55 protein-coding genes, 2 tRNA genes and 1 pseudogene are annotated in these 51,641 nt (G+C 76.0%); 33 read left to right on the top strand and 25 right to left on the bottom strand.

From position 1 onward, the window contains the following. Nucleotides 1-69: 69 nt before the first annotated feature. The 6 genes from F8568_RS41350 to F8568_RS41325 form a co-directional block, all read right to left on the bottom strand. Nucleotides 70-354, bottom strand: coding sequence for a hypothetical protein (locus F8568_RS41350; RefSeq protein WP_202125952.1), 285 nt, complete (start codon nucleotides 352-354; stop codon nucleotides 70-72). 100 nt (nucleotides 355-454) lie between these two features. Next, nucleotides 455-1,006, bottom strand: a complete 552-nt coding sequence (locus F8568_RS41345) for a TrmH family RNA methyltransferase (protein ID WP_151599434.1) — start codon at nucleotides 1,004-1,006, stop codon at nucleotides 455-457. After that, the gene (locus tag F8568_RS41340) at nucleotides 1,003-1,617 is read right to left on the bottom strand and encodes a class I SAM-dependent methyltransferase (RefSeq protein ID WP_151599432.1); all 615 of its coding nucleotides are present in this window, start codon (nucleotides 1,615-1,617) and stop codon (nucleotides 1,003-1,005) included. Before F8568_RS41340 ends, F8568_RS41345 begins: the two co-directional genes overlap by 4 nt. Nucleotides 1,618-1,673: 56 nt before the next feature. Next, the gene (locus tag F8568_RS41335) at nucleotides 1,674-2,621 is read right to left on the bottom strand and encodes a VWA domain-containing protein (RefSeq protein ID WP_151599430.1); all 948 of its coding nucleotides are present in this window, start codon (nucleotides 2,619-2,621) and stop codon (nucleotides 1,674-1,676) included. Further along, nucleotides 2,618-3,652, bottom strand: coding sequence for a DUF58 domain-containing protein (locus F8568_RS41330; RefSeq protein ID WP_151599428.1), 1,035 nt, complete (start codon nucleotides 3,650-3,652; stop codon nucleotides 2,618-2,620). Before F8568_RS41330 ends, F8568_RS41335 begins: the two co-directional genes overlap by 4 nt. Then, nucleotides 3,649-4,665: an AAA family ATPase gene (locus F8568_RS41325; RefSeq protein WP_151599426.1), complete on the bottom strand. Its 1,017-nt coding sequence runs from the start codon at nucleotides 4,663-4,665 to the stop codon at nucleotides 3,649-3,651. Before F8568_RS41325 ends, F8568_RS41330 begins: the two co-directional genes overlap by 4 nt. A gap of 175 nt (nucleotides 4,666-4,840) precedes the next feature. Between F8568_RS41325 and F8568_RS41320 the strand changes: the two genes are divergently transcribed. After that, nucleotides 4,841-5,599, top strand: coding sequence for a hypothetical protein (locus tag F8568_RS41320; RefSeq protein WP_160573947.1), 759 nt, complete (start codon nucleotides 4,841-4,843; stop codon nucleotides 5,597-5,599). Between the two features lie 334 nt (nucleotides 5,600-5,933). Continuing rightward, nucleotides 5,934-6,068 (top strand): DUF885 family protein, encoded by a 135-nt coding sequence (locus F8568_RS51310; protein ID WP_202125951.1) that lies wholly within the window; start codon nucleotides 5,934-5,936, stop codon nucleotides 6,066-6,068. Between the two features lie 20 nt (nucleotides 6,069-6,088). On the opposite strand, the gene F8568_RS41310 is transcribed toward F8568_RS51310, so the two are convergent. From F8568_RS41310 to F8568_RS41300, 3 genes are all read right to left on the bottom strand, one after another. Further along, on the bottom strand, nucleotides 6,089-6,373 hold the full coding sequence (locus F8568_RS41310) for a hypothetical protein (RefSeq protein WP_151599422.1): 285 nt from the start codon (nucleotides 6,371-6,373) through the stop codon (nucleotides 6,089-6,091). A gap of 131 nt (nucleotides 6,374-6,504) precedes the next feature. After that, entirely contained in the window at nucleotides 6,505-7,512 is a 1,008-nt protein-coding gene (locus F8568_RS41305; RefSeq protein ID WP_151599420.1) for an alpha/beta hydrolase, read from the bottom strand. Between the two features lie 180 nt (nucleotides 7,513-7,692). Beyond that, nucleotides 7,693-9,150 (bottom strand): benzaldehyde dehydrogenase, encoded by a 1,458-nt coding sequence (locus F8568_RS41300; protein WP_151599418.1) that lies wholly within the window; start codon nucleotides 9,148-9,150, stop codon nucleotides 7,693-7,695. Nucleotides 9,151-9,574: 424 nt separating this feature from the next. Here F8568_RS41300 and F8568_RS41295 point away from each other — a divergent pair. Together F8568_RS41295 and F8568_RS41290 are read left to right on the top strand one after the other, a co-directional pair. Beyond that, nucleotides 9,575-9,649, top strand: a tRNA-Cys gene (locus F8568_RS41295). Between the two features lie 39 nt (nucleotides 9,650-9,688). Then, nucleotides 9,689-9,761, top strand: a tRNA-Arg gene (locus tag F8568_RS41290). A gap of 479 nt (nucleotides 9,762-10,240) precedes the next feature. Here the strand turns inward: F8568_RS41290 and F8568_RS41285 are convergent. Beyond that, nucleotides 10,241-10,579, bottom strand: coding sequence for an ArsR/SmtB family transcription factor (locus F8568_RS41285; protein ID WP_151599416.1), 339 nt, complete (start codon nucleotides 10,577-10,579; stop codon nucleotides 10,241-10,243). Nucleotides 10,580-10,724: 145 nt separating this feature from the next. Here F8568_RS41285 and F8568_RS41280 point away from each other — a divergent pair, with 145 nt between their 5' ends. Next, complete coding sequence (locus F8568_RS41280; protein ID WP_151599414.1) at nucleotides 10,725-11,723, top strand: zinc-dependent alcohol dehydrogenase family protein; 999 nt, start codon at nucleotides 10,725-10,727, stop codon at nucleotides 11,721-11,723. A 58-nt stretch (nucleotides 11,724-11,781) separates the two neighbouring features. Here the strand turns inward: F8568_RS41280 and F8568_RS41275 are convergent, their stop codons facing one another. From F8568_RS41275 to F8568_RS50025, 4 genes are all read right to left on the bottom strand, one after another. Then, entirely contained in the window at nucleotides 11,782-12,486 is a 705-nt protein-coding gene (locus tag F8568_RS41275) for an iron-containing redox enzyme family protein (protein WP_160573946.1), read from the bottom strand. 421 nt (nucleotides 12,487-12,907) lie between these two features. Then, the gene (locus tag F8568_RS41270; RefSeq protein ID WP_151599410.1) at nucleotides 12,908-13,276 is read right to left on the bottom strand and encodes a DUF4180 domain-containing protein; all 369 of its coding nucleotides are present in this window, start codon (nucleotides 13,274-13,276) and stop codon (nucleotides 12,908-12,910) included. Continuing rightward, on the bottom strand, nucleotides 13,269-13,715 hold the full coding sequence (locus F8568_RS41265; protein WP_202125950.1) for a helix-turn-helix domain-containing protein: 447 nt from the start codon (nucleotides 13,713-13,715) through the stop codon (nucleotides 13,269-13,271). Before F8568_RS41265 ends, F8568_RS41270 begins: the two co-directional genes overlap by 8 nt. Before the next feature lie 96 nt (nucleotides 13,716-13,811). After that, nucleotides 13,812-14,534: a TetR/AcrR family transcriptional regulator gene (locus F8568_RS50025; protein ID WP_151599408.1), complete on the bottom strand. Its 723-nt coding sequence runs from the start codon at nucleotides 14,532-14,534 to the stop codon at nucleotides 13,812-13,814. Between the two features lie 118 nt (nucleotides 14,535-14,652). Here F8568_RS50025 and F8568_RS41255 point away from each other — a divergent pair, with 118 nt between their 5' ends. Beyond that, nucleotides 14,653-15,663, top strand: coding sequence for an ATP-binding cassette domain-containing protein (locus F8568_RS41255; RefSeq protein WP_151599406.1), 1,011 nt, complete (start codon nucleotides 14,653-14,655; stop codon nucleotides 15,661-15,663). Continuing rightward, a complete protein-coding gene (locus F8568_RS41250; RefSeq protein ID WP_151599404.1) occupies nucleotides 15,660-16,517 on the top strand; it encodes an ABC transporter permease in 858 nt (285 codons plus the stop codon). Before F8568_RS41255 ends, F8568_RS41250 begins: the two co-directional genes overlap by 4 nt. A 58-nt stretch (nucleotides 16,518-16,575) precedes the next feature. On the opposite strand, the gene F8568_RS50795 is transcribed toward F8568_RS41250, so the two are convergent. Together F8568_RS50795 and rsgA are read right to left on the bottom strand one after the other, a co-directional pair. Further along, a complete protein-coding gene (locus F8568_RS50795) occupies nucleotides 16,576-16,845 on the bottom strand; it encodes a GNAT family N-acetyltransferase (RefSeq protein WP_202125949.1) in 270 nt (89 codons plus the stop codon). Further along, on the bottom strand, nucleotides 16,842-17,927 hold the full coding sequence (gene rsgA, locus F8568_RS49085) for a ribosome small subunit-dependent GTPase A (RefSeq protein ID WP_236009993.1): 1,086 nt from the start codon (nucleotides 17,925-17,927) through the stop codon (nucleotides 16,842-16,844). The genes F8568_RS50795 and rsgA overlap by 4 nt, the downstream gene beginning before the upstream one ends. A 297-nt stretch (nucleotides 17,928-18,224) precedes the next feature. On the opposite strand from rsgA, the gene F8568_RS49080 reads away from it, so the two are divergent. Then, complete coding sequence (locus F8568_RS49080) at nucleotides 18,225-19,520, top strand: hypothetical protein (protein WP_236009995.1); 1,296 nt, start codon at nucleotides 18,225-18,227, stop codon at nucleotides 19,518-19,520. An 81-nt stretch (nucleotides 19,521-19,601) separates the two neighbouring features. Here F8568_RS49080 and F8568_RS49075 read toward each other — a convergent pair. Next, nucleotides 19,602-19,781, bottom strand: a pseudogene (locus F8568_RS49075) (IS200/IS605 family accessory protein TnpB-related protein); the annotation flags it as partial. Nucleotides 19,782-20,126: 345 nt separating this feature from the next. On the opposite strand from F8568_RS49075, the gene F8568_RS41235 reads away from it, so the two are divergent. The 7 genes from F8568_RS41235 (at nucleotide 20,127) to F8568_RS49070 (ending at nucleotide 28,700) form a co-directional block, all read left to right on the top strand. Beyond that, complete coding sequence (locus F8568_RS41235) at nucleotides 20,127-20,864, top strand: response regulator transcription factor (RefSeq protein WP_151599400.1); 738 nt, start codon at nucleotides 20,127-20,129, stop codon at nucleotides 20,862-20,864. After that, the gene (locus F8568_RS41230; RefSeq protein ID WP_328601261.1) at nucleotides 20,861-22,396 is read left to right on the top strand and encodes a HAMP domain-containing sensor histidine kinase; all 1,536 of its coding nucleotides are present in this window, start codon (nucleotides 20,861-20,863) and stop codon (nucleotides 22,394-22,396) included. The genes F8568_RS41235 and F8568_RS41230 overlap by 4 nt, the downstream gene beginning before the upstream one ends. 88 nt (nucleotides 22,397-22,484) lie before the next feature. Continuing rightward, complete coding sequence (locus tag F8568_RS41225; protein WP_151599398.1) at nucleotides 22,485-23,912, top strand: bifunctional glycosyltransferase family 2/GtrA family protein; 1,428 nt, start codon at nucleotides 22,485-22,487, stop codon at nucleotides 23,910-23,912. After that, a complete protein-coding gene (locus tag F8568_RS41220; protein WP_151599396.1) occupies nucleotides 23,909-26,047 on the top strand; it encodes a mannosyltransferase YkcB-related protein in 2,139 nt (712 codons plus the stop codon). The genes F8568_RS41225 and F8568_RS41220 overlap by 4 nt, the downstream gene beginning before the upstream one ends. Before the next feature lie 17 nt (nucleotides 26,048-26,064). After that, nucleotides 26,065-28,140: an ArnT family glycosyltransferase gene (locus F8568_RS41215; RefSeq protein ID WP_151599394.1), complete on the top strand. Its 2,076-nt coding sequence runs from the start codon at nucleotides 26,065-26,067 to the stop codon at nucleotides 28,138-28,140. A 74-nt stretch (nucleotides 28,141-28,214) separates the two neighbouring features. After that, a complete protein-coding gene (locus F8568_RS41210; RefSeq protein ID WP_151599392.1) occupies nucleotides 28,215-28,514 on the top strand; it encodes a 4a-hydroxytetrahydrobiopterin dehydratase in 300 nt (99 codons plus the stop codon). Between the two features lie 6 nt (nucleotides 28,515-28,520). Next, nucleotides 28,521-28,700, top strand: a complete 180-nt coding sequence (locus F8568_RS49070) for an SLOG cluster 4 domain-containing protein (protein ID WP_160573944.1) — start codon at nucleotides 28,521-28,523, stop codon at nucleotides 28,698-28,700. 22 nt (nucleotides 28,701-28,722) lie between these two features. Here the strand turns inward: F8568_RS49070 and F8568_RS41200 are convergent, their stop codons facing one another. Next, nucleotides 28,723-29,508, bottom strand: a complete 786-nt coding sequence (locus F8568_RS41200; protein WP_151599389.1) for an SDR family NAD(P)-dependent oxidoreductase — start codon at nucleotides 29,506-29,508, stop codon at nucleotides 28,723-28,725. Nucleotides 29,509-29,610: 102 nt separating this feature from the next. Here F8568_RS41200 and F8568_RS41195 point away from each other — a divergent pair, with 102 nt between their 5' ends. Beyond that, nucleotides 29,611-30,081 (top strand): PPOX class F420-dependent oxidoreductase, encoded by a 471-nt coding sequence (locus F8568_RS41195; protein WP_151599387.1) that lies wholly within the window; start codon nucleotides 29,611-29,613, stop codon nucleotides 30,079-30,081. A gap of 22 nt (nucleotides 30,082-30,103) precedes the next feature. On the opposite strand, the gene F8568_RS41190 is transcribed toward F8568_RS41195, so the two are convergent. Continuing rightward, nucleotides 30,104-30,649: a hypothetical protein gene (locus F8568_RS41190; RefSeq protein WP_151599385.1), complete on the bottom strand. Its 546-nt coding sequence runs from the start codon at nucleotides 30,647-30,649 to the stop codon at nucleotides 30,104-30,106. A gap of 463 nt (nucleotides 30,650-31,112) precedes the next feature. Between F8568_RS41190 and F8568_RS41185 the strand changes: the two genes are divergently transcribed. Next, nucleotides 31,113-31,484, top strand: coding sequence for a VOC family protein (locus tag F8568_RS41185; protein WP_151599383.1), 372 nt, complete (start codon nucleotides 31,113-31,115; stop codon nucleotides 31,482-31,484). 24 nt (nucleotides 31,485-31,508) lie between these two features. On the opposite strand, the gene F8568_RS41180 is transcribed toward F8568_RS41185, so the two are convergent. After that, a complete protein-coding gene (locus tag F8568_RS41180) occupies nucleotides 31,509-32,855 on the bottom strand; it encodes a cytochrome P450 (RefSeq protein ID WP_328601260.1) in 1,347 nt (448 codons plus the stop codon). Between the two features lie 103 nt (nucleotides 32,856-32,958). Between F8568_RS41180 and F8568_RS49065 the strand changes: the two genes are divergently transcribed. Together F8568_RS49065 and F8568_RS50790 are read left to right on the top strand one after the other, a co-directional pair. Beyond that, nucleotides 32,959-33,411 (top strand): cupin domain-containing protein, encoded by a 453-nt coding sequence (locus F8568_RS49065; protein WP_328601259.1) that lies wholly within the window; start codon nucleotides 32,959-32,961, stop codon nucleotides 33,409-33,411. Next, entirely contained in the window at nucleotides 33,408-34,193 is a 786-nt protein-coding gene (locus F8568_RS50790; protein WP_160573943.1) for an IclR family transcriptional regulator, read from the top strand. Before F8568_RS49065 ends, F8568_RS50790 begins: the two co-directional genes overlap by 4 nt. Here the strand turns inward: F8568_RS50790 and F8568_RS41165 are convergent. Continuing rightward, nucleotides 34,165-34,581 carry a LysR substrate-binding domain-containing protein gene (locus F8568_RS41165; RefSeq protein ID WP_328601258.1) on the bottom strand — a complete coding sequence of 139 codons (417 nt, stop codon included), beginning with the start codon at nucleotides 34,579-34,581 and terminating at the stop codon, nucleotides 34,165-34,167. The genes F8568_RS50790 and F8568_RS41165 overlap by 29 nt on opposite strands. On the opposite strand from F8568_RS41165, the gene F8568_RS41160 reads away from it, so the two are divergent. From F8568_RS41160 to F8568_RS41125, 8 genes are all read left to right on the top strand, one after another. Continuing rightward, nucleotides 34,571-34,726, top strand: coding sequence for a hypothetical protein (locus F8568_RS41160; protein WP_160573942.1), 156 nt, complete (start codon nucleotides 34,571-34,573; stop codon nucleotides 34,724-34,726). The genes F8568_RS41165 and F8568_RS41160 overlap by 11 nt on opposite strands. Before the next feature lie 104 nt (nucleotides 34,727-34,830). Next, nucleotides 34,831-35,922 carry an NAD-dependent epimerase/dehydratase family protein gene (locus F8568_RS41155; protein WP_151599375.1) on the top strand — a complete coding sequence of 364 codons (1,092 nt, stop codon included), beginning with the start codon at nucleotides 34,831-34,833 and terminating at the stop codon, nucleotides 35,920-35,922. A 37-nt stretch (nucleotides 35,923-35,959) separates the two neighbouring features. Beyond that, on the top strand, nucleotides 35,960-36,628 hold the full coding sequence (locus F8568_RS41150; protein ID WP_328601257.1) for a glycosyltransferase family 2 protein: 669 nt from the start codon (nucleotides 35,960-35,962) through the stop codon (nucleotides 36,626-36,628). Continuing rightward, complete coding sequence (locus tag F8568_RS41145; protein WP_328601256.1) at nucleotides 36,625-37,332, top strand: TIGR04282 family arsenosugar biosynthesis glycosyltransferase; 708 nt, start codon at nucleotides 36,625-36,627, stop codon at nucleotides 37,330-37,332. The genes F8568_RS41150 and F8568_RS41145 overlap by 4 nt, the downstream gene beginning before the upstream one ends. Next, the gene (locus tag F8568_RS41140; RefSeq protein WP_151599373.1) at nucleotides 37,329-37,946 is read left to right on the top strand and encodes a class I SAM-dependent methyltransferase; all 618 of its coding nucleotides are present in this window, start codon (nucleotides 37,329-37,331) and stop codon (nucleotides 37,944-37,946) included. Before F8568_RS41145 ends, F8568_RS41140 begins: the two co-directional genes overlap by 4 nt. Continuing rightward, entirely contained in the window at nucleotides 37,922-39,121 is a 1,200-nt protein-coding gene (locus F8568_RS41135) for a molybdopterin-dependent oxidoreductase (RefSeq protein WP_151599371.1), read from the top strand. Before F8568_RS41140 ends, F8568_RS41135 begins: the two co-directional genes overlap by 25 nt. Continuing rightward, nucleotides 39,118-39,591 carry a hypothetical protein gene (locus tag F8568_RS41130; protein ID WP_151599369.1) on the top strand — a complete coding sequence of 158 codons (474 nt, stop codon included), beginning with the start codon at nucleotides 39,118-39,120 and terminating at the stop codon, nucleotides 39,589-39,591. The genes F8568_RS41135 and F8568_RS41130 overlap by 4 nt, the downstream gene beginning before the upstream one ends. Next, a complete protein-coding gene (locus F8568_RS41125) occupies nucleotides 39,588-40,964 on the top strand; it encodes a hypothetical protein (RefSeq protein ID WP_151599367.1) in 1,377 nt (458 codons plus the stop codon). Before F8568_RS41130 ends, F8568_RS41125 begins: the two co-directional genes overlap by 4 nt. A 37-nt stretch (nucleotides 40,965-41,001) precedes the next feature. Here F8568_RS41125 and F8568_RS41120 read toward each other — a convergent pair whose 3' ends face one another. Beyond that, complete coding sequence (locus F8568_RS41120; protein WP_151599365.1) at nucleotides 41,002-41,763, bottom strand: SDR family oxidoreductase; 762 nt, start codon at nucleotides 41,761-41,763, stop codon at nucleotides 41,002-41,004. A 70-nt stretch (nucleotides 41,764-41,833) separates the two neighbouring features. Between F8568_RS41120 and F8568_RS41115 the strand changes: the two genes are divergently transcribed. Next, the gene (locus tag F8568_RS41115; RefSeq protein WP_202125948.1) at nucleotides 41,834-42,715 is read left to right on the top strand and encodes a LysR family transcriptional regulator; all 882 of its coding nucleotides are present in this window, start codon (nucleotides 41,834-41,836) and stop codon (nucleotides 42,713-42,715) included. Nucleotides 42,716-42,838: 123 nt separating this feature from the next. Continuing rightward, the gene (locus F8568_RS41110) at nucleotides 42,839-43,300 is read left to right on the top strand and encodes a DoxX family protein (RefSeq protein WP_151599363.1); all 462 of its coding nucleotides are present in this window, start codon (nucleotides 42,839-42,841) and stop codon (nucleotides 43,298-43,300) included. 64 nt (nucleotides 43,301-43,364) lie between these two features. On the opposite strand, the gene F8568_RS41105 is transcribed toward F8568_RS41110, so the two are convergent. Beyond that, nucleotides 43,365-44,387 (bottom strand): 3-oxoacyl-ACP synthase III family protein, encoded by a 1,023-nt coding sequence (locus F8568_RS41105; protein ID WP_202125947.1) that lies wholly within the window; start codon nucleotides 44,385-44,387, stop codon nucleotides 43,365-43,367. A gap of 213 nt (nucleotides 44,388-44,600) precedes the next feature. Here F8568_RS41105 and F8568_RS41100 point away from each other — a divergent pair, with 213 nt between their 5' ends. From F8568_RS41100 to F8568_RS41090, 3 genes are all read left to right on the top strand, one after another. Beyond that, nucleotides 44,601-45,698 (top strand): ACP S-malonyltransferase, encoded by a 1,098-nt coding sequence (locus F8568_RS41100; protein ID WP_151599361.1) that lies wholly within the window; start codon nucleotides 44,601-44,603, stop codon nucleotides 45,696-45,698. Between the two features lie 113 nt (nucleotides 45,699-45,811). Beyond that, complete coding sequence (locus F8568_RS41095; protein ID WP_236009989.1) at nucleotides 45,812-47,614, top strand: acyl-CoA dehydrogenase family protein; 1,803 nt, start codon at nucleotides 45,812-45,814, stop codon at nucleotides 47,612-47,614. A 183-nt stretch (nucleotides 47,615-47,797) separates the two neighbouring features. Next, nucleotides 47,798-48,373: a TerD family protein gene (locus tag F8568_RS41090; protein WP_151599359.1), complete on the top strand. Its 576-nt coding sequence runs from the start codon at nucleotides 47,798-47,800 to the stop codon at nucleotides 48,371-48,373. Nucleotides 48,374-48,451: 78 nt separating this feature from the next. Here F8568_RS41090 and F8568_RS47300 read toward each other — a convergent pair whose 3' ends face one another. Together F8568_RS47300 and F8568_RS41080 are read right to left on the bottom strand one after the other, a co-directional pair. After that, entirely contained in the window at nucleotides 48,452-48,709 is a 258-nt protein-coding gene (locus F8568_RS47300) for a RidA family protein (protein WP_268896519.1), read from the bottom strand. Between the two features lie 241 nt (nucleotides 48,710-48,950). Beyond that, nucleotides 48,951-50,669, bottom strand: coding sequence for a class I adenylate-forming enzyme family protein (locus F8568_RS41080; protein ID WP_328601255.1), 1,719 nt, complete (start codon nucleotides 50,667-50,669; stop codon nucleotides 48,951-48,953). A 169-nt stretch (nucleotides 50,670-50,838) separates the two neighbouring features. On the opposite strand from F8568_RS41080, the gene F8568_RS41075 reads away from it, so the two are divergent. Next, nucleotides 50,839-51,624: an HAD-IIA family hydrolase gene (locus F8568_RS41075; RefSeq protein WP_151599357.1), complete on the top strand. Its 786-nt coding sequence runs from the start codon at nucleotides 50,839-50,841 to the stop codon at nucleotides 51,622-51,624. The last annotated feature ends 17 nt before the right edge of the window (nucleotides 51,625-51,641 follow it).

Below are 51,641 nucleotides of genomic sequence, written 5' to 3'. Positions count from 1 at the left end.
CGCGCGGCCCCCCCACCCCGCCCCGGCCCCCGGGGGGGTCCCCGGCGGGGCCCGCCCGGGGTCGCCGGCTCAGCGGAGGCGGCGCAGTTCGAGGGCGTTGTCGGTGCGGGTGATGGTCCGGCCGTCCGGGGCGGTCTGGACGCGTTCGTGCTCGCCGCTGTGCAGCACCTCCCACGCCCCCTGGGGAAGGCGCAGCGACTCCAGCACCTCGTCGGGGGTGGGCAGGTGCATGTCGTGGTGGTGGTCGTGCCCGCCGGCGTGGCCCGGGTCCTGCCGCTCCCACGGCGGCGGCCCGGCGTGGCCGACGATCAGCAGGATCCCGCCGGGTGCGACGGCCGCGGCGGCGTAGGCCATCAGGAAGGGCGCCGCGGGCCGCTCCGCGGGAGGGCGGTCAGCGCGGCGCTCTCCGCACGGGGGAGGAACGGCATGCCGTGATCATGACCGGGTGCGGCGGTCAGGACGACCATTCGCGGCGGCGGGCCTCGGCGAGGGCGATGGCGGTGGCGACGGCGACGTTGAGGGAGCCGACCCGGCCGATCTGGGGGATGTAGGCGACGGCGTCGGCGGCGGCCAGCAGGGCGGGGGAGCAGCCGTGGTCCTCGCCGCCGACGGCCAGGCAGACGTCGCCGTCCAGGGGCGCCTCGTGCAGCGGGACGGCGTCGCCGGTCAGCTCGATCGCGACGATCCGCAGCCCTTCCTCGCGGGCGGCTGCGGCCGCCTTGGCGGGGGTGACGGCGTGCTCCCAGGGGACGAGCCGTTCGGTGCCGAGCGCGGTCTTGGCGACGTTGCGCTGGTCGGGGGGTGTGGCGTTGCCGGCGAGCCAGAGGCGTTCGACGCCGAACACGGCGGCGCTGCGGATGATCGAGCCCATGTTGAACGGCTGGGTGACCGACTCCACCAGCAGGCCGAGGCGGCCCTCGGTGCGGCGCCGCCAGTCGCGGTTGAGGCGCTTGACGTCGGTGGGACGCAGCTGCCTGCGGCCGGGCGCGGAGTCGGTGGTGCTCATCGGGTGTGGCCTTCCGTGCGGGACGTGACGCGCAGGACGCGGTAGGCGGAGCGGGAGGCGATCCGCTCGGTGGGGAAGCCCTGGCCGTTCAGCCAGCGCTGCAGGGAGTCGGAGCCGAGGTGCTTCTGCACGACCAGGTGGGCGAGGCCGCCGGGGGACAGGCGGGGCAGCCAGGCCAGCAAGAGGTCGTGCAGGGCGGCCTTGCCGATGCGGATCGGCGGGTTGGACCAGATCGCGGCGAAGCGCAGCGCGGGGTCGAGCTCGTCCGCCGGCTTGAACCTTACATTGTCAAGGCCGGCGGTGGTGGCATTCGATTCCGCGAGCTCCAACGCCCTCCGATTAACGTCCACACCCCATACGCTCGCCTGCGGCGAGCGACTCGCCAGGGTGAGCGCGATGGGGCCGTAGCCGCAGCCGAGGTCGAGAAGGTCGCCGGCCTGGGGCGGCGCGGGGACGGTCTCGAGCAGGACGCGGGTGCCGGCGTCGACGCGATCGGGAGAGAACGTGCCGCTGTCGGTCTCCAGCCGCAGGTGCAGGTCGGGCAGGACCAGGTCGACGGTGCGGCGGCGGCTCGCGGCGCCGGGGCGCGCGGCGAAGTAGTGTTCCCCCACGTCGGCCGACCGTATCAGCGTTCGGGACGTCTCCGCGCCGCCGCGGCCCCCTGGCGTCAGGGCAGGCGGGAGAACCAGACGAGGGACGCCCCGCCGGCCGCCAGCGCGAACAGCAGCGCGATACCGGTGTAGCGGGCGGCGACGTCGCGGTGCTCGGTCTTGAACCCCAGGGAGCTGCCGATGTTGGCGTACACCTCGCGCAGCTGGCCGGCGTCGGCGGCCTCGTAGGCCTTGCCCTGGGTGCTGGTGGCGAGGGTCTTCAGCGCCTCCTTGTTGACCGAGACGCTGGTGGTCTCGCCCTCGATGTCGACGGTGCCGTACGGCGTGCCGAACGCGATGGTCGACACCGGGACGTGCGCGGCGCGACTGGCGTCGACGGCCTCCTGCACGGACCGTCCGGTGGTGTTGTCCCCGTCGGACAGCAGCACGATGTGGGCGGGCGGCGGGTCGTGCGCGGCCTGGGTGTCGAAGGTGCGGATGGCCTGCAGGGAGGTGAACACGGCCTCGCCGATCGCGGTGCGCTTGGCGAGGCTGAGCTGGTCGAGGGAGGCGATCGCGGTGTCGCGGTCGGCGGACGGCGCGGCGATCAGGTTGGCGTTGCCGGCGAAGGAGACGACGCCGACGTTGAAGCGGGACGGCAGCTCGCGGATGAACTTCTTGGCGGCGGTCTTGGCGGCCTCCATCCGGTTCGGCGGGACGTCCTGGGCCATCATCGACAGCGACACGTCGACGGCGACCATGATGGTGGCGCGGTCGCGGGGGATCTTGACGGAGCTGGCGGGGCGCGCGAACCCGATCATCATCAGGACGATCATGATGAGGAACAGGGCGGCGGCGACGTGCCGGCGCCAGCCGGGCCGTTTGGGGGCGACCTGGGAGAGCAGCGCGAGGTTGGTGAAGCGGACCGCGTAGTTGCGGCGGCGCATCTGCAGCACGATGTACAGGCCGGCGAGGATAGGCGCGAGGGCCAGCAGCCAGAGGCGGTCGGGCGACAGGAAGGTCATGGGCGCACTCCCGCGGTGGTGACGGCCCGTCCGGCGGCGCGGCGCTGGCGGACGGCGAAGCGGGCGACGTCGGCGATCCAGTCGCGGTCGGTGCGCAGGACGAGGTGGTGGGCGCCGCAGCGGCGCAGGGCGGCGCGGGTGTTCGTGCGTTGGGCGGCTGCGGCCTGGGCGTAGCGTTCGCGTGTGCGGCGGCTGAGGACGATCTCCTGGACGGCGCCGGTCTCGGGGTCGGTCATCTCGACGAGGCCGACGTCGGGGAGGTCGAGTTCGCGGGGGTCGATGACCTCGACGGCGAGGACCTGGTGGCGGGCGGCGAGGCGGCGCAGGGGGCTCTCCCAGTCGGGTTGCGCGTCCGGGCCGGTGCCGGTGTCGTGGGCGGCGGGTGCGGGCGGCAGGAAGTCGGAGATGACGACGCGCAGGCCGCGGCGGGTCTGGCCGCGGGCGAGGGAGGTGATGGCGGCGGCGAGGTCGCCGTGGGGTGCGCCGGAGGTGGCGGTGGTGCCGGACATGGCGGCGGGTGGTTCGGTGGCGGGTCCGGTGGGGGCGTCGAGGACGGCGTGCAGGAGGGCGTAGAGGGCGGCTTTGCCGGTGCGGGCGGGCCAGCGGCGCAGGCCGCCGGGGTGCTGGAGGTAGGCGCCGACGCGGTCGCCGAGGCGGACGGTGAGGAAGCCGACGGCGGCGAGGGCGGCGACGGCGAGTTCGCGTTTGACCATGCCGGCGGTGCCGAAGTCCATGCTGGGGGTGAGGTCGACCAGGGCCCAGGCTTCGAGTTCGTGGTCGGCGATGAGGTCGCGGACGTGGGGGGTGGTGGTGCGGGCGGTGACGGCCCAGTCCATGTGGCGGACGTCGTCCTCGCCGGGCTGGTAGAGGCGGGCTTCGGCGAGTTCGGTGCCGGGCCCGGGGAGCAGGCCGAGGTGCTCGCCGTTGAGCAGGCCGTCCAGGCGGCGGGTGACCTGGAGTTCCAGGCGGCGCAGGGTGCGTTCGGGTGCGAGCCTGGCGAGGGTGTCGTCGCGGCGGGGCCGGGTGGTCATGCGGTGGTCACCGCCGCGGCGCCGTGGTTCCAGACCACGCGGGGCGGGGGGACGGCGGCGAGGATCTGGTCGACGACCTCGGCGGGGTCGGTGCCGTCGGCGAGGGCGTCGAAGGACAGGACGAGGCGGTGGGAGATGACGTCGCGGGCGACGGCCTGGACGTCGTCGGGCAGGACGTAGTCGCGTCCGGACAGCAGGGCGAGGGCGCGGGAGGTGGCGACGAGGCCGAGGGTGGCGCGGGGGCTGGCGCCGATCTCGATGACGGGGCGCAGGTCGGGCAGGCGGTACTGCTCGGGTTCGCGGGTGGCCATGACGAGGCGGACGATGTAGTCGGCGACGAGTTCGTGGACGGAGACCTCTTCGGCGGCGCGTTGGAGGTCGCCGAGGCGTTCGGGGTCCAGGAGGGGGGTGGCTTCGGGGGGGTCGACGCTCATCCGCTGGAGGATGTGGAGTTCTTCGTGGGCGGAGGGGTGGTGGACGTCGATCTTCATGAGGAAGCGGTCGCGCTGGGCTTCGGGGAGGGGGTAGACGCCTTCGGATTCGATGGGGTTCTGGGTGGCGAGGACGATGAAGGGGCGGGGGAGGGGGTAGGTGTTGCCGCCGAGGGAGACCTGGCGTTCGGCCATGACCTCCAGGAGGGCGGACTGGACTTTGGCGGGGGCGCGGTTGATCTCGTCGGCGAGGACGAAGTTGACGAAGACGGGGCCGAGTTCGACGTCGAACTGTTCGGTGGAGGGGTGGTAGATGCGGGTGCCGACGATGTCGGAGGGGACGAGGTCGGGGGTGAACTGGAGGCGGGCGAAGGTGCCGCCGACGACTTTGGCGAGGGTGCCGACGGCGAGGGTCTTGGCGACGCCGGGGACGCCTTCGATGAGGCAGTGGCCGCGGGCGAGGAGGGCGACGACCATGCGTTCGACCATGTGGTCCTGGCCGACGATGACCTTTTTGACCTCGGCGAGGGTGTTCTGCAGCAGCGCGGCGGCCTCGTCGACGTCGTTGGCGGCGATGGTCATGTGTGTGTCCCTCACTGTGCGGCGGGTGTGAGCGGGCGCGTTCCGACCCTACGCGATCACTTGTACCCGTTCGTGCGCGATCCGTGCCTGTGGTCTGGTGCGGGTGGGATCGGGGGTGGTCGGGGTGGGGTCGTGGTGGGGACCGGGGGAGGGTGCGGTTGTTAGTGTGGCGGGCATGTCGAGGCCGTTGCCCCCGGGCGATCCCGCGCAGTTGGGGCCGTTTCGTTTGTCGGCGCGTTTGTCGGAGTCCGCTGCCGGGATCGTGTTCTTGGGGGTGGACGGTGAGGGGCGGCGTGCGAGTGTGGCGGTGCTGAACCGGGGTGCGGCGGAGGATGCGGCGGCGCGGGATCGGTTCCGTGCGGCGATCAATGCGGCGGTGCCGGGTGCGGGTGGTGCGGGGCGTTTCGGTGGTGGGGGGCGTGGGGGTGCGCCGGTGGTGGCGGCGCAGCCGGATGGGCCGGCGCCGTGGGTGGCGACGGCGTACGAGGCGGGCGGGCCGGGTGCGGAGCGGTTCTTGGAGCCGGTGGTGCTGGGGGGTTCGCGGCGGTGGGGGCGGCGGCGCGGTCCGCAGTTCCAGCCGCATTGGCTGGGGTCGTCGGAGGCGGCGTTGGCGCGGCCGCGGGACGAGCCGGTGGTGGGGCCGGCGGCGGCTCCGGAGCGTCCGCCGGAGCGGAGTCTGGTGGCGGCGGTGCTGGCGTTGGCGGCGGCGTTGGTGGTGTTGGTGGTGTTGATGGCGGTGCTGTTCTCGTGTCAGCCGCGGCCGAAGGATCCGCCGCCGGAGCCGCCGGAGCCGACGCCGTCGGTGACGGCGTCGGTGCCGCCGCCGTCGCAGCCGCAGCCGGGGAATCCGCCTCCGGGGAGTCCGCCGCCGTCGGGGGTGCCGACGCCGTCGCCGTCGGGTTCGGGTGGTGGCGGTGATGGCGGGCCGTTGTGAGGGCGGCCGGGGGTGCGGGCTGCCCCTTTTTCATGATCGCTTTGTGGGGCGGGTGGTCGTAGCCCGGGGCGATGACGGTTTTTGAGGTGCGTGCTGTGGACGCTTTGGCCGATCGGTACGTGGATGCTTTCGCGGCGTTGGATCCGTGCCGGGCGGCGATGATGGGGATCGCGGGGCAGGAGTCGCGGTTGACCGATTTCGGGCCGGAGGGGTGGGCGGCGCGGGCGGAGTTGACACCGGCTGGGGATGTTGGCGGGCGGGCAGCAGTTCCGCGCGGCGCGGGTGATCTTGGACATCGGGTTGCAGGCGATCGCGTACAAGGTGGGGGGAGCGGGTGTGGCTGGAGGGGCGTGCGGAGGCGCGGCGGCGTGCGGGTGCGGCGTTCGATCTGGGGGAGTTTCACCGGCGGGCGCTGGATCTGGGGCCGATGGGGCTTGATCTGCTGCGGTCGGAGCTGGCGCGTTTGTGACCTTCGCGGATGGGGGCGGGTCAGACGGGGGCGGAGGGGCCGACGGCGGGGTCGACGCCGGTTTCGCGGAGCCAGCGGCGGGGTGCGGCGCAGGCGGTGGGGGTGCTGCCGGGGGCGGGTTGGTCGTCGGGCGGTTCGGTGGAGGAGCCGACGTGGGAGGCGCTTTCGTCGCCCGGGTCGAGGATCTGCTTGCTGTAGTGGGGCGGCCAGTGCAGCAGCATCCTGCGGCCGCAGGTCGGGCAGGCCCATTCCTCGGCTCCGGACGCTTCGGCCCGGATCATCCGCATCTGGTGCGTGGCCCTCAAGGCGGGTCCTCCTCAACCGTTGGCGAGGGTCGGCGAAAATCCGGCTCGTTATGGTGATTGCCCACGTCAAGGCGGTTAAACGAGTGGGGCAAGCAACGGTGACGGCGGGCCGGGCGCCGCCGCCGGGACGGTCAAGGCCGGTCAAGCCGTGGACGGGGGCTGGGGCGGGGTGTCGCGGTGAGGGCGGTGCGGACGGCGGCGCCGATGCGGTCGACGGCCTCGGCGGGGCGGCGCGCGAACGCGGTCCAGCCGAGGAAGCCGTGGTCCAGGCCGGTGCCGGTGAGGAGGGTGACCGGGACGCCGGCGGCGCGCAGGCGGGCGGCGTGGTCCTCGGCCTGGGGGCGCAGCCGGTCGTGCTCGGCGGTCGCGATGATCGCGGGCGGCAGGCCGCGGGGGTCGGGGTCCAGCAGCGGGGACACCTCGGGGCGGGCGGGGTCGGCGCCGTCGAGGTACAGGCGCAGGGCGCGGTGCACGCCGGAGGGGGGCCAGGGCAGGCCGTCGGGGTCGGGCGGGTCGGGCGGGACGCGGCGCAGGTCCAGTGCCGGGTACACCAGCAGCTGCAGGGCGGGGCGGGCGGGTCCGGAGGCGCGCAGTATCCCGGCCGCGGCGGCGGCGAGCTGCCCGCCGGCGCTGTCGCCGGCGACGCCGATGCGGGCGGGGTCCAGGCCGAGGCTTGCGGCGCGGGCGGTGGTCCAGCGGACGGCGGCGACGGCGTCGTGGAGCGGGGCGGGGAAGGGGTGCTCGGGCGGGCGGCGGTAGCCGACCGACAGCCAGGCGACGCCGCTGGCGACGGCGAGGGCCCGTACGACGGGGTCGTAGGAGTCGACGTCGCCGAGGATCCAGCCGCCGCCGTGGAAGTACACCATCGCGGGTGCGGGGCGGTCGCCGCCGGGGTGGTAGAGGCGGGCGGGCAGCGGCCCGGCAGGGCCGTCGGCGGTGAGGTCGCGGACGGTGTGGACGGGCTGGCGGGGGGAGCGGGCGAGGTCGGCGGCGTGGTCGCGGCGCGCGTCCTGGACGGCGCGCGCGGTGTCGCGGCGGTCCGGCCCCTCCTCGTGAGGCGGTGTGGTGGGCGGTCTGGTGGGCGTGGGTTGGGTGAGGCGTCGGCGCAGGAACGCCAGGTAGTCCGGATCGCGGCCCATGGCTCTCCCTGACGGCGTGGTGGGGCGGTGGGCGGTCCAGCCTACGAGACCGCGGGCGCGCGGTCCGGTGCCCCGACCCGCGCCATCTCCCGGAACACGTGCCGCGACACGGCACGGACCGGGGCACGGGACGGGGTGCCCGGCCGGCGCCGGAGCCGCCGCCGGCCGGGACCGCGGGGGTCAGAACGGGTAGGGGGCGATCTGTCCGCGCATCGTGACCCACTGGGTCTCGGTGAACGCGTCGATGTTGGCGTCCGGTCCGCCGAACCGCGATCCGTTCCCCGAGGCCGCCAGGCCCCCGAACGGCACCACCGGTTCGTCGTTGACGGTCTGGTCGTTGATGTGGACCAGCCCGGTCGGGACGGCGTCGGCGATCGCCATGGCCTGCCCGACGTCGCCGAGGATCCCCAGCGACAGCCCGTACTCGCTGCCGGAGGCCAGCGCGACCGCCTCGTCGGTTCCCGAGAACGGCACGACCGGTGCGACGGGCCCGAACACCTCCCGCGCGTAGGCGGGCATGTCCGGGGTGACCTGCGCCAGCACCGTCGGCCGGTAGAACAGGCCCTGGTGGGTGCCGCCCGCCGCCAGCCGCGCGCCGGCGGCGACGGTGTCGCGGACCAGCGCGTCGACGTGGGCGAGCTGGCCTTCGTCGATGATGGGGCCGAGCGCGACGGGTCCGGCGGCCGGGTCTCCGACCGGCAGCTTGTCGGCCTTGTCGGCCAGTGCGGCGACGTACTCCTCGTGCAGGCTCTCGTGCACCAGGTGCCGCCCGGTCGTCATGCAGATCTGCCCTTGGTGCAGGAACGATCCCCAGGCGCCCGCCGACACGGCCTTGGCGATGTCGGCGCCGGGCAGGACGATGAGGGCGTTGTTGCCGCCGAGTTCCAGGTGCGCGCGCTTGAGCAGCCGCCCGCACGCCTCGCCGATCTTGCGGCCGGCCGCCGTCGAGCCGGTGAACGACACCACGCGCACCTGCGGCGCCGACACCACCGCCTCGCCGGTCTCCAGCCCGCCGGGCAGCAGGTGCAGCAGCCCTTCGGGCAGGCCCGCCTCCTGGAATATCCGCGCGACGGTGACGCCGCCGCACACGGCGGTGCGCGGGTCGGGTTTGAGCAGCACCGCGTTGCCGAGCGCCAGTGCCGGCGCCACCGACCGCATCGACAGGATCAGCGGGAAGTTGAACGGTGCGATCACCGCGACCACGCCGGCGGGGCGGCGCCGCGCCAGGCTCCAGCGCGGCTGCGCCGACGGCAGCACCAGTCCCTGGGGGTGCGAGGCCAGTGCCGCCGCCTCGTAGCACAGGCCGGCGGCGAAGTGGGTCTCCAGTTCCGCCTTGGCCGGTACCGACCCGGCCTCCCGCACGATCCAGTCCTGGATCTGCGCGGCGTGCTCCTCCAGCAGCCGGCCCGCGCGGCGCAGCACCGCGGCGCGGTCCTCGTAGGTGCGGGCGGCCCAGTCGCGCTGGGCGTCGGCGGCCGCGGCGGCCGACGCGGCGACGTCGCGCGGCGACGCGGCTCCGAGCGTGCCCAGCACGGTGCCGGTGGCCGGTTCGACGGTGTCCAGCTCACCGCCGTCCGCGACGGTCCATCCGCCGGTGAAGATCTTGCCCGTCCACGTCCCGGGGTCCAGCAACGCCATCGTCGGTTCCTCCTCGAACACGCGCCCGCGCACGCGGGCCGAACACGGGCCGGGCGCCGCGGCGCGGCCCGTCCCTCCTCAGCCTCGCGGTCCCGGGCGTCCGGCGGAGCAACGCGTTTCCGCTGGACGGAAGGTCTGGCCGCGGGCCGCGCCGGACCGCGCTCACGGCCCGGCCGCGCGGTAATTGCGTTGCGGGGTCCGCCCGGCGCCGCGCATACTGATCGCGTCGACCGGCCAGGAGGGAAGGAGCAGACGATGACGTGCCGACCCGGCGGACGCGCCCGCACCTGCTCCCGGTCCACCCGGCGGGCGGCCCCCTGACCCTCGCGCATCCCGCGACACGGCCGCCCTCGCACCCGAACGGCGGCCTTTCCCCTGTCCAGGCCCTTGCCAAGGTCCCTTGAGCCCGCTTCGCGCGGGCGACGACGCTGTGGCCGAACGGTTTCCAGGCACCGGATTGCAGGTCCGGATCATGTGGGTTCGACTCCCACCAGCGTCTCCGGTCCCGCCCCCACCGTCACCCGGGGGCGGGGCCCCGCTCCCCGTAGCTCAGAGGACAGAGCACCGGACTCCGAAGCCGGGCGCCGCAGGTTCGATCCCTGCCGGGGAGACCCCGCACCGACCGCCGCCCTTCCCCGGCCGGAAGCGCGGCCCGGGGGAGGGGCGCCGGGGGCAGGACGACCGTCAGTTCCACCCTGCTGCAGCGGGGCGGCACCCGACTGCTTGACACCAAAGGGCAGGTACGTGCCATCTTTCGTCAAGTGACGACCACGGAAGAGCACCTCGACCTGGTGGCCGACCTGGTCCGGGCGCTGGAGACACGGCTCCTCGATCCTCTGGAGGTCCTGTCGGCATCACCCGCCAAGGCGTCCACGACCTGATCAAACGCGGCAAGCTCGACAGGCATCCCGATGGCGGCGTCAGCACCTCCTCCATCCGCGACCTGCTGGCCCTCACCGCCGACCGCCCGCACCTGCGCGTGCTCGAGCTCGCCGGCAGTCACAACATGGTCGCCGAACGGCCCGGGCAGGTCGTCCAAGCAGTGCTGGGACTGCGGACGGAGTAAATCGTCCACCGGTGAAGGGGCGGATCAGGTGCGGGTGTGGTCGGCGGCCACCGCGTCCAGCAGGCCCGGGTACACCGCGTCGACCTCGGCGCGGCGCAGCGCGTTCATGCGGGAGGTGCCGACGTAGTACTGCCGGATGAGGCCCGCTTCGCGCAGCACGTGGAAATGGTGCGTCGCGGTGGACTTGCTGACCGGCAGGTCGATCGCACCGCAGCTCAGGTCGGCGCCGGCCGCGTCCAGTTCCGCCACGATCAGCCGCCGCACCGGGTCCACCAGCGCCTCCAGCACCCGCTGCAGGCCCACCTCCCGCACGTCGGGATGCGGCGGGACCCGGTCCCGGCCGCTCTCGCGCACCGCCGCCATCGCGCACCTCCCGCGCCCCATCGTAGGACCCCCGCCAAAAGTACGACGACCATCAAAGTTTGACAGTGGTCGTACTTTCGGGTTGGCTGGGCCCGCCGGGACGGCGCGCCGCGCCGCCCCGCCGACCCCGAAGGGACGATGCGCGATGACCACCACGGTGCGGTTCCACGAGCTCGGAGGCCCGCAGGTGCTGCGGCTGGAGGACGTGGACCCCGGCGAACTCGGCCCCGGCGAGCTGCTGGTCCGCGTCGAGGCGATCGGCCTCAACCGCGCCGAGGCGCTGTTCCGCGGCGGCGCCTACATCGAGCCGGTCAGGGCGTTCCCCGCCCGCCTGGGCGCCGAGGCCGCCGGCACCGTGCAGGCCGCCGGCCCCGGCGTCACCGGGTTCGCCGAAGGGCAGCCGGTCAGCGTCGTCCCGGCGTTCTCGATGAACGACTACGGCGTCTACGCCGAGCAGGCGGTCGTCCCCGCCGCCGCCGTGGTCGCGCGCCCCGCGGGCCTGGACGCCGTCGGCGGCGCCGCGGTGTGGATGCCGTACCTCACCGCCTACGGGGCGCTGGTGGAGACCTGCGGGATGCGCGCCGGCGACACCGTCGTGCTGACGGCCGCCGCCAGCAGCGTCGGGCTGGCCGCGATCGGGGTCGCCGTCCGCGCCGGCGCCCGGCCCATCGCCGTCACCCGCACCCCCGCCAAGCGGGACGCGCTGCTGAAGGCCGGCGCCGACGAGGTGATCGTCACCCGCGGCCGCGACATCGCCGCGCGCGTCCTGGAGCTGACCGGCGGGCACGGCGCGCGGCTGGTGTTCGACGCCGTCGCCGGGCCCGGCGTGACCGACCTGGCCCGCGCCGTCGCGCCCGGCGGCACCCTCATCGAGTACGGGGCGCTCAGCGGCGAACCGACCCCCTACCCGGGCTTCGAGCTCGGCATGCCCGCGCTGAACATGCGCACCTACACCCTGCACGAGACCACCCGGGACCCGGCGCGGCTGCGCCGCGCCGAGGCGTTCGTCGCCTCCGGCCTTGCCAGCGGCGCGTTCGCGCCCGCCGTCGACCGCGTGTTCGCCCTGCACGACATCGTCGAGGCGCACCGCTACCTGGAGGCCGGCGCCCAGACCGGCAAGATCGTCGTCACCACCGGCCGCTGACCCCCGGGTGCGGGACCGCCGGGGGCCGGCCGGCGCGGCCCCCGGGGGGCCGGCGGCGTCAGGCGGGGGCGGCGGTGAGGGCGCGCGACAGCTGCGCGTACACCTCGTCCCAGAACGCCACGTGCTCGCCGATCTCCCGGCGCGCCGCCCCCACCATCAGCGCCTCATCGGCGAAGTAGCCGTTGACCAGCACGTCCCACAGCGCCGCGAACGTCTCAGGGCCCTTGGTCTCGTGCACGGTGAGGAACTCCAGCCCCGCCGACACGCCGTAGTGCGCGGCGAGGGCGTCGATGACGACACGGTTGCGGACGGGCGCGGCGATCTCGCGGCCCGCCAGCGCCGCGACGGCCTGCGCGCCGTCCCGCTCGGGCGCCAGGAACCGCTCGGGGAACGAGGCGCAGTAGGCGGCGGTCACCGGCAGCGGCGCCACCGCCGACGGCCGCTCGACCCCCAGCGCCCGCAGCATCCGCACCGCCAGGCCGTGATGGTCGCCGCCGACCTCCTCCTCCAGGTGCCCGGCCAGCCCCGACAGCACCCGCGAGACGTCGAACTCGGTGCCGAACGCCGGACTCTTCACCACGCAGACGCCCAGCCACCGGTGAAATTGGTTGCGCCACAGGTAGTACTGCCCGAAAACGTCGCGGACCACTTCCTGTGGAGCCTTTCCCGTCCGCAGATCGGAAAAGAACACGCTGTCGTCCAGCGTTGCCCGGGCATGGGCGAGGAGGTCGGCCGATACGGCGGATCCAGCGAGCGAGGTCATGGTTCTCCAATGATCTGCGGCCATTTCGTGCCCGTCATCGCCGCACGTCGAGGCGGGGTTCGACGCTTCACCGCCCGCCGGCGGGACCGCCGCGGCCAAGGCCCGCGGACCCGCGATGCGACGCGCTGACTGCAGAACCTAACCGACGTTGCGCGCCCGCCCGCCACCGCCTTCGCCGGTCCATTGCCATTGCCGCCGTGGCACCTTGCACGACCGCGCCGCCCTATGGTATTTCCCGGCCGCCGGCGGGACGGGCTGCGGCTTTATCGGCGCACCGCCCGCCCCGTGCGTTTCTGCCGCGCACCCGCGCCCCGGCGCCGGGACCGATACCCCCGCCCCGATGGCCGGATCCGGACGTGAGAATCTCACCGAACCCGCCGCCGTCCCCGAAAGACGGCATCCCGCCCCGCCGCGCGGCCGGTCAGGCCACCGTGCGCAGCCGGTCGTCCAGCTCCTGCAGGTCGGCGACGAACCAGACGTGGCCGCCCGCGTTCGACTCGCGCACCAGCGCCCGCAGCGCCGGGCTCGCCGCCAGGTGCACGGAGAGGTCCCCGACGACCGCCAGCCGCAGCCGGTAGTTGACGAACCTCTGCATGACCTCGCCCGCCAAGCCGGTGCCGAGCGAGAAGAACCGCCCGTCCAGCCGCGCCGCCGGCACCGCCACCACCCGCGCGCCCGCGAACGCCGCGCCGATCAGGTCGAGCGCGTCCTGCCCGCTCGCCACCGGCGGCCCGCCCGGGTCGCACACCAGCACCGGCACGCCCGCCCGCTCCCGCACCTCGTCAGCCATCCCCGTCCTCCAGGATCCCGCCGTCCAGCACGGCGTCGATCAGCCGCAGCACCTCCGCGGTGGCGGCCACCCCGCCCAGCACCACGATCTTCATGCGCCCGCGCTCCTCGTCGTGGACGGTCTGCACCCGCACCGCGCCCCCGCCGCCGCGCCCGGTGCTCACCCCGGCCAGCACGACGGTGGCGAGCCGGTCGGCGGCGGTGCGGCCGACCCCGTCGACCTGCACGATGCTCGACGCCTCCGCCCGCCCCCCGGCCGGGCCGTCCTGCGCCGGGCGGGGACGCCCGGTCAGCGCCTCCAGCGCCGCCGCGGAGATCCGGTACTGCTTGCCGATCCGCACCGCCTCCAGCCGCCCGGCCCGGATGTAGCCGCGCACCGTCCGCACGTGCAGCCCGAGAAGGTCCGCGACCTCCTCCACCGAGTACATCCGCTCATCCATCACTCCGCAAACTACCCTATATAGGAAACGATAGGGAAGTTTGCGGAACGCAAACGAGTGACGAAAAGGGTGGGGCGGGCGCGCGTCAGGTGCGCGTCACAGGCAGGAGGCGATGCAGTCCAGGACGCGTTCCAGGCCGTAGGCGAACTGGTCCTCCGGGGACATGTGCGGCAGCGCCGCGTCCTTCACCACCCGGGCGAACATCGGGTGCTCGCCGGCGTCCAGGAGCTGCTGGACGTAGGGGGAGTGCCGGCGCATCAGGTCCTGCGCGGTCATGCCCGTGCGGCGCCGCTCGCGCTCGCGCTCGATCTCGGCGCGGACGGTGGTGACGACGTAGCCGTTCAACAGGTTCACCAGCGTGATGATGTCGTCGACCGGGATGCCGACGTCCAGCGCGCCGTAGCCGAACTCCAGGACCCGCAGCTGGTTCGGGCCGAACGTCGGCCGGGCGCGGCGCAGGTCGGCCGCCCACGGGTGCGCCAGCAGCATCTCGCGGGTGTTGCGGGCGACCAGCGCCAGGTCGGCGCGCCAGTCGCCGGTCGGCCGGTCCGGGACCCGCAGGGTGCCGACGACGTGGTCGTACATCAGCTCGATCAGGTCGTCGCGCGAGGGGACGTAGCGGTACAGCGACATCGCGCCGGTGCCGAGGTCGGCGGCGATCCGCCGCATCGACGCCGCCTCCAGCCCGTCGGTGTCGGCGATCCGCACCGCCGCCTCGGTGATCTGCGCGCGGCTGTAGGCGGGCCGCGGGCCCCGGCCCTGCCGTTCGGGTACCGCGAAGATGCTGACCGCCTGGTCGGCCGATCCGGCGTCCGCCACCGTGCTCCCTCCGCCGCGCCGCGGGACCTCCTGCCGCGATCCCAGTTGCGTACATCGTACCCGGTTGTTTAACCTGGCGTCACCCCAACCGCGTACGGCGTACCCAATGGAGGCGGAGATGCCGGACGAACCGATCGTGTCGGCCGAGGCGCTGCACAAGCGCTACGGCGGCACCAAGGCACTGGACGGCCTCGACCTGGCCGTCGCCCCCGGCACCGTCTGCGGGCTGCTCGGCCCCAACGGCGCCGGCAAGACCACCGCCGTGCGGATCCTTTCGACCCTCGCCGACGCCGACTCCGGCCGCGCCCGCGTCGCCGGCCACGACGTCGCCGCCGAACCCGACCGGGTCCGCGCCGCCATCGGCCTGGCCGGCCAGTACGCCGCCGTCGACGAGAAGCTCACCGGACGCGGCAACCTGCGCATGTTCGGGCGCCTATACCACCTGCCCCGCCGCCAGGCCCGCCGCCGCGCCGACGAGCTGCTGGAGCGCTTCGGGCTGATGGAGGCCGCCGACCGGCCGGTGCACGGCTACTCCGGCGGCATGCGCCGCCGCCTGGACCTGATCACCAGCCTCATCCTGCGGCCCCGGGTGCTGTTCCTGGACGAGCCCACCACCGGCCTGGACCCGCGCAGCCGCGGCGAGATCTGGGACGCCGTGCGCGGCCTGGTCGCCGACGGCACCACCGTCCTGCTCACCACCCAGTACCTGGACGAGGCCGACCGGCTCGCCGACGACGTCGTCGTCGTCGACCACGGCCGCGTCATCGCCGAAGGCACCCCCGACCAGCTCAAGGCCTCCATCGGCGACCGGCTCGACGTCGCCCTCGCCGACCCCGCCGAGGCCGGCGCGGCCGCCCGCGTCCTGGCCGGCCTCGCCGGCGCCCACCCCGACCTGGACGGCGCGCGGCTGACCGTGCCGCTCACCCGCGGCGCCGTCCGGCTCGCCGACGTCGTCCGCGAACTCGACCGCGCCGGCGTCACCGCCGAGGACGTCGGCCTGCGCCGCCCCACCCTCGACGAGGTGTTCCTGCGCCTCACCGGCCGCGGCCCCGCACCCGCCGACCAGCCCACGGCCGACGACCCCGGGGCCGAGAACCCGACCGGCCGCCAGAAGGAGACCGTCCGATGACCGCCCCCGCCCCGACCGCCCCCGTGCCCGCCGCCGCCCGCCCGCCCCTGGCGGCGCGGCTGCGCTGGACCGCCGCCGACGGCCTCACCCTCGTCGGCCGCGAGCTGAGCCGGCTGCGCCGGGAACCCGGCGAGCTGATCACCGCGCTGGTCTTCCCCGCCGTCATGGTGGTGCTGTTCGGGTACGTGTTCGGCAGCGCCATCGCCGTCCCCGGCGGCGGCAACTACCGCGAGTACCTGATGCCCGGCCTGTTCGTCATGGTGTCGTTCACCTCCGTCATGGCCGTCACCATGCGGGTCGCCGCCGACGCCTCCCGCGGCGTCATGGACCGGTTCCGCGCCATGCCGATGGCGCGCTCGGCCGTCCCGTTCGGGCAGGCCGGCGCCGACGTGCTCAACGGCGTCCTCACCCTGGCGATCATGGCCGTGACCGGGCTGGTCGTCGGATGGCGCGCGCACCGCGGCCCGTGGCCGACCGCCGAGGCGTTCCTGCTGCTGGCGCTGCTGCGGCACGGCCTCAGCTGGGCCGGCTGCTACCTCGGGCTGGTGGTGCGCAACGAGCAGACCGCCGACCAGTTCGTCCCGCTGGTGTTCCCGGTGACGATGCTGTCGAACTCCTTCGTCCCCACCGGCGGGATGCCGGCGTGGCTGCGCGCCCTCGCCGACTGGAACCCCGTCAGCGCCGCCACCGCCGCCTGCCGGCAGCTGTTCGGCAACCCCGGCGCGCCCACCGCCCACGCCGGCCTCGCCTGGCCCCTCGCGCACCCGGTCACCGCGACGCTGCTGTGGTCGATCGCGCTGATCGCGGTGTTCGCGCCGCTGGCGGTCCGCACCTTCCAGCGCCGCGGCCGCTGACCGCGCCCGCGACCGTGCGGGCCGCGCCCCCCCCGGGGCGGGGGCGCGGCCCGCACGCTCACACCCCGAACGGCGCCGCGTACGCGATCACACCGGACGGCACCGGGTCGCCCCCGCCGCCCAGCACCAGCGCCATCAGCGCGTACCCGGCGACGCGCCCGCCGGCGTCCACGGCCACGACCGACAGGCCCGGCAGCCACGCCGGGTCCCGGCGCAGCGCGTCCACCAGGTCGGCCTCCCCGGCGGTCGGGAACGCCGCCTGCAGCACCCGCCGCACCGCCGGCGCGTCCGCGGCGGTCTCCGGCCGCGTCCTGAAGCGCCCGCTCACCGGTCCCGCCCCCGCTCCTTGTACATCCGCCGCTGCCACCGGCTGACGGCCTTCCACTTGTCGCGCTGCTCGGCGCGCAGCCGCGCGTCGGTCCGCGAGGCGATCCACGCGTTCTCCCGCTGCAGCTTGCGGTAGCTGTCCAGCCGCCGCCGCGCGAGCGACCCGCCGGCGACGGCGGCCAGCACCGCGCAGCCCGGCTCGGTGCGGTGCGCGCAGTCGCCGAACCGGCAGCCGGCGGCCAGCTCCTCGATGTCGGCGAACGCCCGCCGCAGCCCGCCGCCGGCGTCGAACAGCCCGACGCCCCGCAGCCCCGGCGTGTCGATCAGGACGCCGCCGCCCGGCAGCGGCAGCATCTCGCGCCGCACGGTGGTGTGCCGGCCCTTGCCGTCGGACGCGCGGACCTCGCCCGTGGCCAGCGCGCCGGTGCCCAGCAGCGCGTTGCCGAGCGTGGACTTGCCCGCCCCGGACGGCCCGACCAGCACCACCGTCCCCGACAGCACCGCCGCGACCGCGTCGACGCCGTCGCCGGTCGCGGCGCTGCACGCCACCACCTCCACGCCCGGCGCGGCGGCGGCGACGTCGGCCTGCGCGCCGGCGGGCGAGGCGGCCCGGTCGGCCTTGGTGAGCACCACCACCGGCCGCGCGCCGCTCTCCCACGCCAGCGCCAGCAGCCGCTCCAGCCGCCCGAGATCAGGGTCGGGCACCAGCGGCACCGCGACAGCGACGGTGTCGACGTTGGCGGCCAGCACCTGGCCGCGCGAGTCCCGCGCCGCCGACGACCGGACGATCGCGGTGCGGCGCGGCAGCAGCGCCGCCAGCACCGGGCGCCCGCCCGGGCCGTCGGGGCGCAGCGCCGCCCAGTCGCCCGTGCACGGCGCCGCCGCCGGATCGCCCGGTGAGGCGAGCGGCCCGGCCGACGCCCGGCCCGGACCCGACTCGGTCACCACGTCGCACAGGCCGCGGTCCACCGCGGCGACCCGCGCCGGCACCAGCCCGGCCGCGCGGTGCGCAAGGAACAACTCGTTCAGGGTCTCGTCCCAGCCGTAGGCGGACAGAGGAGAAGACCCGTCGAAAGAAGACAACGGAATGGAACCCTTTGCATGAAGGGGCCCCGGCGAGCGCGCCGGACGAGACGGACCGGGGTCAGCCGGAGGCCCGGGGAATGAGGACGATCTGGCTGCTGCGCGCAGCAGCGACCGCAACGACGGCCATGCGACCTCACCCCCCTTGCGGTTCCGGCCCCCCCCCGCCCCGCCCGCCCCGCGCCCCGGCCACGCCTTTAACAACCCCCGTCCGCGCCCGCGGGCGCCCGGCTCCGCGGGCGAAGGGGAGTGGAACGGGTAAACGGAAAGTATGGTGATTTGAGGCGGCGGAGCGTGATGGGGGACGTGACCGTGGACGAAAGGGACCGGCGGGACCGGCGGCCGCACGAACCGGAACCGCACCGGCACAGCCCGCCCGAGCAGCGGGACCGGCCCGAGCGGGACCGGCTCGGCACGCGCGCGCAGGAGCGGCGCCTCGCCGAACGCGCCGACCGGGCCGCCGCCGAGCGGCTCGAAGAGCTGTGGAACGGGCTCGCGCCCGTCGCCGGCGGCGCCGCCCGCCTGGCCGCCACCGCCGGCGAACCCGTCCGGCACGCCGCCCGCGACGCCGCGTCCCTCGCCGCGGCCCGCATCGTCGAGCAGATGGCCGGCACCCCGGTGATGCGGGCCGTGGAGAACGCCGCCCGCGACGCCGCCGTCAAGGCCGCCTCGGCCGCCGCGGAAAAGGCCGTGCGCGAGGCCCGCGCCGCCGCCGAGGCCAACCCCGCCACCGCGCCCGCGCTCGAGGCCGCCACCGCCGCGATGACCCTCGCCGAGCAGGCCGCCCAGCACCCCATGGCGGTCGCCGCGCGCCGCCTGGCCGCCCGCAGCCCCCTCGCCCGGGCCGCCACCGCCACCGCGCTGGACATGGCGGGCCGCACCATGACCACCGCCATGACCAGCGCCGCGGCCTCGCCCGCCGTGCAGGCCGCCACCCGCGCCGTCGTGGACGCCGCGATCGACGCCGTCGCCGACGCGGCCGTCGACGCCGCGCTCGTGGCCGGCCGCGACATCGTCGGCCGCGTCGTCCGCCAGACCGCCCGCGAGGCCGCCCGGGACCTGGCCGCCGCGCTGCGCGAGCGCGCCCGCGGCTCCGCCGAGCTCACCGCGATCGCCGCCGAGCTCACCCCGATCGCCGGCGCCGCCGCCGAGGCGGGCCGCGACCTCGCCGAGCGCACCGGCGCGCGCGGCGCCGCCCGCTCGGCGAGCGGGCTGCTGGCCGCCGCCGCGGGCGGCGCGTTCGCCCGCACCGCCCGCGACCTGGCCGTCCGCGCCGCCGCGCAGGCCGCGACCGCCGCGATCGAGGCCGTCATGGCCGACCTGCTCCGCGAGGCCCTGAAGATCGCGATGAAGGACGTGCTGCGCGACATGGTCCTGGACGTCGCCCGCGACGTCGTGGTGGACGTGGCCCGCACCACCTGGGTCACCGCGACCCGCCCCGCGCCCGGCCCCGCCGCCGTCCGCGCCACCACCGGCACCACCGGCACCGAAACCGGTGCCGGTACCGTGCGCGCCGAGACCGTCACCGCCGAGGCGGGCCGCGACCCCTGGGCCGACGCGACCGACGACCCCGGCGCCGCACCGGCCCGCTGAAGCCGCGCTCAGAACTTCGTCAACTACTCGGCCCTGAGGGACGAGCTTGTTGGCTCGGTCCCGAAAGGGCCCGGCACGGCGCGCCTTGTAGGCGATGAACGCGCCGAGCTGGTGGAACGGCCAGGACGACAGTCGTGCTCGCTGGTCGCGTCGAACCGTGACCCGCTCGCGGATCCCCTGCAGCTGTTCCAGGGCGATGCCGCGTTCGGTGCGTTGGGCGACAGCAACGACCGTCTTGGAAATCCGGTGGTTGACGTGCATGGCGTGCCGCGACTCACGGCGTGCACGCTTCTTGAGCAGCTGCTCGGCCGAGCGTGTCCTTGCGGCTTGGATCTCGGCCTTCTTGCGGGCCTGCCAGCGGCGGTAGCGGTCCAGCCGCCGCCCGGAATGGTTGTCACCGTCGCTGGTGGTGGCCAGATTCGCGATGCCCCGGTCCACTAACGGCCGGCGATGACCGGACCAGCGGCGCCGGCGCGCCGCAGGCGAGGTAAGCGATTCCTCCCGGCCCTGGACGACCGGGGTTCCTCGCAAGAAGGAAGCTGAAAGATTCATGAGAAACGTCCGCCCGCGGACGGAGCCCTCACCGGCGCTGTTTACGGTGAGTGCATGGAGCCCGGCACCCCGCAGGCGGCGCCCGCCGCCCGGATACTGATCGTCGACGACGAGCCCGCCGTCCGCGAGTCGCTGTCCAGCAGCCTGCAGTTCGAGGGCTACCGGGTCGCCGAGGCCGCCGACGGCGTCATGGCCCTGGAACGCCTCGAGGCCGAACCCCCGGACCTGGTCGTGCTGGACGTGCTGATGCCGCGGATGGACGGCCTGACCACCTGCCGGCGGCTGCGCGCCGCCGGCGCCACCATGCCGGTGCTGATGCTCACCGCCCGCGACATGGTCGGCGACCGCGTCACCGGCCTGGACGCCGGCGCCGACGACTACCTCGCCAAACCGTTCGAGCTGGACGAGCTGCTGGCGCGCGTGCGGGCCCTGCTGCGCCGCACCGCGATGAACGCCGACACCCGCGCCGACGCCCGCCGCGAGGACGTCCTGGCCTTCGACGACCTGCGGATGGACACCCTCACCCGCGAGGTCACCCGCGCCGGGCGGCCGCTCGCCCTCACCCGCACCGAGTACATGCTGCTGGAGATGTTCCTGGCCCACCCCCGCCAGGTCCTCACCCGCGAGCAGATCCTGGAGACCGTCTGGGGCTTCGACTTCGAACCGGCCTCCAACTCCCTGGACGTGTACGTGATGTACCTGCGGCGCAAGACCGAGGCCGGCGGGATGCCGCGGCTGGTGCACACCGTCCGCGGCGTCGGCTACGTCCTGCGGACGGCGGCGTCCCCGTGACCGCAGGGCGGCGCCCCGGCGCGGCGCGCCCGCCCCGCCGCCCGCCGGTCACCCGGCGGCTGACCCGGCGGCTGACGCTGCGGGCCCGGATGGCGCTGCTCACCGCGCTCGCCGTCGCGCTCGCCGTCGCGGTGTGCGCCGCCGCCGGCTGGTACCTCACCCGCAACCAGCTCTACCACGAGCTGGACCGGCGGCTCGGCGCGTCCGCCGGCGCCCCGCCCGGCCCCGAGGGCCCCGGCTCGCCCGAAGGCCCCGGCGGGCCGGGCCGCGGCGTCCAGCGGATGCTGGGCCGCCAGATCGAGGCCGCGCTGCTGGACTGCCGCGCCGAGGCCAGCACCGGCACCGGCGACGGCCGGGGGTTCGGCCCCTACGAGATCGTCCAGGTGATCAACGCGCAGGGGCGGCCCTGCACCGTCCCCGACGCCGGGTCGCTGAAGATCACCGCCGCCGACGCCGCCGTCGCCCGCGGCGGCGGCGACCGCGCCCTGCACGACGGCACCGGCGTCAACGCGAGCGGCAGGACCGAGGACGTGCGGGTCCTCACCTTCCCCGCGCACACCGACGACGGCACCCCCATCGCGGTGTCGGTCGCGCTGTCCCTGGACGAGGTCGAAGGGCCGCTGGACAACCTGGCGCTGCTGCTGGTCGCCGTCACCGCGCTCGGCGTGCTGGTGTCGGCCGCCGCCGGCCTGATGATCGCCCGCGCGTCGCTGCGGCCCGTCGACGAGCTGACCGGCGTCGTCGAGCACATCGCCCGCACCGAGGACCTCGCCACCCCCATCCCCGCCGAGGGCACCGACGAGATCGCCCGGCTCAGCCGCTCCTTCAACGCCATGACCAGCGCGCTGGCCGCCTCCCGGGAACGCCAGCAGCAGCTCATCGCCGACGCCGGGCACGAGCTGCGCACCCCCCTCACCAGCCTGCGCACCAACATCGACCTGCTGCTGCGCGCCGAGGCCACCGGCCGCGACCTGCCCGCCGCCGCCCGCCACAACCTGCTGGTCAGCGTCAAGGCGCAGATGCAGGAGCTGTCCAGCCTGGTCGGGGACCTGCTCGAACTCGCCCGGCCCGACGAGGCCGAACCGGTCCTTCAGACCGTCGCGCTCCACGAGGTGGTCGACCGCGCCGTGCAGCGCGCCCGGCTGCGCGGCCCCGGCCTGACCGTGCGGGCCGACACCCGGCCCTGGTACGTGCGGGGCGACCCCGCCTCGCTGGAACGCGCCGTGGTGAACCTGCTGGACAACGCCGTGAAGTTCTCCCCGCCCGCCGGGACCGTCACCGTCGCCCTCGCCGGCGGGGAGCTCACCGTCCGCGACCACGGACCCGGCATCCCCGCCGCCGACCTGCCGCACGTGTTCGAGCGGTTCTGGCGGTCGCCGTCGGCGCGCAGCCTGCCCGGCTCCGGGCTCGGCCTGTCGATCGTCGCCCGCGTCGTCGGGGAGATGGGCGGCACCGTCGCCCTGGAACCCGCCGCCGGCGGCGGCGCCCTGGCCCGCGTCCGCCTCCCCGGCACCGGCGCCCCCCGCGACTGAACCCGCCCGGCGCCCGGGCGGGTTTTTCTCATACCGCGTTCATCCACGGCTCAGGGGCTTCCCACACCCGGCCCCCAACCTCGGTCCCATGAGTCACCTTGTCACCGAACGGGGCACGCCCGCCGGGCCGCCCCCGCCCGTGCACGACCACGGCGGGCGGGGCAGGCTGGTCGAGGTGGTCATCCCCGTCTACAACGAGGAACGCGTCCTGGCGGCCAGCGTGCGGCGCCTGCACGCCTATCTCGCCGACACCTTCCCCTACCCGTTCCGCATCACCATCGCCGACAACGCCAGCACCGACGGCACCTGGCGGGCCGCGCGGGAGCTGGCGGCGCGGCTGGACCGCGTCACCGCCGTCCACCTGGAGCGCAAGGGACGCGGCCGCGCCCTGCGGCACGTGTGGAGCACCAGCGACGCCGACGTCGTCGCCTACATGGACGTGGACCTGTCCACCGACCTGGACGCGTTCCTGCCGCTGGTCGCGCCGCTGATCTCCGGGCACAGCGACCTGGCGATCGGGTCCCGGCTCACCCGCGGCTCGGCGGTGGTGCGCGGCCCCCGCCGCGAGGTCATCTCCCGCTGCTACAACCTGCTGCTGCGCACCGCACTGGCCGCCCGCTTCTCCGACGCCCAGTGCGGCTTCAAGGCCGCCCGCACCGAGATCGTGCAGGCGCTGCTGCCGTCGGTGGAGGACGAGGAGTGGTTCTTCGACACCGAGCTGCTGCTGCTGGCCGAACGCAACGGGCTGCGCATCCACGAGGTCCCCGTCGACTGGGTCGACGACCCCGACTCCCGCGTCGACGTCGTCCGCACCGCCCGCGACGACCTGCGCGGCATGGCCCGCGTCGCCCGCCGCATGCTCACCGGCGCGTTCCGCGCCCCCGTCGGCCGCCGCCCCGCCCCGGGCGGCGAGGGGGGCGCCGAGGGCGGCGCCGCGCTGCCCGCCGGGATGGCGCGGCAGCTGCCCGCCTTCGCCGTCATCGGCGCCGTCAGCACCCTGGCGCAGCTGGTCCTGTTCGTGCTGCTGCGGCTGGTCATGGGCCCGCTGTGGGCCAACGCGGCCTCGCTGGTGGTCACCACCGTCGGCAACACCGCCGCCAACCGGCGCTTCACCTTCGGCGTCACCGGGACCCGCCGCGCGCTGCGCCAGCAGCTCGAAGGCGGCGCGGCGTTCCTGCTCGGCCTGGCGCTGTCCACCGGCGGGCTGGCGCTGCTGCACGCCGCCGCGCCCGGCGCGTCCCGCGCCGTCGAGGTCGCCGCGCTCATCGCCGCCAACGCCGTCGCCACCCTGGTGCGGTTCCTGCTGATGCGTGCCTGGATCTTCCACCCCCGCCGCCTCGGGGACCCAGCGGAAGGCGCCGGCTCCCCGCACGCCGGCGCCCCCCGCCCCGACAGCCGCCCCGACAGCCGCCCGGGCACCCGCCCGACGACCTGCCCAGACGCCCGCACCGATGTCGCGATCTCCCTGGACGGCCGCGCGCCGGCCGCCGAGGAGACCGGAGGGAACCGGCCATGACCCAGACGCTCCCCGCCCCGCCCGCCGGGACCGCGGCGCCCGCCCCCCGGGGCCGGATCCGCCGGCTCCTGCTCGGCGGCCCCGACGACCCCGCCTGGTCCCGCCCCGCCCTGTGGGCGGTACTGGCTCTCGCCGCCGCCCTGTACGCCTGGGACCTCGGCTCCGGCGGCTACGCCAACAGCTACTACTCCGCCGCCGTCAAGAGCGGCACCCAGAGCTGGAAGGCGTTCTTCTTCGGCTCCCTGGACGCCGGCGACTACATCACCGTCGACAAGCCGCCGATGGCGCTGTGGGCGCAGGAGCTGTTCGCCCGCGCCATCGGGTTCGGCACCCCGGCGCTGCTGCTTCCGCAGGTCCTGGAGGGCGTCGCCGCCGTGGCGGTCCTGCACGCCGCCGTCCGCCGCGCGTTCGGGCACCCCGCCGCGCTCATCGCCGCCGCCGTGCTGGCCCTCACCCCGATCACCGTCGCGATCGACCGCGACAACAACCCCGACACCCTGCTGGTGCTGCTGCTGGTCGCCGCCGCATGGGCGTGCCAGCGCGCCGTCGAGACCGGGCGGCTGCGGCCCCTGCTGCTGTCGGCGTTCCTGGTCGGCTGCGGCTTCAACACCAAGATGCTGCAGGCGTTCCTGGTCGTCCCCGCGTTCGCGCTGGCCTACCTGATCGCGGCGCGGCCGCCGGTCGTGCGGCGCCTGGCGCACCTGGCCGCCGCCGGCGCCGTGCTCGCGGTGTCGTCGGGCTGGTGGATGCTGATCGTCGACGCCGTCCCCGCCGGCAAGCGGCCCTACATCGGCGGCAGCACCGACGGGACCGTGTGGGACCTGGTCATCGGCTACAACGGCCTCGGCCGCGTGTTCGGCGAGAACAACGGGCCCGGAGGCGGACGCGGCGGGCCCGGCGCAGGCGGCGCCTCGTTCGGCGGCCAGTCCGGCGCCGGGCGGCTGTTCAACGACATCGTCGGCGGCCAGATCTCCTGGCTGATCCCGTTCGCGGTCATCGCGCTGGCCGCGTGCCTGCTGCTGCTGCGCCGGCGGCCCCGCACCGACCCGGCCCGCGCCGCGCTGCTGCTGTGGGGCGGATGGCTCGCCGTCCACTACGTCATCTTCAGCTTCGCCGAAGGCACCTTCCACCCCTACTACACCACCGCGCTCGGCCCCGCGATCGCCGCGCTCACCGGAGCCGGCGCCGTCCTGCTGTTCGCGGCGGGCCGCCGCACCGCCCGCGGGTCGTGGGCGTGGACGCTGGTGCTGTCCGCCGCCCTCGCCGTCACCGGCGCGTGGGCGTTCACGCTGCTGGACCGCACCCCGTCGTGGCATCCGTGGCTGCGCTGGACGATCGCCGCCGCGGCGGTCCTTTCGGCCGCCGGGCTGCTGCTCGGCCGCCTCGTCCGCCGCGCCGGGACCCGCGCCGCCGTCGCCGGCGCCGCCCTGGCCGCCGTCGCGGCGCTCGCCGGGCCGGGCGCGTACGCGGTGTCGGCCGCGTCCACCGCCTCCAACGGCACCAACCCGCAGGCCGGTCCGTCCACCGGATTCGGCGGGCCCGGCGGCATGCGCGGAGGACCCGGCGGCGCTCCCGGCGGGTTCAGGGGCGGCTTCCCCGGCGGCCGGATGCCGGGCGGGTCCCCCGGCGGCGCGCCCGGCGGCCAGAACCCCGGCGGGCAGGCGGCCGCCGGCGAGGGCATCCGGCCCGGCGGCGGGCAGATGCCGTGGTCGCGCGGCGACCGGGCCCAGCGGCCCGGCGGCGGACGCGGCGGCTTCGGCGGCGGCCCCGGCGGCGAGGTCAGCACCCAGATGATCTCCTACCTGGAGAAGAACCAGGGAAGCGCGACCTGGCTGGTGGCGGTCTCCAGCGCCCAGTCCGCCAGCTCGATCATCCTCAGCACCGGACGGCCCGTCATCGCGATGGGCGGCTTCACCGGCTCCGACCCGGCGATGACCGTCGCCAAACTGCAGCGCTACGTCAAGGACGGCAGGCTGCGCTACATCCTGCTCGGCGGCGGCATGGGACCCGGCGGCGGCGACGCCTCCGTCACCGCCTGGGTGCAGAAGAACGGCACCCCGGTCAAGCCCGCCGAATACGGCGGCGCCTCCTCGTCGACCGGCACCACCGGCGCCCAGCTGTACAAGCTCGGCTGACCCCTGGGATATCCACGATGACCTCCACGATCCAGGCCTCCCCGCCCGCCCGCCGCACCCCGGGCGGGTGGGGAGGCCGTCCCCGCCGGCTCCTGCGCCGCCTGTGGCGCGGCCCCGGCCGCGACCCCGCGTGGGCGCGGCCCGCGCTGCTGGCCCTGCTCGCCGCGACCGCCGTGCTGTACCTGTGGGGCCTCGGCGCGTCCGGATGGGCCAACGCGTTCTACTCCGCCGCCGTCCAGGCCGGCGCCACCAGCTGGAAGGCGTTCTTCTTCGGCTCCTCCGACGCCGCCAACGCCATCACCGTCGACAAGACGCCCGCCGCGCTGTGGCCCATGGAGATCGCCGCACGGATCTTCGGGGTGAACGCCTGGAGCATCCTGGTGCCGCAGGCGCTGATGGGCGTCGCCACCGTCGCGACCCTGTACGCCGCGGTCCGCCGCCGGTTCCCCGCCTGGGCGGGGCTGCTGGCCGGGGCGTCGCTGGCCCTCACCCCGGTCGCGGTGCTGATGTTCCGGTTCAACAACCCCGACGCGCTGCTGGTGCTGCTGCTGACCGCCGGCGCCTACGCCGCACTGCGCGCCCAGGAGAACGCGAGCACCCGCTGGCTGGTGGTGGCCGGCGCCTGCGTCGGCACCGGGTTCCTGGCCAAGATGCTGCAGGCGTTCCTGGTCGTGCCGGTGCTCGCGCTGGTGTACCTGGTCACCGCGCCCGCGCCGGTGCGGCGGCGGCTGTGGCAGCTGGTGCCGGCCGGCGCCGCGCTGGTGGCGTCCGCGGGCTGGTGGGTGCTGGCCGTCGCGCTGGTGCCCGCCTCGTCCCGCCCCTACATCGGCGGATCCCAGCACGACTCCGTCCTGGAACTGGCCCTCGGCTACAACGGCATCGGCCGCCTCAACGGCGAGGAGACCGGCGGCCTGGGCAACCTCAACCAGGACGCCGGGATCGGGCGGATGTTCGGCGCCGCGATCGGCGGCCAGATCTCCTGGCTGCTGCCCGCCGCGCTGGTCCTGCTGGCCGCCGGGCTGTGGGCCACCCGCCGCGCGCCCCGCACCGACCCCGCCCGCGCCGCGCTGCTGGTGTGGGGCGGCTGGCTGCTGCTCACCGGCGCCGTCTTCAGCGAGATGCAGGGGATCTTCCACGAGTACTACACCGTGGCGCTGGCGCCCGCCGTCGCCGCGCTCACCGGCATCGGCGCCGCGCTGCTGTGGGAGCGGCGCCGCACCACCGAGGGCGCGGCGTTCCTGTCGGTGACGGTCGCCGTCACCGCCGTGTGGGCCTACGTGCTGCTGGGCCGCAGCCCCGGCTGGCACTCCTGGCTCGGCCCGGTGATCGTCGTCGTGGGGCTGCTCGCGGGCGCCGCGCTGGCCGGCGTCCGGCTGCTGCGCGGCCCGCTGCTGGCCGCCGTGCTGGTGCCGGCCGTCGCCGCGTCGCTGGCCGGCCCCGCCGCGTACGCACTCGACACGGCCGCCACCCCGCACTCGGGGTCGATCGTCACCGCCGGTCCCGCCGCGTCCGGCGGGTTCGGTCCCGGACGCGGCGGGCCGGGCGGCGGGCCCGGCCGGGCCGGGGGCGGCTGGAACCGCGGCCGGGGTCTCGCGCCGCCGCAGGGCGGTGCGCAGCCCGGCGGCCCAGGCGGGGTTCCGGGCGCCGCACGGCAAGGGGCGCCGGGCGGCGGGTTCGGCGGCGGCCGCCCCGGCGGCGCGGGCGGCGGCCCCGGCGGGCTGCTGACCGCCGCGACGCCGAGCGCGCAGGCCACCGCCGCGCTCAAGGCCGGAGCCGGCTCCTACACCTGGGCGGCCGCGGCCGTCGGGTCCAACACCGCCGCCGGCTACCAGCTCGCGACCGGCGAGCCGGTCATGGCGGTCGGCGGGTTCAACGGCACCGACCCCGCGCCGACCCTCGCGCGATTCCAGCGCCTCGTCCGCCAGGGCAAGATCCACTACTTCGTCGGCGGAGGCGGGACGATGACGGGCCGTGGCGGCGGCAGCGGCAGCGACGACGCGCAGAAGATCAGCGCGTGGGTCGCGGCGACGTTCACGGCCGTCTCCGTCGGCGGCACGACCCTGTACGACCTGTCGTCCGGCGCGACCATGTGACCCGTTCCGGGAGGCGGCCGTGATGTACTCGGGACAGCAGACCGCAGCGCCCGACGGACGAGGAAGGGACCACGATGGCCGACACGCTCGACGACGCCGCCGTCGCCGACCGCCTGCGCGACCTGCCCGGATGGACCAGGAACGGCGACGAGATCCGCCGGGAGGTGCAGGCGCCCTCGTTCCTGGCGGGCATCGCGGTGGTGGACGAGGTCGCCCGCGCCGCCGAGGACGCCGGCCACCACCCCGACATCGACATCCGGTGGCGGACGCTGAGGTTCGCGCTGACCACCCACAGCGCCGGCGGCCTGACCGGCAAGGACTTCGACCTCGCCGCCGTGATCGACCGGGTCGCCGGCCGGCACGGCGCCCGGTAACGCGCCGTGGCCGTCCAGGTGGCGGTGTGCGGCCCGGCCGAGTGCACCGGACGCGACCGGAACCGCGCGCACGAGACCGGGCGGCTGCTCGCCGGCCGCGGCGCCGTGGTGACCTGCGGCGGGCACGGCGGCGTCATGGCCGCCGCCGCGGCCGGCGCCGTCCGGGCCACCGGCCTGTGGGGCTGACCCGCCCGCGCCCGGGGGCGGGTCAGTGGACGGAGAAGCCGCCGTCCACGAAGATCGCCTGCCCGGTGACGTAGGACGCCGACGGGGAGGCCAGGAACACCGCCGCGCCCGCGAAGTCCTCGGCCAGGCCGTTGCGGCCGGTCATCGTGCGCGCGGCGAGCGCCCGCACCCGCGCCGGGTCGTCCTGCAGCCGCGCGTTCAGCGGCGTCAGCACGAAACCGGGGACCAGGGTGTTGGCGGTGACGCCGCGCGCCGACCACGCCTCCGCCTGCGAGCGGGCCAGCGCGACCAGCCCCGCCTTGGACACCCCGTAGGCGCCGCTGGTGACGAACGCGCGGAACGCCTGCTGCGAGGCGATGTGGATCAGCCGCCCGTAGCCGCGTTCGGCCATTCCCGGCCCGAACCGCTGCCCGAGCAGGAACGGGGCGTCCAGGTTCACCGCCATCGTCGCGTCCCACACGTCCTCGCCGAGCTCGTCCATCGGCGGCCGCAGGTTGATCCCGGCGGCGTTGACCAGCACGTCCGGCTCCCCGAACGGCTCCACCGCGGCGCGCGCGGCGGCGGCGACGCCGGCGCGGGAGGCCAGGTCGGCGCTGACCCACGCCGCCCGGCACCCGTGCGCCTCCAGCTCGCCGACGGTGCCGGCGAGCTCGGCCTCGCGGCGCGCCACCACCACGACCGACGCGCCCGCCCGCGCCAGCGCCACCGCGATCGCCCGCCCGATCCCCGAGCTGCCGCCGGTCACCACCGCCGTCCGGCCGGCCAGCGAGAACAGCCCGGACAGGTACGACGCCGTCTGATCGATCATGTACGAGAGCCTAACGGGGGGCGCCGAAGCCCTGAGGACCGCCCGGCGATCATCGCGCGGGGCGGCGGCGGGCGCCCGCCGCGCCGTCCCTAAGGTGGGACCATGGCTCCTTCGATCGCCACCGCGAACCGCGTCGAACGCTCCGAACTGCTGGAGTTCCTGCGGCCCCGGCACCGCGCCCTGATCGCCACCGCCCGCTCCGACGGCCGCCCGCAGCTGTCGCCGGTCACCTGCGGCGTCGACGGCGAAGGGCGCCTGGTGGTGTCCACCTACCCCGAGCGCGCCAAGGCCCGCAACGCCCGCCGCGACGCGCGGGTGTCGCTGTGCGTGCTGTCCGACGACTGGAACGGCCCCTACGTGCAGGTCGACGGGACCGCCGAGGTCCTCGACATGCCCGAGGCCGCCGACGCCCTGGTCGACTACTACCGGTGCATCGCCGGCGAGCACCCCGACTGGGAGGAGTACCGCGAGGCGATGCGCCGCCAGGACAAGTCCCTCATCCGCGTCACCATCGACCGCTGGGGCCCCATCGCCACCGGCGGCTTCCCCGCCCGCCTCGCCCCCGCCGACTGACCCGCCCCGACCGCGTCCCTCATCAGCGGATCACCCCGCCCGCGCCCGCCCCTCGCCCGCGCCGCCGGCCGCGCGCGGGTCGTCGCTTCGCCGGGCCGCACCGGCGCCGCGCGGGGTGGTCCGCCATGAGCGGGCACGCCGCGGCCGTCATGCGTCCGGCGGCGTGCACGGCGCTGGTCAGCGCGGGTGTGCCGAGCAGGGTGTCGGCGATCAGCGGGGCGTCGGCGGGCTCCGCGAGCACCTCCAAGGCGCTGGCGTGCACCGCGCCGTCGTCGCCCGGCGGCAGGCCCAGCAGGTGGCGGGCGAGCCTCAGGACGTCGGCGGTGTAGCGCTCACCGTCCAGGCCGAAGCGGGACAGGCCGTCGGGCATGGTGAAATGGTCCAGGGCGATCCCGACCGCCGCGGTCCGGCCGCTGTGCAGCAGGGTGCGGAACGCCTCGCGGTGGGCCGCCTCTCTGGTGGGCGAGCGCAGCTGCCGGTGCGCCTCGCGCAGCCTCGGGGCGTCGAGTTCGTGGCCGGTCCAGTGCAGGCTGTGCCGGCCCTCCGACAGCGCCTCCTGGACGGCCAAGGGCGGACGGTCCTGCGTCCACGAAGCGACGAAACGTTCGAGGCGGGCGCGGTGGGGCGTAGAAGCGCGGCCCGCGGCACATGTCCTCGCCGAACCGGCTGGTCGCCTGCGCCCGGTCGTAGAAGTCCAGCGCGGCACCGATCGCGACGGTGTCGTCGCTGCGCAGCAGCACCAGGAACGCCGCCTCGAACCGCGCCGGTGTCGTCGCGGCGCCTATCGCCGCGTAGGCGTCGCGCAGGACGGGGTCGTCGAAGTCGCAGGTCCGGTTCCACGTCCTGAACTCGCGTAGGAAGGCCGTCATGAACACCGCGCGATCAAAGCACCGCGGCAGGCGATGCCGCAAAGGGGTTTCGGCGCGTCCCCGGCCGCCGCGGACGATCTTCTCCGCGGTACCTGACAGAAGATGTCAGTCTCTCCTGGAAGGCTGTGACGCATCGACCGAGAACGACCAAGGAGCACATACATGACCGGTATCGCCGAGTTCATCGCCGTCAACATCGACTGCCCCGAACCGCCGAAGCTCTCGGCGTTCTACGCGGCGCTCACCGGCGGCGAGGTTACCTTCGACACCCCCGAGGCGGCGGCCGCCGCCCTGCCGGGCGGGCAGAACCTCTACTTCCAGGGCGTCTCCGGCCACAAGGCGCCGACCTGGCCGACCGGCGAGCGCCCCCAGCAGTACCACCTCGACTTCTACGTCGACGACCTCGACAAGGCCGAGGCGCGGGTCACCGAGCTCGGCGGCGCCAGGCCCGGCTTCCAGCCGGGCGGCGACCGCTGGCGGGTGCTGACCGACCCCGCCGGGCACCCGTTCTGCGTCTGCCTGCGCAGCCAGTAGCCGGGGGCGGCGGCGCGGCGCGGGTCAGGCCGGCAGGACCCGCACGGGCAGGCCGCCGCGCGGCCGCATCGCGGTGACGCTGGTCGGCGTCACCGCCGCCGACACCAGCCGCAGGCGCGGGCCGCGCAGCAGGCACGCCAGCATCGTCTTGATCTCCACGGTCGCCAGCGTCGAGCCGATGCAGCGGTGCGGCCCGCCGCCGAACGGCAGGAACGTCGACGGGGTCGTCGGGCGGTGCAGGTCCGAGCCCGGGATCCAGCGCTCGGGCCGGAACCGCCCCGCCTGCGGCCACACCTGCGGCATCCGGTGGGTGACGTAGGGGGAGTACAGCACCATCGCGCCCGCCGGGATCCGGTGCCCGGCGTAGGCGAAGTCCCGCACCGGGACGCGGGCGCTCAGCACCGCCGGCGGGAACAGCCGCAGCGTTTCCTGCACCACCCCGTCCAGGTAGGGCAGCTTCGGCAGGTCGGCGGCCTGCGGCGGACGGTCGCCGACCACCTCGGCGACCTCCCGGCGGGCCCGCTCGGCCGCCCCGGGATGCACCAGCAGCGCGTACACCGCCCACGCCATCGCCGCGCTGGTGGTGTCGTACCCGGCCGAGATCAGGCTGATGACCTGGTCCTGCAGCTCCTGGCGGGTCAGGCCCGCGCCGCCCTCGTCGCGGGCCGCCATCAGCATGCCCAGCACGTCGTCGTGCTCGCCGCCCTCGCGGCGCCGCCGCTCGACCTCCTCGTCCACCCGCCGCGCGACCGCCGCGCGGGAGGCGGTGACGCGCCGCCAGTACGGGTTGGGCAGCGCCCGCAGCATCATCTGCGCCACGAAGTTGCGGTCGATGCCGGCCAGCGCGACCTGCAGGCCGCGGCCGATGACCTCGGCGTCGGCGGCGAGCCGGTCGCCGAACAGCACCTCCACGGTGCTGCGGCGGATGACGCCGCGCAGCTCGGCGTAGGCGTCCAGCGTCCGGCCGGGCGTCCAGGACGCCAGCGCCGCACCGGTGTTGGCGGCGATGCGGGCGACGTACCCGTCGACGCGGCGGTGGTGGAACGCCGGCTGGACCAGGCGGCGCCGCCGCCGGTGGTCGGCGCCGTCGCTGACGATCAGCGCGGTCTCCCCGTTCACCGGCACCAGCAGGTCGAACGCCTCCCGCCAGCGGAACAGCCCGGAGTTGGCGAACACGAACGCGTTGGCGTCCGGGCCGAACAGGTGCACGAACGGCCGGCGGCGCGTCCCGACGGCCACGACCGGGCCGTGCTCGGCGTACAGCCGCAGCAGGCTCGCGCACGGGTTCATCGCGAACCCGACGCCGTGCCGGGCGGTCACCCGCGCGGAGGGGGTCATCGTCGCGGCCGGGGTCATCGTCGCGGATCCCACGCGCCCCATCCTCGCACGCCCGCGCGGGCGGGCGGCCCCCTCGGCGGCCCCGGTCGGCGGCCCCGGTCGGCGCGGGCGCCGGCCCGGTGCGAGGATGGGACCCGTGACGGACGAGACCGAAACGCGGGGAACGGCTGCCTGGCACGGGAGGATCGAGCACATCCGGGGGACCGAGCTGCGCACGGGCACCGCCCAGACCTCGGGGATGCGGCGGTTCGAGGCGATCTCCGGCACGACCGTGGGCTCGCGGCGGCTGTGGATGGGCCGCACCCACGTCCCGCCGGCGACCGGTTCCGGCGACCACCACCACGGCGAGGCCGAGACGGCGATCTACGTGGTGTCGGGGCACCCGGTGTTCGTGTTCGCCGAGGGGGAGCGGGAGGTCCGGGTGCAGACCGGGCCCGGCGACTACGTGTTCGTCCCGCCCTACGTCCCGCACCGCGAGGAGAACCCGTCCCGCGACGAGGAGGCGGTCGTGGTGATCGCCCGCAGCACGCAGGAGGGCATCGTGGTCAACCTGCCGAGCCTGTGGGCCACCCGGCCGCAGGACGGGTGAGCGCGGTGCCCGCGACGCCGGAGCCCGGCGGCCGCCGCCCGCGACCGGGCACGCAGACCGTGGACCGGTCGGTGGCGGTGCTGCGCACCTTCGAGGACGCCGACCGGCAGACCCCCACCGAGATCGCGCACCGGCTCGGGCTGTCGGTGAGCACCGCGCACCGCATCGTGCAGGCGCTGCACGCCACCGGCATGCTCGGCCGCGACGCGCGGACCGAGCGGTACTTCCTCGGCCCGACCACCGCGATCCTCGGCCGGCTGGCGCTGGAGCGGATGGGCACCACGCTGCTGCAGCCGGAGCTGACCGCGCTGCGCGACGGGACCGGCGAGGCGGTCAGCCTCGGCGTGCGCGTCGGCGACGAGGTCGCGGTGCTGCTGCACCTGCCCTCCACCCACCCGCTGCGCTACGACCAGCCGCCCGGCGACCGCAACCCCATCCACACCTGCGCGATGGGCAAGACGCTGCTGGCCTTCGACGACGACCAGGTCGCGATGGAGGAGCCGTACCGGCGGTTCACCCCCTCCACGCTCACCACCCGCGCGGAACTGGCGGCCGAGCTGGCGCGGATCCGCGAGCGCGGCTACTCGGTCAACGACGAGGAGCGGCTCGCCGGCGTCCGCGCGGTGGCGGCGCCGGTCCGCGACGGCGCGGGCCGCACGTTCGCGGCGGTCGCGCTGCAGGGCCCGTCGGTGCGGTTCGGCGACGACCGGATGCCGCAGCTGACCGAGGCGGTGCTGAAGGCGGCGACGCGCCTCACCGACCTGCACCGCCACCTGGCCTGACCGCCTCACCCGCCGCGTCACCCGCCGTGCCCGAGGGCGCGGCGGACGCGGTGGCGGCGAGCTCGTCCAGCAGCGCGGCGACCGCGGGCGGCCGCGGACCCGCCGGCACCAGCGCGGCGATGCGGCGCTTGCCGAGGTCGGGCGCCGGCGGGACGACGGCCCCCGGTTCGCGGTGCAGCCCGAGCGCCAGGCCGGGCAGCGCGGTGACGGCGAGCCCGTGCGCGACGAGCCGCCGGACGGCGACGTGGTCGTCGGTGGCGAACGCGATCCGCGGGACGAACCCGGCGCGCCCGCACGCCCAGTTCAGGTGCGTGGCGCTGGCGCGCCGCTTCCAGACCGCGCTCGGCCTGGAGCCCGGCGACTCGGCGATCGTGTCGGTGCCCGTCACCGGCGGCACCGCCGAGCTGCTGCGCGCCGGCGGCGTGGCCGCCTCGGTGCGGGCCGGGCGGCTGCGCTGCGCGTTCCACCTGTCCACCACCGACGCCGACGCCGACAAGGCCGCCGGGCTGCTCGCCGGCCGCATCGCCCGCTGACCCCGGGCCAGGAAACCCGCAGATCTTACAAGTCTCGAACAAGGTGCCTTGACGGGCGCCGTCACGCCTGATCCGGCGCCCGCCGCGCCCTACCGTTCGACGGCATGGACGTACTGCTCACCGGGTCGGCCGGTTTCATCGGTTCGCACATCGCCGAGGCGCTCACCGCCGCGGGCCACCGGGTCCGCGGCCTGGACCTGCGGCCCGACGGCCTGGACTCATCAAGCGGGCCGGCGGGCACCGCCGACGTCCGCGACGCGGCCGCGGTCGCGCGGCGGCTGCGCGGCGCCGACGCCGTCTGCCACCAGGCCGCCAAGGTCGGCCTCGGCGTGGACGTGTCCGACCTGCCCGACTACGCGTCGGTGAACGTGCACGGCACCGCGGTGCTGCTGGCGGAGATGGCCCGCGCCGGGGTCGGCACGCTGGTGCTGGCCTCCTCCATGGTCGTCTACGGGGAGGGCGCCTACACCTGCGCGGCGCACGGCCCGGTGCGTCCGGCGCCGCGCCCCGAGGAGGCGCTGCGCGCCGGACGGTTCGAACCCGGCTGCCCCGAGTGCGGGCGCCCGCTCGCGCCCGGCACCGTCGCCGAGGACGCGGCGCCGGACCCCCGCAACGCCTACGCCGACACCAAGCTCGCCCAAGAGCACCTGGCGGCGTCGTGGGCGCGCGCGACCGGCGGCACCGCCGCGGCGCTGCGGTACCACAACGTGTACGGGCCGCGGATGCCGCGCGACACCCCCTACGCGGGCGTCGCGGCGATCTTCCGGTCCCGGCTGATGAACGGCCAGGCGCCGCTGGTGTTCGAGGACGGCGGGCAGCGCCGCGACTTCGTGCACGTCCGCGACGTCGCCCGCGCCAACGTGCTCGCCCTGGAGCGCACCGCCGCGGGCGTGCCGGGGCGCGGCGCGCTGCGCGCCTACAACATCGCCAGCGGCACGCCCCGCACCATCGGCGACATGGCCGGCGCGCTGGCGGGCGCGTTCGGCGGACCGCTCCCGCGCGTCACCGGCGGTCACCGGCTCGGCGACGTCCGCCACATCGTCGCGCGTCCCGACCGCGCCCGCCGCGAGCTCGGGTTCACCGCGTCCGTGCCGTTCGAGGCGGGGATGGCCGAGTTCGCCCGCGACACCGCCGCCGCCGGATCCGCCGCCGGGCCCGCCGCGGCGCCGGCCCGGCAGCCCGTCACCAGTTCGTAAGGGTCGCCGACCCGTCACCGAAAGTAGCGTCAAAGCCGTGATCGACGTGATTCTTCCGTGCCTCAACGAGGCGGAGGCCCTGCCGTGGGTGCTGTCGCGGATGCCCGCGGGCTTCCGCCCCCTGGTGGTCGACAACGCCTCCACCGACGGGTCCGCGCGCGTTGCCGCGGACCACGGCGCCCAGGTGGTGCCCGCCGCGGACCGCGGGTTCGGCGCCGCCTGCCACGCCGGGCTGCTGGCCGCCACCGCCGAGGTGGTGTGCGTCATGGACGCCGACGCCTCGCTGGACCCCGCCGAGCTGCCGCGCCTGACCGCCGAGCTCGACCGGCTGTCCGCCGGCGGCGGGCCGGCGCTGGTGCTGGGGCGGCGCCGCCCGGCCGGGCGCGGCGCGTGGCCGCCGCACGCCCGGCTCGGCAACGCCGTGCTGGCCCGGTCGCTGAACCGGCGCGCCGGCACCCGCCTGCACGACCTCGGCCCGATGCGCGCCGCGCCGCGCACCGCGCTGCTCGCGCTGGAGCTGGCCGACCGCCGGTTCGGCTACCCGCTGGAGATGGTGCTGCGCGCCGCCCGCGCCGGCTGGCGGATCGGCGAGCTGGACGTGGCGTACCTGCCGCGCACCGGCGAGTCGAAAGTGACCGGGACGGTCGGCGGGACGGTCCGCGCCGTCCGCGACATGCGCCGCGTCCTGGCGGAGGTCGCACCGTGACCCCCCGGCCGCGAGACGCCGGGGACGGCGCCGCCGACCTGATCGTCATCGCCAAGGAGCCGGTGCCGGGCCAGGTCAAGACCCGCCTGACCCCCGCCTACACGCCCGCCGAGGCCGCCGCGCTCGCCGAGGCCGCGCTGCGCGACACCCTCGCCGCGGTCGCCGCCGCGCCGGCGCGGCGCCGCGTCCTGGCGCTGGCGGGGACGCCCGGCCCGTGGCTGCCCGGCGGGTTCGAGGTCGTCGCGCAGCGCGGCGGCGGGCTGGACGAGCGGCTCGCGCACGCCTTCGCCGACGCCCGCGCCGGCGACCCGGTCGGCCGCCCGCTGGTGCTGATCGGCATGGACACCCCGCAGGTCACGCCCGCGCTGCTGGCCCGCGCCGGGCGTGCGCTGCGCGCCCGCGACGCGGTGCTCGGCGCGGCGCGCGACGGCGGGTTCTGGCTGCTCGGGCTGCGCCGCCCCGACGAGGCGCTGCTGCTGGGCGTCCCGATGTCGCGGCCCGACACCGGAGCGCTGCAGCTCGCGCGGCTGCGCGCCGCCGGCCTCAGCGTCGCGGCGATGCCGGAGCTGACCGACGTCGACACCCCGCCCGACGCGCGGGCCGTCGCCGCGGCGGCGCCCGGCGGCCGGTTCGCCGCGGCCGTCCGCGCGCTCGGCGGCCGCACGCTCACGGGCAGGGCCGCCGAAGGGACCGTCCCGGCATGATCGGCGAACTGTACGAGGAGGCGCTGCGGGGCGCGGCGCCGGTGGAGATCGAGTACGCCGACGGCCGCCGCCGGCCGCTGCCGGTGCAGGACTGGCTGGCGCTGCGCCCCGGCGACGGCGGGCTGCTGGACCGCTGCCGGGGCGCCACCCTGGACGTCGGGTCGGGCCCGGGGCGGCTGACGGCCGCGCTGGCCCGCCGCGGCCTGCCGGTGCTCGGCATCGACGTCGCGCCGCGCGCGGTCGCGCTGACGATCGCGGCGGGCGCCCCGGCGCTGTGCCGCGACGTGTTCGGGCGGGTGCCGGGCACCGGGCGGTGGCGGACGGTGCTGCTGGCCGACGGCAACATCGGCATCGGCGGCGACCCCGCGGCGCTGCTGCGCCGCGTCCTGGCGCTGCTGGGCCCCGGCGGGCGGGTGCTGGCGGAGGTGGACCCGCCCGGCGCCGGGTCGCGGACCGAGCCGCTGCGGCTGCGGTCGGGCCGCGCCGTCGGCGAATGGTTCCCCTGGGCGCACGTGTCGGCCGACGGCGCCGGCGCGCTGGCCGCCGCGTGCGCGGCCGAGGTCGCCGAAGAGTGGGAGGAGGCCGGCCGATGGTTCGTCGCCCTGCGCCCCTGACCGCGTCGCTTCGCGCGCGCCTGCCGCGCCCGCCCCGGCTGCCCCGGCTGCCCCGGCTGCCGGCGGCGCTGACGACGCTGCCGGAGCGCTTCACCAGCCGCCTGCACGACGAGCGGGTCGCCGCGTGGCTCGGCATCGCGCTCGGCGTCTGCTTCCTCACCGCGTTCTGCACCGGGCTGGTCAGCCACCTGATGCAGAACCCGCCGAACTGGATGACGTGGCCGTCGCGGCCAGTGAACCTGTACCGGGTCACGCAGGGGCTGCACGTGATGACCGGGCTGGCGGCGGTGCCGCTGCTGCTGGCCAAGCTGTGGACGGTCTACCCGCGGCTGCTGCAGTGGCCGCCGGCCCGCTCGGCCGGGCACGCGATCGAGCGGGCGCTGGTGTTCGTGCTCGTCGGCGGGTCGTTGTTCCAGCTGGTCACCGGCGTGATGAACATCGACTACTGGTATGCGTTCCGGTTCTTCTTCACCACCGCGCACTACTGGACCGCCTACATCATCATCGGCGCGCTGCTGATCCACATCGCCAACCAGTGGGCCAAGGCGCGCCGCACCGTGATGACGCGTCCGTCCGACGGGCTGCGCCGCCGCACGTTCCTGCTGACGGTGTTCGGCGCGAGCGGCGTGGTCGTCGCGACCACCGTGGGGGAGACGGTCTCGCCGCTGGCGCGGCTGGCGGTGCTCGCGCCGCGCCGTCCCGGGATCGGGTCGCAGGATCTGCCGGTCAACAAGTCCGCCGCCGCGTCGGGCGTCACCGCGCTCGCCCGCGACCCGCGATGGCGGCTCACCGTCACCGGACGCGTCCGGCGGGAGCTGTCGCTGTCGCTGGAGCAGCTGCAGGCGATGCCGATGCGGACGGCGCGGCTGCCGATCGCGTGCGTGGAGGGATGGAGCGCGGAGGCGACCTGGGAGGGGGTGCGGCTGCGGGACCTGCTGGCCATGGCGGGCGCCGACGACGACGCCGGCGTCCGGGTCGAGTCGCTGGAGCGCTACGGCCTCTACCGCACCTCGCAGGTGCGGCCGCCGCACTGGCACGACCCGCTCACGCTGCTGGCGCTGCGGGTGAACGGCGAGCCGCTCGACCTCGACCACGGGTACCCGTGCCGGCTCATCGCGCCGAACCGCCCGGGCGTCATGCAGACCAAGTGGGTCGGCCGGCTGGTGGTCACATGAGGGCGCACGGGCTCGTGCGCGCGGCCGCCTACGCGGGGGGCCTGGCGCTGATCGGATACGGGCTGAGCGGGATCGTCGCCGACGTCCCGGTCGGGCGGTGGGCGGCGTGGTTCGCCGGCGCCGCGGTCCTGCACGACGGGGTGCTGGTCCCGGCGGTGCTGGTCGCGGGCGCGGTGACGGGCTGGGTGCCGGTCGCCTACCGGCGGGTGCTGCGCGGCGCGCTGCTGGTCGCGGCGTGCGTGAGCGCGGTGGCGATCCCGCTCGTGCTCGGCTACGGGCGCCGCCCGGACGTGCCCTCGCAGCTGCCGCTGCCCTACGGCCGCAACCTCGCGATCGTCCTCGGCGCGATCGGCGCCGTGGCGGTCGCGGTGCCGGCGGCGCAGATGCTCGCCCGGCGCCGCCGGCCGCGCGCCGCGGGCGGCGGCGCGCACCGCGCGGCGCCGCCGCCGGACAAGGGGCGGGGACGGTGACCGCCACCGGCACCCGGCCCCGCAGCGCACCGGCCCCGGAGGCCGGCCGCGCGAACCGCCCGGGATGGATCGCCCTGGCGGTGTGGGCGGCGGGGATCGCGGCGGTGTTCACCGCCGGCTGGTACCTGCGGCGCGCCGGCCTCGCCACCGAGGACGCGCTGCCGCCGCTGCACGCGCGGCTGCGCGGGCACCCGCTGACCTGGCAGATGGCACCGGCCGCCGCGGCGGCCGCCGCGCTGGTGGCGGTGCTGCCGCGGGCGGCGGCGCGGCTGCCGTGGCGGGCGCTGCTCCCGGTCGCGTGGGCGGGCGCGGCGCTGTGGGCGGTCGCGCTCGCCGCCTGCGACGGATGGGGCGCGCTCGCCCGGCCGCTGGACGCGCCGACCGAGTACCCGGCGGGCCTGGCGCAGGTGCGGCCCGACCCGCTGGAGTGGCTGCGGACGTTCACCGAGCGGCTCGGCGGCTACACCACCCACGTGCGGGGGCATCCGCCGCTGCCGACGCTGGCGCTGTGGGCGCTGGAGAAGGCGGGACTGCCCGGCACCGGGTGGGCGGCGGCGTTCGTCATCGCCTCGGGCACCTCGGCGGCCGCGGCGATCGCCGTGACGCTGCGGTGCGTCGCGGGGGAGCGGGCGGCGCGGGCGGCGGTGCCGTTCGTGGTGCTGGCGCCGCTGGCGGTGTGGGTGGCGACCGCGATGGACGCGGTGTTCCTCGCCGTCGCCGCGTGGGGGACCGCGCTGGCGGCCCTGGCCGCCCGCGCCCCTCGGCCGGTCCGGGGGGGCGCGGCGGCGGTGGCGGGCGGGGTGCTGCTGGGGAGCCTGCCGTACCTGTCGTACGGGCTGCTGCCGCTGCTGGCGGTGCCGCTGGCGGTGCTGGCGGCGGCCCGCCCGGGCCCTCGGGTCCTCGCGGGCCTTGCGGCGGGCCTGGTGGTGGTGCCGGCCGCGTTCACGCTGCTGGGGTTCTGGTGGCCCGACGGCGTCCGCGCGACCCTGGACACCTACCTGGTCAGCCGCGGCTCGGCGCAGCGGTCCTACTCCTACTTCCTGTTCGGCGACCTGGCCGTCCTGGGGCTGCTGACGGGTCCGGCGGTCGCGTACGCGCTGCCGCGCACGGCGGGAGCGCTGCGGCGCGCCGCCCTCGAGCGGGCGCTGTCGCCGGCGGCGGCGGTGGCGCTGCCGGCGTCCGCGGCGCTGCTCGGCGTGCTCGTGCTGGACCTGTCGGGGGTGACCAAGGGCGAGGTCGAGCGGATCTGGGTGCCGTTCGCGGCGTGGCTCGTCGCGGCGGCGTCGCTGCCGGGGTGCGGGTCGCGGGGGTGGCTGGCGGCGCAGGCGGCCACGGCGCTGGCCGTCCAGGCCCTGGTCCTGTCGCCGTGGTGACCTGTGGTGGCCGGGCGGTGTCACGCGCGCGCCGGGGTCACCAGGGGACGGGTCCGTCGTCGTCGAAGAACCCGCCGGTCGGGCCGCCGTCGGGCAGGGTCGCCATCGCGATCGCGATCGCGGCGCCCTGCTCGGCGGTGCGGGTGATGGTGCGTCCGGCGCGGATGTGCTCGGTGACGAAGTCGGTGGCGCAGGCGCCGGGCGCGACCGCGTTGACCAGGATGCCGGTGCCGCGAAGCTGCTTGGCGTACTGGACGGTCAGCATGTTCAGCGCGGCCTTGGACTGCGGGTAGGCCGCCGCGGCGCCCAGGTCCCAGAAGTAGTGGCCGGGGTCGGTCATGTGGGTAAGGGATCCGGTGCCGCTGGAGACGTTGACGATCCGGGCGGCGGGGGAGCGGCGCAGCAGCGGCAGCAGCGCGCTGGTCACCCGCATCACGCCGAACAGGTTGGTGTCGAACACGCGGCGGACGCGGTCCAGGTCGGCCTGCGAGGGAGGGTCGTTCGGGCCGCCGGAGATGCCGGCGTTGTTCACCAGCACGTCCAGGCGCCCGGGCGCGGCGGCCACGGTGCCGGCGGCGGCCCGCACGCTCGCGTCGTCGGTGACGTCCAGCCAGACGAACCGGGCATCGTGCCCGGCGTCGCGCAGGTCCGCCGCGGCCTTCTCCCCGAGGTCGGGGTCGCGGGCGCCGAGCAGCACGGTCATCCCGCGCGCGGCGAGCCCTTCGGCGATGGCGCGGCCGATTCCCTTGTTCGCCCCGGTGACCAGGGCGACCTTGTCGTCGTTGGGTTGCGAGGTCATGCCTTCACCCCACCACCGCGCCCCGGCCGGACTCCAACACCGACCGGACACCGATCGATACCCTGAAGGTATGGATTTGGTGGAGACGCGGGAGCTGGCCTACTTCGTGGAGGTCGCCCGGGAACTGCACTTCGGGCGGGCCGCCGAGCGCCTCGGCATCGCCCAGCCTCCGCTGTCGCGTGCGATCGCGCGGCTGGAGCGGCGGCTCGGCGTGCGGCTGCTGGAGCGCACCAGCCGCCGGGTGACGCTGACCCCGGCGGGCGAGGCGCTGCTGGCCGAGGGCGGCGCGGCGCTTAGGGCCGTCGAGGCGGCGGTGCGCCGCACCCGCCGGGCCGGCGGGACCGGAGCGCGGCTGGTGCTGGCGATGAAGCCGGGCGGCGACGGCGGCGGGCTGCTGCCCGACGTCCTCGCCGAGTACGAGCGGGAACCGGACGCGCTGCCGGTGGAGATGCTGTTCGGCTACGGGGCGCGGCAGGCGCTGGACGACGGCCGCGCCGACGCCGCCCTGCTGTACGCGCCGCGCGCCGACCTGACCGGCCTGGCCGTCGAGGAGCTGGTGGTGGAACCGCAGGTCGTCGTGCTGCCCCGCACCCACCGGCTGGCGGGCCGCGCGCAGGTGTCGATGGCCGACCTGCGGGGCGAGGTGATGCCGCGGACCCCGTACCGGCCCGACGGCGACGGCCCGATGGTGACCGAGGGGGGCCAGGTGATGCAGCTGATCGCGCTCGGCCGGGTGGTGGCGGTGCTGCCGCGGTCCTACCGGCGGCTGCTGCGCGACGACCTGACGGCGGTGCCGGTGCCCGACGCGCCGCCGACCACGCTGGTGCTGGCGTGGCCGGAGGAGTCGCGGTCGCGGGCGCTGGCGGCGTTCGTCCGCGTCACCGCCGCGGTCGCCGCCCGCCGCGACGCCCGCACGCATGCGGATGCCGGGGCCGCCGCGGGCCGCCCCTGACCTGCGCCGACGGCGCCGCGAAAAGATTCCGGAAAAAGTCCGGCGGGATGTCGATCCGGCGCCCGCCCGTGCGACGCGTCAGTGAAGGCACGAGACGAGCACACCGCACGGAAGGACACCGCCATGACCGTCACCCAGATCCTCGCCGCCCCCGCCGCCCACACCGCCGGCACCGCCGGTCCCGTCCGGGGCCGCCGCCGCGCGCTGCGCCGCGCGCTGTGGGGCGCGCAGATCCTCATCGCCGCGTTCCTGCTCTTCGCCTCGGCGCTGCCGAAGTTCGCCGGGCAGGCCGACGCGGTCGAGACCTTCACCCGGATCGGCTGGGGGCAGTGGTTCCGGTACGTCACCGGGACCGTCGAGGCCGCCGGCGCGATCGGGCTGGTGGTGCCGCGGCTGGCCGGGTTCGCCGCGACCGCGCTGATCGGCCTGCTGGGCGGGGCGGTCCTCACCCACCTGCTGGTGCTGGACGCCGCGTGGGCGCTGTTCCCCGCCGCGCTCGCCGCCGTCTGCGCGCTGGTCGGCTGGGACCGCCGCGCCGAGACCCGCGACCTGCTGCGCTCGGTCGCGGGCCTGCCGCGCCGGTGACGGCGCGGGCCCGGCCGGGGCGGGCGGTCCGTCCTCGACGGGACGTCCGCCCGCCCCGGCGGCGTCAGGCGGCGGGCCAGGTGATGAGGGTGCGGCCCCAGGTCAGCCCGGCGCCGAACCCGGCGAGCAGCACCAGGTCGCCGCCCGCGATGCGGCCGTCGCGCACGGCGCGGTCCAGCGCGTAGGGCAGGCTGGCGGCGCCGATGTTGCCGACGTCCTCCCCGGCGATCACCAGCTGCGCCGGGTCGAGGCCGGCGCGTCCGGCCAGCGAGGCCACCAGCCGCGGGTTGGGCTGGTGCGGGACGACCAGGGCGAGGTCGGCGGGTTTGATCCCGGCGTCCGCGCACGCCTCGGCGACCAGCCGGGGCAGCGTCTCGGCGATGAAGCCGCGGACGGCGCGGCCGTCCATGCGGATGGTGTGACCGAGATCGGCCAGCGTCCGCGGGCTCGCCGGGAGCCGCGAACCGCCGGCGGGGATGAGGACGTCGCCGGCGCGGGTGCCGTCCGAGCCGAGCGTCACCGGCCCGATTCCGTAGGGGGCCGGGACGGGCCCGACGACCGCGGCGGCGGCGCCGTCGCCGAACAGCGCGGCGGTGCCGCGGTCGGCGGGGTCGAGGAACCGCGAGTACACCTCGACGCCGATGACCAGCGCGTACGGGGCGGCTCCGCGCTGAGCGGCGAGCCAGCCGAGCGCCGCCTGCAACCCGAACACGAACCCGGCGCAGGCGGCGGCGACGTCGAAGGCGGCGGCGCCGCGGGCGCCGAGCAGCGCCTGCACGCGGCAGGCGGTGGAGGGGCCGAGCTCGTCGGGGGTGGAGGTGCCGAGCACGATCAGGCCGAGGTCGGCGGGGCGCAGCCCGGCCGCGTCCAGCGCGTCGCGCGCGGCGGCGGCGGCGAGGTCGGAGGCGGCCTGCCCGGGAGCGGCGAGATGCCGGGTGCGGATGCCGGTGCGCTCGCGCACCCAGCCGTCCGCGAGGCCGAGCGAGCGCGCCACCTCGGTGCTGGGCACGCACCGCTCCGGCAGGTAGGAGCCGGTGCCGCGGATCGCCCACCGGGTGTGCGCGGGCTGCTGGTCGCTCCAGGTCATGCGTCGCTCCCCCCAGCCGGCGGCGAGGCCGGCGGTCGTGGCCGGGCGCGGCGCCGCGGGGCCGCTCTGCGGTCCGTCCGTTGCACCGATGGTTGCCAGGCCGATTTTATAAGTGAATAATCCCATTTCAGGATTTGTGTTCTATAACTCCTCGTTAAGCGGCCTTTATCCGAAAAGAAAAGAGAGCCTTCCTTCCAGGTAAGGAGACCCCGCGTGTCCCACTCCTCTTTCCGACCGGACGGCCCCTTCGACCTCGCCGGGGAGCTCAAACCCGATGACGTCTGCGCGTTCCTGTTCGCCGGGACCGGCTCGGCCGGCGTCCCCGACCTGCCCTCGCTGGCACGTTCCGGTCCGGCCGCCGCACGCGCCGCCGCCGACGTGCTGGACGCCGTCCAGGAGGGCCTGCCGCGGGGGTGGCCGTCGCTGCGCGCGATCCTGCTGGAGGACCCCGCCGGGTACCGGGCGGCGGCCCGCGCCCCCGGCGTCGCCCAGCTCGCCGGCTACGCCTCCTGCGTCGCCGTCGACCGCGCGCTGCGCGCGGTCGGCGTGCAGCCCGGCTTCGCCGTCGGGCAGAGCTTCGGGGAGATCGCCGCGATGGTCTGCGCGGGCGTGTTCGCGATCGCCGACGGCGCCCGGATGGCCGTCAGCCTCGTCGACGTCCTCGCCCGCCGCGGCGCGGGCGGCGGGATGGCGCTGCTGGAGGCCGGTGAGGACGGCGCCCGCGCCTGCATCGACGCCGCCGGCGCGCCCGAGGTCGTCGTCGCGTGCCTGAACGCCCCCTCGGTCACCGTCGTGTCCGGCCCGGACGCCCCGCTGGAGGCGGTGCTGGCCACCGCCCGCGACACCGGCGTGCGGGCCGTCCGGCTCGCCGTGCCCTACCTGTCGCACCATCCCGCGATGGCCGGCGCCGACGAGGAGTGGTACTCCCTGATCCGCGCGTTCCCGCAGCGGCCGCTGGAGGTGGCGGTGCACTCCCCGGTGCGCGGCCGCGCCTACCGCGACGACGACGACCTGCACCGGGCGCTGGCCGACTGCATCGTCAGGCCCGTCCGGCTACCGGAGGCGCTGCGCGCCGTGCACGCCGCCGGCGCGACCGTGTTCGCCGAGGCCGGCCCCGGCAACGCGCTGTGCCAGTGCGCCCGCCTCAGCGTCCCGGACGCCCGCACCTTCCTGGTGCCGCTGCGCGACCGGCCCCGCCCGGGCGTGCCGCGCCCCCGCGCCACCGCCCCCGGCGCCGCCGGCGCGAGCGGGGCCGACGTCCCGCCGGTCGGCAAGTCCGCGCCCGGCATCACCCCCGACCCGCAGGCCTGACCCCCTCGCCACACCCCGGGCCGGTCCAGGCCGGCCCGGGATGCCCGCTTCCGCTTCGGCTTCCGCCCGATCCGTCCGGCCCGACCACTCCGTCCCGACAGGAGAGCAGCGCGATGGGCATGTCCATGGGCACCTTTCCCGATGGTGACCTCGCCGGCTTCGTGCGCGGCGCGTCCCCCGGCCAAAAGCTCCGCGAACGGCTCGACGACGCCGTCCCCGAGGAGTTCTTCACCTACCCCGGCGACCTGACCGCCCGCGACCACCAGGCCCTCACCTACGCGCGGCTGCGGCGCGCCGGCCGCGCCGTGCCGCCCGCCTCCGAGCTGCTGGACGACCCGCCGGCGCTGTGCGCGCTGCTGGAGCGCGCCGCGATCGCCGACCCGGCGCTGTTCCACGTGATGCTGCTGCACTACACCCTGGCGCTCGGCCCGATCATCCGGTTCGGCGGCGCGGACGGCGGCGGCGCCGCCCGCCGCGCGCTGGAGTCGATGGACTCGTTCGGGACGCTGCTGATGACCGAGGTCGGCCGCAGCAACAGCCACCTGTCGCCGCGCACCGTCGCCCGCCACGACCCCGCCACCGGCGGGTTCGTGCTGCGCACCCCCGACGTGCGGGCCGCCAAGTTCCCCACCAGTACCGCCCACCCCGCCCTGCCCAAGACCGCCTGCGTCTACGCCACCCTCGTGCACGGCGGAAAGGAGCGCGGGGTGTTCGTGTTCGCGGTGCCGGTCCGCGGCCCCGACGGGACCGTCCCGCCCGGCGTGCGGGTCGTGCCGGCGCCCGAGACCACCGGCCTGCAGGTCGACTACGCGGCCGTGCTGCTGGAGGATCTGCACGTCCCCTACGAGGCGTGGCTGAGCGACGGCGCCCGCGTCGAGGCCGACGGCTCCTTCCACGACCCCGCCGGATCGCCGGCCGCGCGGCTGACCCGCTCGATGGGCATCGCGCCCGCGGTGTGGCGCGCGGTGATCTCCGCGTCCGCCGCGGTCACCCGCGCGTCGGCGGGGATGCTGCTGGCGCACTCGGCGGGCCGCTCCACCCTCGGCCGGCTCGCGCCGCGCCGCCCGCTGACCGACTACCGCAACCAGCAGGAGGCGGTGCTGGGCGCGCTGGCGACGGCGTACGCGCTGACCGCCGTCGCCGCGCACGTCAAGGCGCGCCGCACCTCCGCCGACGCGCCCGCCGGCGGGCCGGCGACCGCGTGGGCGCCGTGGTCGGCGGTCGACCGGGACCTGGCGCTGCTGAAGGCGGCCTGCACCGCCACCGCGCAGGAGACGGTGTCGATGTGCCGGGTGCATTCGGGCGCGCCCGGGTTCGCGGCCGTCGAGCGCCTCAACGCCTACCGCGGCCTCACCCACGCCTACATGAACGCCGGCGGCGACAACGAGCTGATCCTGTACGACACGGCGCGCGCGATGGCCGACCTGGACCGCTACACCCCGCCCGAGGCCGAGCCGGGCCCGCCCGACGGCGGGGACCCGGACTCGCCGCGGGTGCCGCTGTTCCTGGCGCGCGAGGCCGAGCGGCGGATGCGCGACGCGCTCGCCGCCCGGGTCCGCGCCGCCGGCGCCGCGGGCGCCGACCCGTTCACCGCCTGGAACGACAACCTCGCGCTGGCCGCGCGGACCGCGACCGCGTGCGCCGACCGCGTCACGCTGGAGATCTGCGACGCCGCCGCGCAGGCGGGCCCGGCGCCGCTGCAGCCGGTGCTGCGCCTGCACGCGGTGAACTGGATGGCGCGCCGCGCCGCCGGGCTGCTGGACCAGGGCGTCGTACCGCCCGGGTGGCTGGCCGAGGTGGACGCGGCGCGGCGGCGGGCCTGCGACGAGCTCGCGCCGCGCGCGGGCGAGCTGGCGGCGGCGTTCGAGCTGCCGCCGGTGATCACCGAGCCGGCGGCGTTCCTCACCGGCGGCTGACCGGCGGCTCGCGACCGGCCCGTGAACCGGCCCGTGAACCGGCGGGGCGCGCGGGCGTGAACCCGCACGCCACGCCGGTCATGGGCGAAACCGCCGGGGGAACCGGCGGGGACTGGCTACCGTTCTGCTAAGACAGGCCGCGGGTGAGGGTCATCCGCCCGGTCCGATACGGAGGTAGGCACAGTGGGAGTCAGTCTGAGCAAGGGCGGCAACGTCTCGTTGACCAAGGAGGCTCCCGGACTGACCGCGGTCGTGGTGGGTCTGGGCTGGGACGTGCGCACCACCACCGGAACCGACTTCGACCTGGACGCCAGCGCGCTGCTGTGCTCGGCGGAGAACAAGGTCCTGTCGGACCAGCACTTCGTGTTCTTCAACAACCTCAAGAGCCCCGACGGGTCGGTGGAGCACACCGGCGACAACCTGACCGGCGAGGGCGAGGGCGACGACGAGCAGATCAAGGTGGACCTGCAGACCGTCCCGGCCGAGGTCTCCAAGATCGTGTTCCCGGTGTCGATCTACGACGCCGACGGCCGGCAGCAGAACTTCGGGCAGGTCCGCAACGCCTTCATCCGGGTGGTGAACCAGGCCGGCGGCGGGGAGATCGCCCGCTACGACCTGTCGGAGGACGCCTCGACCGAGACCGCGATGGTGTTCGGCGAGCTGTACCGCAACGGCGCGGAGTGGAAGTTCCGCGCGGTCGGCCAGGGGTACGCCTCCGGGCTGGCGGGCATCGCCGCCGACTTCGGCGTGAACGTCTGACGGCCGCCGGGCGGGCGGGGGCGGGGCCGGCGGCCCCGCCCCCGCGGCGTCGCCGGGGCGGTCGGGAGGCGGGCGCGGTCAGGAGCCGGCGGGGACGACGGCGAGGGCCTCCACCTCGATGAGCAGGTCGTCGCGGACCAGCCCGGACACTTCGATCAGCGACGCGGCGGGGTCGACGCCGTCGGGCGGCATCTGGGCGCGGACGGCGCGCACGACGCCGACCTGCGACGCGTCGCGCAGGAAGTACCCGAGCCGCACCACGTGCTCCCAGCCGGCGCCGGCGGCCGCGAGCGCGGCGCGCAGGTTGGTGAACACCTGCCGGGTCTGGGCCTCCAGGTCGCCGGGCCGACGAGGTTCCCGGCCGGGTCCAGGGCGATCTGCCCGCTGACCACGACCAGGCGTCCGGGGACGTCCACCGAGACGACGTGGCTGTAGCCGGGGCCGGGCGCCAGGTCCGGCGCGTTGATCCGGTGGATCGCGCCGGCGGTTCGGTGTTCGCTCACATGATCACGTTACCCGGCGCGCCCGGGGGTGGACGGGCGCGCCGGCGCCGGTGACCGGTGAACGCGGCGGCGGGTCAGCCGAGCAGCTCGCCGCGCAGCCGGGTCTTGAGGATCTTCCCGCCGGGGTTGCGGGGCAGTCCCTCGTCGCGGAACCAGAAGTGGACGGGCACCTTGAACGCGGCGATCCGTGCGCGCAGGAACCCCTGGATCTCCTCGGGGGCCGGCGCGGTGCCGGGGCGGGGGACGACGACGGCGCCGACCTCCTCGCCCAGGACGTCGTGGGGGACGCCGATGACGGCGCAGTCGGCGACGGCGGGATGCTCGTACAGGGCGGCCTCGACCTCGGCGCAGTAGACGTTCTCGCCGCCGCGGATCAGCATGTCCTTGGCGCGGTCGACGATGTAGACGAACCCGTCGGCGTCCAGGCGGGCCAGGTCGCCGCTGTGGAACCAGCCGTCCGCGAACGCCTGCGCGGTCGCCTCCGGCTTGTTCCAGTACCCCTTGATGACGTTGGGGCCGGCGATGAGCAGCTCCCCGACCTCGCCGGGCGGCAGCTGCTCGCCGGTGGCGGGGTCGACGACCTTGACGTCGCAGACCGCGACGGGCGGGCCGACGCTGTCGGGGTGCTCCAGGTAGTTCACGCCGCCGTTGTAGGTGGTGACCGAGGAGGTCTCGGTGAGGCCGTAGCCGTTGCCGGGGACCCGCTGCGGCAGCCGCTCCCTGATCTTGTCGACGAGGGCGGGCGCGGCGGGCGCGCCGCCGTAGCTGACGCCGGTGAGGCTGGAGGTGTCGTACTTGTCGAACTCGGGGGAGGTCAGCACCTGCCACGCCATCGTCGGCACCCCGCCGAACCCGGTGACGCGCTCGCGCTCGATCAGCTCCAGCGCCTTGGTGACGTCCCACTTGTACATCAGCACGACGGTGCCGCCCTGCAGCGCGCTGGACACCAGCACCGAGTGGCAGCCGGTGGCGTGGAAGAACGGCACGCTCAGCAGCGTGACGCGCGGCTGCGGCCGGGTGAGCTGCTCGATCGTGGCGCCGGCGCGCACCCCGGCCGACAGCAGCCCGTAGGCGAGGCTGACCGGGTTGGTGGTGATGTTGCGGTGGGTGCCGAGGGCGCCCTTGGAGCGCCCGGTGGTGCCGGAGGTGTAGAAGATCGTGGCGTCGTCCTCGGGGCCGATCTCCACCTGCGGCGGGCCGTCCCGGCCGTCGTCCAGCGCGGCGGCCAGGGCGGCGGCGAAGTCCTCGCCGCCGGCGGGCGGGCCGCCCGCGGGGCGGGCCACCAGCAGCGGGATCGCCAGGCCGGGCAGCACGCCGGCGAGGCGCTCGGCGCGCTGGGCGTCGGCGACGAGCAGCCGGGCGCCGCTGTCGCGCAGCCCGTACTCCAGCTCGTCGGCGCTCCACCAGGCGTTCAGCGGGACGACGACGGCGCCGGCGACGGCGGCGCCGAAGAACGCCACCGACCATTCGGGGTAGTTGCGCATCGCGATCGCGACCCGGTCGCCCTTGGCGATGCCGTACCGCTCCACCAGCAGCCGCCCGAACGCGGCGGCGCGCCGGTAATGCTCGGCGAAGCTCAGCCGGTCGTCCTCGTAGACCAGGAACGGGGCGTCGCCGTGCCCGCCCGACAGCTCCAGGACCTCCCGCAGGGTGGTCGGGGCGTTCTTCCAGATCCGGGTCGGCACGCCGCGGATGTCGACCTGGTCCATCTCGAACAGCTGGCCCGGGGCCGTCAGCCGGGCCCTGGCCTCGGCGATCGTCAGCTCGGGGCCGTTGGTTTCGCGGCTCTGCACGCGCGCCTCCCGCGGACTGCACCGGCGCGCCGCCGAGCGGCCCTGACACCGAACACGGTTCGGCGCACCGTGGGGCAAATCTATGATTTGTCTCACTCGCCGGTCAACGGTCCGCGCGGACGCCGCCGGACCGTTCCACCCGAAGATCTCCACCTGCGACAATGGGGACATGACCGAGCGCAAGCCGATCGAGTACTGGCTGTCGGACATGGACGGCGTGCTGGTGCACGAGGGCCACCCCGTCCCCGGCGCCGACGAGTTCATCCGCAGGCTCGCCGCCTCCGGCAAGCCGTTCCTCGTGCTGACCAACAACTCGATCTACACCCGCCGCGACCTGTCGGCCCGGCTCGCCGCGCTCGGGCTGGCGGTGCCGGCCGAGTCGATCTGGACCTCGGCGCTGGCCACCGCCCGCTTCCTGGCCGACCAGCGGCCCGCGGGATCGGCGTACGTGATCGGCGAGGCGGGGCTGACCACGGCGCTGCACGAGGCCGACTACGTCCTCACCGACATCAGCCCCGACTACGTGGTGCTCGGGGAGACCCGCACCTACAGCTTCTCCCAGATCACCCAGGCGATCCGGCTGATCGAGGGCGGCGCCCGGTTCGTGGCGACCAACCCCGACCCGGTCGGCCCGTCCCAGGAGGGCTCGCTGCCCGCCTGCGGCGCCGTCGCCGCCATGATCACCCGCGCGACGGGGGTGGAGCCGTACTTCGTCGGCAAGCCGAACCCGCTGATGATGCGGACCGCGCTGAACGTCGTCGGCGGGCACAGCGAGCAGACCGCGATGGTCGGCGACCGGATGGACACCGACATCGTCGCCGGCGTGGAGGCGGGCCTGGAGACGATCCTGGTGCTGACCGGGGTGACCCGCAAGGACGAGGTGGGCCGCTTCCCGTTCCGCCCGCACCGGGTCGTGCCCTCCATCGCCGACCTCATCGACCTGGTCGACGCCTGATCCGCTGATCCGCCCCG

The sequence above is a fragment of the Actinomadura physcomitrii genome, from assembly GCF_008923205.2.
In the GTDB taxonomy this organism is placed as follows: domain Bacteria; phylum Actinomycetota; class Actinomycetes; order Streptosporangiales; family Streptosporangiaceae; genus Spirillospora; species Spirillospora physcomitrii.
Note: the sequence above shows the minus strand (reverse complement) of the source record. Positions and strands in the feature narration are given on the sequence as shown.

Coding starts and splice junctions, on each gene's coding strand:
- F8568_RS41280 (WP_151599414.1), top strand. CDS start 10,725: ATGACCACCACGGTGCGGTTCCACGAGCTCGGAGGCCCGCAGGTGCTG.
- F8568_RS41320 (WP_160573947.1), top strand. CDS start 4,841: ATGTCGAGGCCGTTGCCCCCGGGCGATCCCGCGCAGTTGGGGCCGTTT.
- F8568_RS41235 (WP_151599400.1), top strand. CDS start 20,127: ATGGAGCCCGGCACCCCGCAGGCGGCGCCCGCCGCCCGGATACTGATC.
- F8568_RS41345 (WP_151599434.1), bottom strand. CDS start 1,006: ATGAGCACCACCGACTCCGCGCCCGGCCGCAGGCAGCTGCGTCCCACC.
- F8568_RS41300 (WP_151599418.1), bottom strand. CDS start 9,150: ATGGCGTTGCTGGACCCCGGGACGTGGACGGGCAAGATCTTCACCGGC.
- F8568_RS41105 (WP_202125947.1), bottom strand. CDS start 44,387: ATGACCTGGAGCGACCAGCAGCCCGCGCACACCCGGTGGGCGATCCGC.
- F8568_RS41335 (WP_151599430.1), bottom strand. CDS start 2,621: ATGACCTTCCTGTCGCCCGACCGCCTCTGGCTGCTGGCCCTCGCGCCT.
- F8568_RS41250 (WP_151599404.1), top strand. CDS start 15,660: ATGACCGCCCCCGCCCCGACCGCCCCCGTGCCCGCCGCCGCCCGCCCG.
- F8568_RS41115 (WP_202125948.1), top strand. CDS start 41,834: ATGGATTTGGTGGAGACGCGGGAGCTGGCCTACTTCGTGGAGGTCGCC.
- F8568_RS41225 (WP_151599398.1), top strand. CDS start 22,485: ATGAGTCACCTTGTCACCGAACGGGGCACGCCCGCCGGGCCGCCCCCG.
- F8568_RS41255 (WP_151599406.1), top strand. CDS start 14,653: ATGCCGGACGAACCGATCGTGTCGGCCGAGGCGCTGCACAAGCGCTAC.
- F8568_RS41095 (WP_236009989.1), top strand. CDS start 45,812: ATGGGCATGTCCATGGGCACCTTTCCCGATGGTGACCTCGCCGGCTTC.
- F8568_RS41135 (WP_151599371.1), top strand. CDS start 37,922: ATGGTTCGTCGCCCTGCGCCCCTGACCGCGTCGCTTCGCGCGCGCCTG.
- F8568_RS41195 (WP_151599387.1), top strand. CDS start 29,611: ATGGCTCCTTCGATCGCCACCGCGAACCGCGTCGAACGCTCCGAACTG.
- F8568_RS41130 (WP_151599369.1), top strand. CDS start 39,118: ATGAGGGCGCACGGGCTCGTGCGCGCGGCCGCCTACGCGGGGGGCCTG.
- F8568_RS41265 (WP_202125950.1), bottom strand. CDS start 13,715: ATGGATGAGCGGATGTACTCGGTGGAGGAGGTCGCGGACCTTCTCGGG.
- F8568_RS41285 (WP_151599416.1), bottom strand. CDS start 10,579: ATGGCGGCGGTGCGCGAGAGCGGCCGGGACCGGGTCCCGCCGCATCCC.
- F8568_RS41075 (WP_151599357.1), top strand. CDS start 50,839: ATGACCGAGCGCAAGCCGATCGAGTACTGGCTGTCGGACATGGACGGC.
- F8568_RS41325 (WP_151599426.1), bottom strand. CDS start 4,665: ATGACCATCGCCGCCAACGACGTCGACGAGGCCGCCGCGCTGCTGCAG.
- F8568_RS49080 (WP_236009995.1), top strand. CDS start 18,225: ATGGGGGACGTGACCGTGGACGAAAGGGACCGGCGGGACCGGCGGCCG.
- F8568_RS41330 (WP_151599428.1), bottom strand. CDS start 3,652: ATGACCACCCGGCCCCGCCGCGACGACACCCTCGCCAGGCTCGCACCC.
- F8568_RS41270 (WP_151599410.1), bottom strand. CDS start 13,276: ATGGCTGACGAGGTGCGGGAGCGGGCGGGCGTGCCGGTGCTGGTGTGC.
- F8568_RS41215 (WP_151599394.1), top strand. CDS start 26,065: ATGACCTCCACGATCCAGGCCTCCCCGCCCGCCCGCCGCACCCCGGGC.
- F8568_RS41275 (WP_160573946.1), bottom strand. CDS start 12,486: ATGACCTCGCTCGCTGGATCCGCCGTATCGGCCGACCTCCTCGCCCAT.
- F8568_RS41350 (WP_202125952.1), bottom strand. CDS start 354: ATGGCCTACGCCGCCGCGGCCGTCGCACCCGGCGGGATCCTGCTGATC.
- F8568_RS41200 (WP_151599389.1), bottom strand. CDS start 29,508: ATGATCGATCAGACGGCGTCGTACCTGTCCGGGCTGTTCTCGCTGGCC.
- F8568_RS41110 (WP_151599363.1), top strand. CDS start 42,839: ATGACCGTCACCCAGATCCTCGCCGCCCCCGCCGCCCACACCGCCGGC.
- F8568_RS41155 (WP_151599375.1), top strand. CDS start 34,831: ATGGACGTACTGCTCACCGGGTCGGCCGGTTTCATCGGTTCGCACATC.
- F8568_RS41220 (WP_151599396.1), top strand. CDS start 23,909: ATGACCCAGACGCTCCCCGCCCCGCCCGCCGGGACCGCGGCGCCCGCC.
- F8568_RS41305 (WP_151599420.1), bottom strand. CDS start 7,512: ATGGGCCGCGATCCGGACTACCTGGCGTTCCTGCGCCGACGCCTCACC.
- F8568_RS41185 (WP_151599383.1), top strand. CDS start 31,113: ATGACCGGTATCGCCGAGTTCATCGCCGTCAACATCGACTGCCCCGAA.
- F8568_RS41140 (WP_151599373.1), top strand. CDS start 37,329: ATGATCGGCGAACTGTACGAGGAGGCGCTGCGGGGCGCGGCGCCGGTG.
- F8568_RS41120 (WP_151599365.1), bottom strand. CDS start 41,763: ATGACCTCGCAACCCAACGACGACAAGGTCGCCCTGGTCACCGGGGCG.
- F8568_RS41210 (WP_151599392.1), top strand. CDS start 28,215: ATGGCCGACACGCTCGACGACGCCGCCGTCGCCGACCGCCTGCGCGAC.